This is a genomic window from Enterococcus sp. 4E1_DIV0656 (assembly GCF_002140695.1).
GTDB lineage: Bacteria > Bacillota > Bacilli > Lactobacillales > Enterococcaceae > Enterococcus_D > Enterococcus_D entomosocium.
Map to the genome: position 1 here is coordinate 1,940,561 of NZ_NGLF01000001.1, position 57,671 is coordinate 1,998,231.

The 57,671-nt window shown below is 43.1% G+C and carries 51 protein-coding genes (2 of these 51 running past the window's edge); 33 read left to right on the forward strand and 18 right to left on the reverse strand.

Translation table 11 applies throughout. From position 1 onward, the window contains the following. From rsmH to A5882_RS09165, 17 genes are all read left to right on the forward strand, one after another. Positions 1–349, forward strand: partial view of a 16S rRNA (cytosine(1402)-N(4))-methyltransferase RsmH gene (rsmH, locus tag A5882_RS09085; RefSeq protein WP_034878729.1) — the final stretch only. Its footprint begins 611 nt before the window's first position; 349 of the gene's 960 nt are visible here — the last part of the coding sequence; its start codon lies beyond the left edge, outside the window; the stop codon is at positions 347–349. A gap of 5 nt (positions 350–354) precedes the next feature. Beyond that, positions 355–774: a cell division protein FtsL gene (ftsL, locus tag A5882_RS09090; RefSeq protein ID WP_008377334.1), complete on the forward strand. Its 420-nt coding sequence runs from the start codon at positions 355–357 to the stop codon at positions 772–774. Continuing rightward, a complete protein-coding gene (locus A5882_RS09095) occupies positions 775–2,970 on the forward strand; it encodes a penicillin-binding transpeptidase domain-containing protein (RefSeq protein WP_008377336.1) in 2,196 nt (731 codons plus the stop codon). A 15-nt stretch (positions 2,971–2,985) separates the two neighbouring features. Further along, positions 2,986–3,948, forward strand: a complete 963-nt coding sequence (gene mraY, locus A5882_RS09100) for a phospho-N-acetylmuramoyl-pentapeptide-transferase (protein WP_005237283.1) — start codon at positions 2,986–2,988, stop codon at positions 3,946–3,948. Positions 3,949–3,960: 12 nt separating this feature from the next. Next, positions 3,961–5,319: a UDP-N-acetylmuramoyl-L-alanine--D-glutamate ligase gene (gene murD, locus A5882_RS09105; RefSeq protein ID WP_005237282.1), complete on the forward strand. Its 1,359-nt coding sequence runs from the start codon at positions 3,961–3,963 to the stop codon at positions 5,317–5,319. Between the two features lie 15 nt (positions 5,320–5,334). Next, positions 5,335–6,429 carry an undecaprenyldiphospho-muramoylpentapeptide beta-N-acetylglucosaminyltransferase gene (gene murG, locus A5882_RS09110; RefSeq protein WP_005237281.1) on the forward strand — a complete coding sequence of 365 codons (1,095 nt, stop codon included), beginning with the start codon at positions 5,335–5,337 and terminating at the stop codon, positions 6,427–6,429. A gap of 86 nt (positions 6,430–6,515) precedes the next feature. Further along, on the forward strand, positions 6,516–7,508 hold the full coding sequence (locus tag A5882_RS09115; protein ID WP_005237280.1) for a cell division protein FtsQ/DivIB: 993 nt from the start codon (positions 6,516–6,518) through the stop codon (positions 7,506–7,508). Between the two features lie 153 nt (positions 7,509–7,661). Beyond that, positions 7,662–8,984, forward strand: a complete 1,323-nt coding sequence (ftsA, locus tag A5882_RS09120) for a cell division protein FtsA (RefSeq protein WP_005237279.1) — start codon at positions 7,662–7,664, stop codon at positions 8,982–8,984. A 31-nt stretch (positions 8,985–9,015) separates the two neighbouring features. Then, complete coding sequence (gene ftsZ / locus A5882_RS09125) at positions 9,016–10,260, forward strand: cell division protein FtsZ (protein ID WP_086299195.1); 1,245 nt, start codon at positions 9,016–9,018, stop codon at positions 10,258–10,260. A 12-nt stretch (positions 10,261–10,272) separates the two neighbouring features. Next, the gene (locus A5882_RS09130) at positions 10,273–10,944 is read left to right on the forward strand and encodes a YggS family pyridoxal phosphate-dependent enzyme (protein ID WP_008377340.1); all 672 of its coding nucleotides are present in this window, start codon (positions 10,273–10,275) and stop codon (positions 10,942–10,944) included. Between the two features lie 16 nt (positions 10,945–10,960). Next, positions 10,961–11,614, forward strand: a complete 654-nt coding sequence (locus A5882_RS09135) for a cell division protein SepF (RefSeq protein WP_005237276.1) — start codon at positions 10,961–10,963, stop codon at positions 11,612–11,614. A gap of 26 nt (positions 11,615–11,640) precedes the next feature. Continuing rightward, entirely contained in the window at positions 11,641–11,904 is a 264-nt protein-coding gene (locus A5882_RS09140) for a YggT family protein (RefSeq protein WP_005228822.1), read from the forward strand. 18 nt (positions 11,905–11,922) lie between these two features. Beyond that, complete coding sequence (locus tag A5882_RS09145) at positions 11,923–12,705, forward strand: RNA-binding protein (protein ID WP_086372687.1); 783 nt, start codon at positions 11,923–11,925, stop codon at positions 12,703–12,705. 20 nt (positions 12,706–12,725) lie between these two features. After that, a complete protein-coding gene (locus A5882_RS09150) occupies positions 12,726–13,481 on the forward strand; it encodes a DivIVA domain-containing protein (RefSeq protein ID WP_005237274.1) in 756 nt (251 codons plus the stop codon). A gap of 496 nt (positions 13,482–13,977) precedes the next feature. Next, positions 13,978–16,773 (forward strand): isoleucine--tRNA ligase, encoded by a 2,796-nt coding sequence (gene ileS / locus A5882_RS09155; RefSeq protein ID WP_086299197.1) that lies wholly within the window; start codon positions 13,978–13,980, stop codon positions 16,771–16,773. A 364-nt stretch (positions 16,774–17,137) separates the two neighbouring features. Beyond that, positions 17,138–21,643 (forward strand): glutamate synthase large subunit, encoded by a 4,506-nt coding sequence (gltB, locus tag A5882_RS09160; RefSeq protein ID WP_086372688.1) that lies wholly within the window; start codon positions 17,138–17,140, stop codon positions 21,641–21,643. Position 21,644: 1 nt separating this feature from the next. Beyond that, a complete protein-coding gene (locus tag A5882_RS09165; RefSeq protein ID WP_086299199.1) occupies positions 21,645–23,084 on the forward strand; it encodes a glutamate synthase subunit beta in 1,440 nt (479 codons plus the stop codon). An 83-nt stretch (positions 23,085–23,167) separates the two neighbouring features. Here the strand turns inward: A5882_RS09165 and vanS are convergent, their stop codons facing one another. The 11 genes from vanS to A5882_RS09220 form a co-directional block, all read right to left on the reverse strand. Next, complete coding sequence (vanS, locus tag A5882_RS09170; RefSeq protein WP_303393758.1) at positions 23,168–24,298, reverse strand: vancomycin resistance histidine kinase VanS; 1,131 nt, start codon at positions 24,296–24,298, stop codon at positions 23,168–23,170. After that, on the reverse strand, positions 24,288–24,983 hold the full coding sequence (gene vanR-C, locus A5882_RS09175; RefSeq protein WP_034872470.1) for a vancomycin resistance response regulator transcription factor VanR-C: 696 nt from the start codon (positions 24,981–24,983) through the stop codon (positions 24,288–24,290). The genes vanS and vanR-C overlap by 11 nt, the downstream gene beginning before the upstream one ends. Before the next feature lie 98 nt (positions 24,984–25,081). Next, on the reverse strand, positions 25,082–27,184 hold the full coding sequence (gene vanT / locus A5882_RS09180; RefSeq protein ID WP_086372689.1) for a membrane-bound serine racemase VanT: 2,103 nt from the start codon (positions 27,182–27,184) through the stop codon (positions 25,082–25,084). Next, positions 27,181–27,753 (reverse strand): D-Ala-D-Ala dipeptidase/D-Ala-D-Ala carboxypeptidase VanXY-C, encoded by a 573-nt coding sequence (locus tag A5882_RS09185; protein ID WP_010749757.1) that lies wholly within the window; start codon positions 27,751–27,753, stop codon positions 27,181–27,183. The genes vanT and A5882_RS09185 overlap by 4 nt, the downstream gene beginning before the upstream one ends. Then, on the reverse strand, positions 27,750–28,802 hold the full coding sequence (gene vanC / locus A5882_RS09190) for a D-alanine--D-serine ligase VanC (protein ID WP_086299201.1): 1,053 nt from the start codon (positions 28,800–28,802) through the stop codon (positions 27,750–27,752). Before vanC ends, A5882_RS09185 begins: the two co-directional genes overlap by 4 nt. A 345-nt stretch (positions 28,803–29,147) precedes the next feature. Next, positions 29,148–29,693 carry a TIGR01440 family protein gene (locus A5882_RS09195; protein WP_176285398.1) on the reverse strand — a complete coding sequence of 182 codons (546 nt, stop codon included), beginning with the start codon at positions 29,691–29,693 and terminating at the stop codon, positions 29,148–29,150. Between the two features lie 5 nt (positions 29,694–29,698). Continuing rightward, on the reverse strand, positions 29,699–30,178 hold the full coding sequence (locus tag A5882_RS09200) for an ECF transporter S component (RefSeq protein WP_015510153.1): 480 nt from the start codon (positions 30,176–30,178) through the stop codon (positions 29,699–29,701). Then, complete coding sequence (gene thiD, locus A5882_RS09205; protein WP_086299203.1) at positions 30,175–30,963, reverse strand: bifunctional hydroxymethylpyrimidine kinase/phosphomethylpyrimidine kinase; 789 nt, start codon at positions 30,961–30,963, stop codon at positions 30,175–30,177. Before thiD ends, A5882_RS09200 begins: the two co-directional genes overlap by 4 nt. A gap of 103 nt (positions 30,964–31,066) precedes the next feature. Next, positions 31,067–32,593, reverse strand: coding sequence for a glucose-6-phosphate dehydrogenase (gene zwf / locus A5882_RS09210; protein ID WP_008377369.1), 1,527 nt, complete (start codon positions 32,591–32,593; stop codon positions 31,067–31,069). A gap of 9 nt (positions 32,594–32,602) precedes the next feature. Next, complete coding sequence (locus tag A5882_RS09215; RefSeq protein ID WP_008377371.1) at positions 32,603–33,250, reverse strand: metal-dependent transcriptional regulator; 648 nt, start codon at positions 33,248–33,250, stop codon at positions 32,603–32,605. A gap of 142 nt (positions 33,251–33,392) precedes the next feature. Then, positions 33,393–34,628, reverse strand: a complete 1,236-nt coding sequence (locus A5882_RS09220; protein WP_005237260.1) for an aminopeptidase — start codon at positions 34,626–34,628, stop codon at positions 33,393–33,395. Positions 34,629–34,859: 231 nt separating this feature from the next. Between A5882_RS09220 and A5882_RS09225 the strand changes: the two genes are divergently transcribed. Then, positions 34,860–35,435, forward strand: a complete 576-nt coding sequence (locus A5882_RS09225; protein WP_005228861.1) for a TetR/AcrR family transcriptional regulator — start codon at positions 34,860–34,862, stop codon at positions 35,433–35,435. A gap of 54 nt (positions 35,436–35,489) precedes the next feature. On the opposite strand, the gene A5882_RS09230 is transcribed toward A5882_RS09225, so the two are convergent. Next, entirely contained in the window at positions 35,490–35,936 is a 447-nt protein-coding gene (locus A5882_RS09230; protein WP_005237258.1) for a flavodoxin, read from the reverse strand. Positions 35,937–36,112: 176 nt separating this feature from the next. Between A5882_RS09230 and map the strand changes: the two genes are divergently transcribed. The 8 genes from map to A5882_RS09270 all read left to right on the forward strand — a co-directional run bounded on the left by map (position 36,113) and on the right by A5882_RS09270 (position 44,301). Then, positions 36,113–36,877, forward strand: coding sequence for a type I methionyl aminopeptidase (gene map, locus A5882_RS09235; RefSeq protein WP_086332125.1), 765 nt, complete (start codon positions 36,113–36,115; stop codon positions 36,875–36,877). Between the two features lie 80 nt (positions 36,878–36,957). After that, positions 36,958–37,881 carry a YihY/virulence factor BrkB family protein gene (locus A5882_RS09240; protein WP_005237256.1) on the forward strand — a complete coding sequence of 308 codons (924 nt, stop codon included), beginning with the start codon at positions 36,958–36,960 and terminating at the stop codon, positions 37,879–37,881. A 19-nt stretch (positions 37,882–37,900) separates the two neighbouring features. Continuing rightward, positions 37,901–39,121 carry a glycosyltransferase family 4 protein gene (locus A5882_RS09245; protein ID WP_016613834.1) on the forward strand — a complete coding sequence of 407 codons (1,221 nt, stop codon included), beginning with the start codon at positions 37,901–37,903 and terminating at the stop codon, positions 39,119–39,121. Between the two features lie 286 nt (positions 39,122–39,407). Next, positions 39,408–40,394, forward strand: a complete 987-nt coding sequence (locus A5882_RS09250; protein WP_005237253.1) for an aldose epimerase family protein — start codon at positions 39,408–39,410, stop codon at positions 40,392–40,394. A 141-nt stretch (positions 40,395–40,535) separates the two neighbouring features. Then, positions 40,536–40,982, forward strand: a complete 447-nt coding sequence (locus tag A5882_RS09255) for a CopY/TcrY family copper transport repressor (protein ID WP_034872472.1) — start codon at positions 40,536–40,538, stop codon at positions 40,980–40,982. A gap of 37 nt (positions 40,983–41,019) precedes the next feature. Further along, positions 41,020–41,229, forward strand: coding sequence for a copper chaperone CopZ (copZ, locus tag A5882_RS09260; RefSeq protein WP_005237251.1), 210 nt, complete (start codon positions 41,020–41,022; stop codon positions 41,227–41,229). A 118-nt stretch (positions 41,230–41,347) separates the two neighbouring features. Next, a complete protein-coding gene (locus tag A5882_RS09265) occupies positions 41,348–43,672 on the forward strand; it encodes a heavy metal translocating P-type ATPase (protein ID WP_086299206.1) in 2,325 nt (774 codons plus the stop codon). A gap of 101 nt (positions 43,673–43,773) precedes the next feature. Next, complete coding sequence (locus A5882_RS09270) at positions 43,774–44,301, forward strand: type II toxin-antitoxin system Phd/YefM family antitoxin (protein ID WP_005237249.1); 528 nt, start codon at positions 43,774–43,776, stop codon at positions 44,299–44,301. 160 nt (positions 44,302–44,461) lie between these two features. Here A5882_RS09270 and A5882_RS09275 read toward each other — a convergent pair whose 3' ends face one another. After that, positions 44,462–45,181 carry a DUF2087 domain-containing protein gene (locus A5882_RS09275; protein ID WP_086299207.1) on the reverse strand — a complete coding sequence of 240 codons (720 nt, stop codon included), beginning with the start codon at positions 45,179–45,181 and terminating at the stop codon, positions 44,462–44,464. A gap of 177 nt (positions 45,182–45,358) precedes the next feature. Between A5882_RS09275 and A5882_RS09280 the strand changes: the two genes are divergently transcribed. From A5882_RS09280 to A5882_RS09290, 3 genes are all read left to right on the forward strand, one after another. After that, the gene (locus A5882_RS09280) at positions 45,359–46,528 is read left to right on the forward strand and encodes a pyridoxal phosphate-dependent aminotransferase (RefSeq protein ID WP_008377389.1); all 1,170 of its coding nucleotides are present in this window, start codon (positions 45,359–45,361) and stop codon (positions 46,526–46,528) included. 186 nt (positions 46,529–46,714) lie between these two features. Then, a complete protein-coding gene (locus A5882_RS09285; RefSeq protein ID WP_086332128.1) occupies positions 46,715–47,623 on the forward strand; it encodes a phosphate ABC transporter substrate-binding protein PstS family protein in 909 nt (302 codons plus the stop codon). A 122-nt stretch (positions 47,624–47,745) separates the two neighbouring features. Then, on the forward strand, positions 47,746–49,983 hold the full coding sequence (locus tag A5882_RS09290; protein ID WP_086299209.1) for a GH25 family lysozyme: 2,238 nt from the start codon (positions 47,746–47,748) through the stop codon (positions 49,981–49,983). A 71-nt stretch (positions 49,984–50,054) separates the two neighbouring features. On the opposite strand, the gene pnpS is transcribed toward A5882_RS09290, so the two are convergent. Continuing rightward, the gene (pnpS, locus tag A5882_RS09295; protein ID WP_086299210.1) at positions 50,055–51,776 is read right to left on the reverse strand and encodes a two-component system histidine kinase PnpS; all 1,722 of its coding nucleotides are present in this window, start codon (positions 51,774–51,776) and stop codon (positions 50,055–50,057) included. Continuing rightward, positions 51,776–52,480, reverse strand: coding sequence for a response regulator transcription factor (locus tag A5882_RS09300; protein WP_005237242.1), 705 nt, complete (start codon positions 52,478–52,480; stop codon positions 51,776–51,778). The genes pnpS and A5882_RS09300 overlap by 1 nt, the downstream gene beginning before the upstream one ends. 150 nt (positions 52,481–52,630) lie before the next feature. Between A5882_RS09300 and A5882_RS09305 the strand changes: the two genes are divergently transcribed. The 4 genes from A5882_RS09305 (at position 52,631) to A5882_RS09320 (ending at position 55,464) form a co-directional block, all read left to right on the forward strand. Next, a complete protein-coding gene (locus A5882_RS09305) occupies positions 52,631–53,104 on the forward strand; it encodes a DUF523 domain-containing protein (RefSeq protein WP_086299211.1) in 474 nt (157 codons plus the stop codon). Next, the gene (locus A5882_RS09310) at positions 53,094–53,432 is read left to right on the forward strand and encodes a putative DNA-binding protein (protein ID WP_005228897.1); all 339 of its coding nucleotides are present in this window, start codon (positions 53,094–53,096) and stop codon (positions 53,430–53,432) included. Before A5882_RS09305 ends, A5882_RS09310 begins: the two co-directional genes overlap by 11 nt. A gap of 14 nt (positions 53,433–53,446) precedes the next feature. Beyond that, positions 53,447–54,865: a signal recognition particle protein gene (gene ffh / locus A5882_RS09315; protein ID WP_005228902.1), complete on the forward strand. Its 1,419-nt coding sequence runs from the start codon at positions 53,447–53,449 to the stop codon at positions 54,863–54,865. Positions 54,866–55,263: 398 nt separating this feature from the next. Beyond that, a complete protein-coding gene (locus A5882_RS09320) occupies positions 55,264–55,464 on the forward strand; it encodes a CsbD family protein (RefSeq protein WP_008377398.1) in 201 nt (66 codons plus the stop codon). Positions 55,465–55,510: 46 nt separating this feature from the next. Here A5882_RS09320 and A5882_RS09325 read toward each other — a convergent pair whose 3' ends face one another. The 3 genes in view from A5882_RS09325 to A5882_RS09335 are tightly spaced (at most 12 nt apart) and all read right to left on the reverse strand, a layout consistent with a single transcriptional unit that may run on beyond the window. Beyond that, on the reverse strand, positions 55,511–56,671 hold the full coding sequence (locus A5882_RS09325) for an ABC transporter permease (RefSeq protein ID WP_005237239.1): 1,161 nt from the start codon (positions 56,669–56,671) through the stop codon (positions 55,511–55,513). 12 nt (positions 56,672–56,683) lie between these two features. Beyond that, positions 56,684–57,565 carry an ABC transporter ATP-binding protein gene (locus A5882_RS09330; protein WP_005237238.1) on the reverse strand — a complete coding sequence of 294 codons (882 nt, stop codon included), beginning with the start codon at positions 57,563–57,565 and terminating at the stop codon, positions 56,684–56,686. Then, positions 57,562–57,671, reverse strand: partial view of a GntR family transcriptional regulator gene (locus A5882_RS09335; protein WP_008377404.1) — the final stretch only. It continues 277 nt past the right edge of the window; 110 of the gene's 387 nt are visible here — the last part of the coding sequence; the start codon falls outside the window, past its right edge — the gene reads right to left on this strand; it ends in the stop codon at positions 57,562–57,564. Before A5882_RS09335 ends, A5882_RS09330 begins: the two co-directional genes overlap by 4 nt.

The window sequence follows — 57,671 nt, forward strand, 5'->3', positions numbered from 1 at the left end:
CCCAGCAAAACGGGTTTTCCAAGCCATTCGAATTGCAGTCAATGATGAGCTAGGTGTAATTGAAGACTCACTTGAACAAGCCATTCATCTTTTAGCAGTCAACGGACGTGTCAGTGTGATCACGTTCCACTCATTAGAAGATCGCATTGTGAAATCGATGTTCAAGGAATACAGTACACCAAAGGATATGCCACCAGGTCTGCCGATGATACCAGAAGAATTTCAACCAACATTAAAACTTATAACAAGAAAACCACTGCTTCCTACTGAGGAAGAAGTAGCTGAAAATAATCGTTCTCGTAGTGCGAAACTACGAATCGCGGAAAAAATCAAGGAAAGCGAAGGGTAACAACTATGGCAGAACTAAAAGTTCATGACTATGAATTCAGAGAACCTCTTGAATCACAACCTTTGGATCACTCTGAACCGACAACTGAAAAACTGCCTACTGATCCCCAGCGTCCTGAGGTCATCCGTGTACCAGCATCTCCGGCTCGTCGGTTAAAAAGTATTTCTACTCTAGAAAAACTGATTGCTGCCTTTGTGATTATCGCTGTATTGACGTTGGCAATCTTGACCATCAATATTCGGACCAATATCAGCCAAGTTGAGCATGATATTTCCTTGATCCAATCGGATATCACTGAGAAAACAACACAAGCAGAACAGTTGGAACAAGAGAAAAATGAACTTTCTAAAACCGAGCGCATCCAAAAGATTGCTGAGGATAATGGATTGTCGATCGATGATGGCAATTTAAGGAAAGTGGACTAAATGAAGTTAACAGATAAATTCAAGCAATACTTAAAAAAGAACAATCAAACTACAACGAACAATCGCAAAAAAGTAGGTATTATTCTCTTTGCTACGAGTATTGGATTGTTCTTTTTGTTTGTCACGCGTTTGAGCTATATCGTCATTGTCGGGGATGTCGCGGGAACTTCATTAGCAGAAAAGACCAAAAATCTTTATGAAGGCAGCGAAGTGATCAAAGCGAAACGTGGAACAATCTATGACCGTAATGGGATTCCGATCGCCGAAGATGTGACCTCGTATTCCATTTATGCTGTTTTGAATCAGAATTACAAAGATGGCAACAAAAATCTCTTTGCAGAAAAAGCAAACTTCAATAAGTTGGCCAAAATTTTGTCAGATGTATTGTCCATTGATCAAGAAACAGCAGTCAATACGTTAGAGGATGGCCTTGAGCAACAATTGTGGCGGGTCTCTTTTGGGAGCAAGGGAAATAATATTACATTAGAACAAAAAAATGCGATCGAAGATGCAATGGAAAAAGAAGATATTGCCGGCTTCCATTTTGATAGCCATCCAGCTCGCCTTTATCCGAATGGGGTCTTTTCTTCTCACTTTATCGGGTATGCTGTTGCCAATGATGACGATACTGGTCTAGTCGGCAAAACTGGGTTGGAAGCTGCTTACAATGATGTATTATCGGGAACTGATGGTGAGATCGTTTATCAAAAAGATAACAATCAAAACCCGCTGCCCGGAACAGTAGCAGAGACCGTCGCAGCCGTTGACGGAAAAGACGTTTATACCACCATCGATAGTCGAATCCAAAGCTATTTGGAAACGCTGATGGACAGCGTCTTTAAAGAAAACAAACCAGAAAACTTAACAGCGAACTTAATGGATGCCAAAACCGGCGAAATCATAGCGATGGCGCAACGACCAACCTACAATCCAGAAAATTTGGATTCGATCAATGATTGGCAAAATCTGTTAGTTGAAGACAACTATGAGCCAGGATCAACCATGAAGATTTTGACGACAGCAGCTGCCATCGATCAAGGCATCTTCAATGAGAACGAAACCTTTACCCCAAGTCCTGATGGATTAAAACTTTACGATGCAACCATCAATGACTGGGACTTTGGTCAAAAAGGAACACTGACGATGCGCCAAGCTCTTTCATGGTCCAGTAATATCGGAATGGTGACCTTGGAGCAGCGGATGGCTGATCGTTGGCAACAATACTTAAAAGAATTTGGCTTTGGCCGTAGCACCTATTCAGGATTGCCTAACGAAAATACTGGAATCACCCCAGAAGATAATCCTGTCAGCCAAGCGATGACTTCCTTTGGTCAAGCGATTGGTGTGACGAATTTCCAAATGATGCAGGCTTTCACATCGGTCGCAAATAATGGAACGATGCTGAAACCACAATTTATTAGTAAAATCGTTGATGGCAATACTGGAGAAGAAACGGTCACGCAACCAGAAGAGGTCGGCCATCCGATCACAAAAGAGGCTGCAACAGAGGTCCGTGAATATATGCGTGATGTTGTCGAGAGTGAAAATTATGGAAGTGCCTATGGCGTTTATGAATTACCTGGCTACAACATTTCTGCAAAAACAGGGACGGCCCAAGTAGCCGATCCAACAACCGGTAAGTATTTGTCTGGTGGCACCAATTATCTATATTCCGTTGTTTTGATGTTTCCTTCAGAAGAACCAGAATACATTTTGTATTTGACGATTAAATTACCAGAGAAGCACGAAAGCACCGTGTTGGGTGAAATTGCCAATCCATTGATGAAACGGGTCATGGATCTGAAAAACTCTGCATTAGAAGAAAGCACAACATCTGGTAGCGAAACAACTGTGGGGGATTATCGCAATCTCGATACAGAATCGGCTGCAACGGATGTTCAAAAAGCTGGATTGATCCCGGTAGTCATCGGGGATGGTGAAAAAGTCATTGCCCAATCGGTTGACAGTGGGACTTCGATCATGCCTGGCGGACGGGTACTGCTCGTTACCGACAGCGATAAGTACTATATGCCGGATACGACTTCTTGGTCAAAAGCAGACTTAATCAAATTTGGTAGTCTGCTGAATGTAGACGTCAGTTTTGAAGGAAACGGCTATTGTACCAAACAAAGCGTGGAACCATACACCGAATTATCAGGACAATCGATCAAGTTTACACTAAGTGAAAACGAATAAATAGGAGAGAACAATATGGAATGGACAGAGATGATATTACCTTTGGCAAGTGGCTTTGCGATCGTAACAGCCACAATGCCTTTGTTTATCGGCTATTTTCAAATGAAGAAATACGGACAGGAAATACGTGGTGACGGCCCCAAATGGCACAATGTAAAGGCCGGTACACCAACGATGGGTGGGTTTGTATTTTTGATTTCTGCAATGATCACTGCCATCTGGGTAGGAGCATGGCAAAATCAATTGACTGCTTCATTGTTCATTCTTTTGTTCATTACCTTGGTTTATGGTGCATTAGGATTTCTTGATGACTTCATCAAGATTTTCCGCAAACGAAATATGGGGCTGAACTCGTTGCAAAAGCTGATTGGACAGATTTTAGGCGGACTCGTCTTTTACTTTGTTTTCCGATCCGAAGGCAATGCGGATGTACTGAATTTCTTTGGGATAGACGTGTCGCTATCGATTTTTTATGGCTTGTTCGTCATTTTTTGGCTTGTTGGTTTTTCAAATGCAGTCAACTTGACGGACGGTATCGATGGGCTAGTCGCAGGACTGGGCACGATTTCTTTTTCAACTTACGCACTGATTGCTTGGCGACAAGATCAAATCGATGTGTTAATCGTTTGTCTTGCGATCATCGGCGGATTGATCGGCTTCTTTCCCTACAATCGCAAACCGGCAAAAATCTTTATGGGGGATGTCGGCTCACTGGCTTTAGGCGGTCTGCTGGCAGCTATCTCGATTCTTTTACACCAAGAATGGACCCTATTGCTTGTCGGACTGGTCTATGTTTGTGAAACAGCAAGCGTGATGCTGCAAGTTGCCTCATTCAAATTAACAGGCAAACGAATCTTCAAGATGTCACCCATCCATCATCATTTTGAAATGAGCGGATGGTCTGAGTGGAAGATCGACACTGTGTTTTGGTGTATCGCGTTAGGTTGCTCTTTGCTCACAATAGCCCTTGTATGGTAGGAGATGAAGAAAATGAAAAAAATTACAACATATCAAAATAAAAAAGTTCTTGTGCTAGGATTAGCGCGTAGTGGATTCAGTGCGGCCAAATTGTTACATGATTTGGGCGCACTTGTGACCGTTAATGACGGAAAGCCATTTGCTGAAAATCCAGAAGCACAAGATCTTTTGGCTTTAGGGGTCAAAGTGATCACTGGCAGCCACCCGATTGAATTATTGGATGAAGGATTTTCGCTAGTCGTTAAAAATCCAGGGATCCCCTATTCACAACCTCTTGTTCAAAAAGCTTTAGAGAAAAAAATTCCTGTGATCACGGAAGTGGAACTAGCGTATCAAATCTCTGAAGCGCCGATTATCGGTATTACTGGTACGAATGGAAAAACCACCACAACGACTATGATCGCCAATGTCTTGAATGCTGGAATGGAAAAAGGACAGGCATTGCTTTCTGGAAATATCGGGTTTCCTGCAAGTTCCGTTGCTCAAACAGCTAAGCCTGAAGATCGCTTGGTGATGGAGCTTTCAAGTTTCCAATTGATGGGAATCGATACCTTACGGCCGAAAATCGCTGTCATCACGAATATATATGAAGCCCATATCGATTACCATGGTAGTCGCCCGGAATATGTCTTAGCAAAATGGCGCTTGCAACAACGAATGACCGCTGACGATTATTTAGTGATCAACTGGAACCAACCGGAACTAGAAGCACTGTCGGCCAAATCAAAGGCGAAAATCATTCCTTTTTCCACCAAGGAAAAAGTAGCAGGAGCATATATGCTTGATGGGATGCTCTACTATAAAGAAGAAGCAATTATGGCAGCGGAGGAACTTGGCGTACCAGGGGCACACAATATTGAAAATGCCTTAGCGGCGATCGCTGTTGGAAAACTTTGCAATATGCCAAACGAAGCAATCAAACAAGCGTTGCAAACCTTCACTGGGGTACCTCATCGGACCCAGTATGTCACCACCATCAATCAGGTGAAATTTTTCAATGATTCCAAAGCAACCAACATCTTAGCAACAGAAATGGCCTTAGGCGGTTTTGACAATGAGAAATTGGTCTTATTGGCAGGCGGCTTGGACCGTGGCAACAGTTTTGATGAGTTGGTTCCAGCACTAAAAGGACTCAAAGCTATCGTAGTGTTTGGAGAAACAAAAGAAAAATTAGCCTCAGCCGCTCAAGCAGCTGGCGTAAAAACGATTGAAATGACAGACAATGTTGAAACAGCCGTCCCAGTTGCCTTTTCTTTAAGTGCTGCTGGAGATACGATTCTATTGTCACCGGCGAATGCAAGTTGGGATCAATACCCTAATTTTGAAGTTCGCGGCGACAAATTTATGGCGGCAGTAGCAGAACTTAAATAGAAATGAGTGAAGGACATGAAAATACTTGTGACTGGCGGCGGTACTGGCGGCCACATCTATCCAGCGTTGTCTTTTGTCGATTACGTAAAAGAGATTGACCCGACAGCCGAATTTTTATACATTGGTGCAACAAGGGGCTTAGAGAATAAAATCGTCCCTCCAACAGGTATTCCTTTTAAAACGTTAGAGATCCAAGGCTTTAAGCGTAAGCTGTCTTTTGATAACGTAAAAACGATCCAGCTTTTCATGAAAAGCTATTATGCAGCAAAGAAAATCATCAAGGAGTTTCAACCGGATGTGGTGATTGGCACCGGCGGCTATGTTTCTGGCGCCGTGGTCTTTGCTGCAGCGAAGTTGAAAATACCTACCATTATTCATGAACAAAATAGTGTTCCTGGAATCACCAATAAGTTTCTAACCAAGTATGTGGATAAAATCGCCATTGCTTTTCACGATGCTTCTCAATACTTTCCAGCGAAGAAAACGGTGCTTGTGGGCAATCCCAGGGGGCAAGAAGTACGGAATAGTCAAAAGTCGACGATTTTGTCTTCTTACGATTTAAATCCGGCGAAAAAAACGGTTTTGGTTTTTGGTGGGAGTCAAGGAGCTCTGAAAATCAACCAAGCGATCATTGATGCGCTGCCGCTTTTTGCTCAAAAAGAGTATCAGTTACTTTATGCATCTGGCGAAAGGTATTACAAAGAGATCGAAGAAAAAATCGGGATGTCAAAAGATGCTTTCCCTAATATCAGTATTCGTCCCTATATCGATCAAATGGCAGAAGTGATGGCAAATAGTGATTTGTTGATTGGACGAGCAGGTGCCACATCGATTGCCGAATTTACGGCATTAGGGATTCCAGCAATTCTGATTCCTAGCCCTTATGTGACTAATGACCACCAAACAAAGAACGCCCAAAGTTTAGCTAATGCAGGAGCAGTCAAAATGATTGCCGATCATGAACTAAACAGCCAAAACCTCGTGGAAGCAGTAGATAGTATCATGCAAGATGAAGCCCTTCGTAGTAAGATGGCCAAAGCCTCAAAAGAACAAGGGATCAGCGATGCCTCAGAACGATTATTTCGACTTGTGCAAGAGGTAATCAAATAGTACAATGTGTGGGATAGAAAGGAGCGATTATCATTAGTAAAGACAAAACACCTCATGATGATCAAACCCCCTCGTCAACGGAAGAGTTGACCCCTTGGCAAAAAGAAAATCTAAAATATTTGCAAGAAAAAGGCAATCAGCCAGCTTGGTCTTCACCCGCTTCTGAAGAAACAGAAGACATGAAAGAAGCGCATGAAGATGAAGAGGAGTTGGCAGAAGAAGCACTTTTTGAAGCAGAACAAGCGATAGAAGAAACCGACGCTGGGAAAGAAGAGCTGCCTGAGCCAGAAAAAAAGGCTCGCTCCTTTGCTGATCGGCTACCTAATCTAAAGGCGTACCGCAATCAAGTATTGATTCGCCGTTTAGCGCTGATTATCGGTTTACTGATGATTCCTTTGCTGATTGTTTTGTATTTTGTTTCGCCGCTTAGTCGTTTGGCTAATGTGGTGGTCAAAGGCAATCAAGAAGTATCCGCAGAAGCGATTCTCAAAAATTCTGACCTAGCCGTCAATGAAGAGATGTGGCCGCAATTTTTTGAACGGAATCAGAGTGTAGCAGCAATCAAAAAAGAATTGCCGCGCATAAAAAATGCTTCTATTTCTTTATCTGGTATTAATCGTTTTGATATCACTGTCACTGAATTCCAGGAAGTGGCTTTATTAGCCAAAGATGGCGGCTATGCACCAGTTTTGGAAAATGGCGCTGTTTTGGATGATATCAGTGAGCAGCCAGAGGAAGGATTGCCGGTTTTAGAAAATTTTTCGGCTGAAGACAAAATCAAGGCGACACTCAGTGCCTATCAAGAATTAAGTTCAGAAATTCGAGATGGCATTTCTCAAATCAAATACACCCCCCGTGACAGCAATGATGAACTGTTAACTCTCTTTATGAATGATGGCAATCAAGTGATTGTCAATATCTCAAATATGGTGAGTCAAATGCAGTATTATCCGCAAATTGCCAAAGATTTGACCGAGGACAGTATTGTGGATATGGAAGTTGGGATCTTTACTTATCCAATTTCAAATACACAAGAAGACGATGCAGACGAAAATCAAACAGCTGATAGTGATTCTTAGGAAAAATTCAAGAGTTTTTTTCATTAACTTGTTTCTAAAAAGCGCCATTATATGGTAGAATTGGTAACAGTGAACAAATTATTCGAATGAACTCTAAAAACGGACTGTGATGGTTCGCTATATATCCAATTTAAGTAGGAGGGAACCCCATCCATGGCAAAAACGGGAATGTATGTTGGCCTTGATATCGGCACGACATCTGTAAAAGTTGTAGTAGCCGAATACGTTGACAGCCAAATGAATATCATTGGTGTAGGAAATGCAAAATCAGAAGGAATCAACCGTGGCATCATTGTAGATATCGATAAAACGGTACAAGCCATTCAAAGAGCAGTAAGACAAGCAGAAGAAAAAGCAGGAATTCAAATTCGCAGTGTAAGTGTTGGTGTACCAGCCAATCTTCTTGAAGTGGAAAATTGTCAAGGGATGATCGCTGTCAACAGTGAATCAAAAGAGATCACCGACGAAGACGTCCGCAATGTTGCTTCCGCAGCACTTGTACGTTCAACCCCTCCTGAAAGACAGATCATTGCTATCTTACCGCAAGAATTTACAGTGGATGGTTTTGAAGGGATTAAAGATCCTCGTGGCATGATCGGTGTTCGCCTAGAGATGTTTGGTGTGGTTTATACAGGTCCAAAAACCATCATTCACAACATTCGTAAATGTGTGGAAAAATCTGGTCTGATCGTTAATGAAGTAGTCATTACGCCATTAGCACTGACAGAATCGATTTTATCTGATGGTGAAAAAGACTTTGGTACGATCGTTATCGACATCGGCGGCGGCCAAACGACGACATCAGCGATGCACGACAAGCAATTGAAATTTACCCATGTGAACCAAGAGGGTGGCGAATTTGTCACAAAAGACATTTCGACAGTTTTAAATACCTCCTTCAACAATGCAGAAGCGTTAAAAATCAATTATGGGGATGCGTATCCTGAACGGACGTCCGCTAGTGAAGAATTTCCAGTGGATGTGATTGGGAAATCAGAACCTGTGAAGATCGATGAACGCTATTTGTCAGAAATCATCGAAGCACGTATGGAACAGATTTTTACCAAATCAAAAGAAGTCTTAGATGAAATTGATGGACTTGATTTGCCAGGTGGCGTGATTTTGACTGGTGGTGCTGCAAGCCTGCCGGGTGTCGTAGATTTGGCTCAAGAAGTATTCGAAACAAACGTTAAGCTTTACGTTCCTAATCATATGGGACTTAGAAATCCTGTATTCACCAATGTAATCAGTATCGTTGACTATTCAGCAAACTTAAGCGAAGTCTATCAGCTTGCCAAAAGTGCGATCACTGGTGAAAAAACAGTCGCGCAACAGCCCGTTGCCATTCAACAACAAGAAGTGCATTACGAACAATATGAAGCTCCAGAAGAAACTTATGAAGAAACAGAAGAAGAGAAAAAAGGTGAGTCGATCACAAACCGAGTAAAAGATTTCTTCTCAAATATCTTTGAATAATCTAAAACGATTCTCAGGAGGAAGATAAACTATGGAATTTTCAATTGATAATAACATCAATGACGGCGCTGTGATCAAAGTCATCGGAGTCGGCGGTGGTGGCGGCAACGCAGTAAATCGTATGATCGAAGAAAATGTCAAAGGCGTAGAATTTATTGCAGCCAACACTGACGTTCAAGCATTAAAAAATTCAAAAGCAGAAACAGTCATTCAATTAGGCCCTAAATATACCCGTGGTCTTGGTGCTGGTTCACAACCAGAAGTTGGTCAAAAAGCAGCAGAAGAAAGTGAAGATTCTATTCGTGAATCATTAGAAGGCGCGGATATGATTTTCATTACCGCTGGTATGGGTGGCGGAACCGGGACCGGTGCTGCACCGATCGTAGCTAAAATTGCCAAAGAAATCGGCGCATTGACAGTCGGCGTCGTTACTCGTCCGTTTACATTTGAAGGACCAAAACGCGGCCGTTTTGCTGCTGAAGGAATCGCTAAATTAAAAGAGAATGTCGATACCTTATTGATCATCTCAAACAACCGTTTGTTAGAAGTTGTTGACAAGAAAACGCCAATGCTTGAAGCATTCCGTGAAGCAGACAATGTCTTGCGTCAAGGGGTTCAAGGGATCTCAGACTTGATCACTGCACCTGGCTATGTCAACTTAGACTTCGCTGATGTGAAAACAGTGATGGAAAATCAAGGCACCGCTTTGATGGGAATCGGCGTTGCTAGCGGCGAAGAACGCGTGATCGAAGCAACGAAAAAAGCAATCTCTTCACCATTGCTAGAAACATCGATCGATGGTGCTGAACAAGTGCTATTGAACATCACTGGCGGATTGGACATGACTTTATTTGAAGCACAAGATGCTTCTGATATCGTCGCTCATGCGGCAACAGGTGATGTAAATATTATTTTAGGTACATCAATCAATGAAGACTTAGGCGATGAAATCCGTGTGACTGTCATTGCAACTGGCATTGACCCTTCTAAAAAAGAACGTGGGTCTCGCTCTAACAGACAAAGTCAAAGCCAAATTCATTCTATCCCACAAAAACCAACCTTAGATATGGACCAAGCGCGTCCTGCACAAGCAGAAGAAAGCAATGGTTTTGGTGATTGGGATATCCGTAAAGAACAAAATGTACGACCTAAAGTAGAAGAAAACACATTTGAAAATGTAGAAAAGAAAGAATTCGACACCTTCAGCCGTGATGAAGTACGCTCGAATGATGACGACGAATTAAGCACACCACCATTTTTCCGTCGTAAACGCTAGGGGGCAGAGCACATGATTTCTGAGAACTTGCACAAGATCCAGCAAGAGATACAGGACTCCTGTGCTCTTGTTTCTAGAAATGCCAGTGAGGTCTGTTTGACAGCTGTGACAAAATCCGTCGATACAGAAACGACAAGAGAACTTCTAGAAAATGGTGTGCGTGATTGTGCAGAAAATCGAGTAGAAAAGCTACTTGAAAAAAAGGCAGCATTAACTGATTACCCAGATGTCCGTTGGCATTTTATTGGTAATTTACAGCGCAGAAAGGTAAAATCAGTTATAAATGAGATTGATTTTTTCCATGCGTTGGATTCAATCAAACTGGCACAAGAAATTCAAAAACGAGCAGAGCATCCGATCAACTGCTTTGTGGAAGTGAATGTTTCGCAGGAAGCAACGAAACAAGGGATTTTCGTAGAAGAGGTGGTGGCTTTTATTGAAGCACTCGCTTCGTTCGACAAAATTCGTGTTGTTGGATTGATGACGATGGCCCCGCTCACTGCTTCCAAAGACGAGCAGCATCAGATTTTCAAAGAATTAAAAAGGATTCAACAACAGATCGCTGACCTGCATCTTACACATGCCCCTTGCTTAGAAACGAGTATGGGAATGAGTAATGACTTTCCCATTGCGATTCAAGAAGGCGCAACATTTATTCGTGTAGGAACAGCATTATTTCAATAAAAAAGGAGGTTGACCGATGTCGCTCAAAGAGAAACTGACCAATTTTTTTGGATTGACTGACGAAGAAGATTATTATGAAGAAACATTTGCCACTGAAGAACCGGCACGCACGGCAGCGAAACCAGCTGTGAACCAAGGAGGAGCTTTTACCGCCCCTAGAACAACAGCGAGTACGCGTGCTTCTAGCCAAGCGGCTTCTTATACAACAAGTCAACCACAAAATCAAGCCTATCAATACAGACAGCAGCCTCAAACTGCTGCCTATCAACAATCCTCAGCGGCGGCTGAACGAGTAAGATCGGTGCCTAAGACGGAAGAAAAAGTCGTTCCAATGGCGCAACAAAGAACTAATACGAGAGTCAAAGACACAAAAGCAAAAGAAACTTCTCCACAAATGGCTGGAAAAATAACGATCGTAGAACCACGCGTTTATTCAGAAGCTATGGGGATTGCGAAGCAAGTCATCAATGGAGATGCTGTACTTGTTAATTTTCATTTAATTGAAGAGTACCAAGCTCGTCGAATAGTTGATTTTTTAACAGGAACAGTGTACGCTGAAGATGGTGATATCAAGCGTGTTGGCGATGAAATTTTTCTTTGCACGCCTAAGGGTATGGAAATTGAAGGCACTGCCCAAACATTAGCAGATACCAATTTTTTTGATATCTAAAGTGAGGAGGAACGCCAATTTTATTCTTGAGATTCGTTAAATTACTGAGTGATGCTGTTTATCTGTATACCATTTTATTAGTGATCTATGCACTTTTGTCTTGGTTTCCAGGAGGGTATCAGTCCGCTTTTGGCCGTTTCTTAGCAAAAGTGTGTGAACCGTATTTGAGTTTATTTGATCGATTGAAATTAAGTTTTGCTGGTATCGATTTTACGATTGCATTTGCAATTATTGTCTTACAGCTAGCATCACAAGCATTGATATTGATCCTACAATCAATTTTATTTTAACGTAAGGGGTGGTTATCGGTGAACGCAAATGTCTATCAACATTTTCGAAACGATGAACGCCCTTTTATTGATTCCGCTCAAGGATGGATCGAACAAGTGCAAATGCAGTATGCGCCTTACTTGACTGATTTTTTAGATCCGAGACAAGCGTATATCTTAGAAAGTTTGATTCGTCAATCAACGGATTTAAGTTTCCGCTTTTTTGGTGGATATGAAGCTGCTGAGAGACGACGTTGTTTGATTTATCCCGATTACTATGAGCCCACCACCGATGAGTTTGACATGACTTTATTTACGATTCAATACCCGAAAAAATTTACGGTGTTGAGTCATGGAAAAGTTTTAGGCACATTAATGGGGACTGGAGTCAAGAGGGAATACTTTGGAGACATTCTTTCCGATGGTGAAATATGGCAAGTATTCGTTGCCACTGAAGTCAGTCATTTTATTCAACTCCAAGTGGATAAAATCGGCAACGTATCCGTTCGATTGGAAGAAACAAGATATACCGATTTGATCGTGCCTAAAGATGGCTGGACCGAGGAAAGAGAAACGGTTAGCTCATTGCGTCTTGATACAGTGATCTCTGCCGTATACAACATCTCACGCCAGCGTTCGAAACAGTTGATCGAATCAGGAAAAGTAAAAGTAAACTGGACAGAAGCATTACGACCAGATTTTGTTCTGGATTTACTGGATATCATTTCGGTAAGAGGATTTGGTCGGATTCAAATACAGGGGTTAGAAGGAACCACGAAAAAAGAAAAAGTTAGATTGTTATTAGGTGTATTACGTAAATAAATCAAAGAGGTGTATAGAATATGGCATTAACTCCATTAGACATTCAAAATAAAAACTTTTCAGTAAAAATGAGAGGCTACAACCAAGATGAAGTCGATGACTTCTTGGACATGATCGTTCGTGATTATGAAGAAGCCGTTCAACGCAATCGTGAGTTAGAAAAATCGTTGAAACACGCAGAAGAAAAACTTGAATATTTCAATGAATTGAAAGATGCCTTGAATCAATCCATTATCGTGGCTCAAGATACGGCGGATAAAGTAAAAACAAGCGCAAGCAAAGAATCAGAAGTAATCGTTACTTCTGCTCAAAACCGTGCGGATGAAATGGTTGCTACTGCAGAAAAACATGCGCATGCCTTGATGACCTCAGCGGAAGAAAAAGCCAAAGAGATTTTGACGGATGCAACCGACAATGCCCGTCAATTGGCGACAGAAACAAATGACTTGAAGAAGAAAACCAGAGTCTTCCATAACAACTTATTAGTTATGTTGCAAACGCAATTAGAACAAGTGAAGAGTCCTGAGTGGGAAGAAATTTTGGCGCCATTTTCAAGCTATGTACAAGATTCCCACCAAGTGATCAGAGAAGTTTTGTCAAAAGAACTTGACAGTGAAAATGGTTCTGGAGTAAACTCAGAAGCAGTGGAAACATTTGATGTGGACATTGTTGAATCAGATGAAAAAATCGTTGATGTAAGTGAAAGCCCTGAAGTGAAAACATTAGATGATGCGAGAAACTTATTAGACGAATTGAACAAGACAGATAACAACTAAGACACAGAACAGAAAAATTTCTTATATTTTTCAAGCGAGTTTGGGAGAGTGGAAGCCAAATAAAACCCTGTAAGAAATCAGATCATCTGTGAGTTGCGTTCTTGAAAGAGCTGACTTTTCAAAGACTCGAGTAGAGAACGACGCCTGATCCCGTTACCGATCATCAAAGAATTGTCAACCGACAATAAAATTTGGGTGGTACCACGAACACGTTCGTCCCTTACCAGGGACGGACGTGTTTTTTGCTGTGAATCACTGCGATTGGTCCGCAAAGCGGAACAGAGCAGATGATGAACAGTACTAGGCGACCGCCGGGAGCGTAGTAACCAAATTAGGAATCACGCTGATCAACTGTTAACAATCAGTGAATCCTAAATGCATTGAGTTTATGGCAACCAATCCATTTGACAGGTTCAATAGAAGCAATCGGTTGATCGAGTCGATGGATTTTGAAACTATACCAAAACGTTGAGAGACGAAAAGGAGCGAAACAAGAATGAAAATGAAAGAAACACTGCATCTTGGAAAAACCGCTTTTCCAATGCGAGGCAACTTGCCGAACCGCGAAGTGGATTGGCAAAAAGAATGGGAAGAAAATCAATTGTATCAACGTCGTCAAGAATTAAATGAAGGCAAGCCAACCTTTGTCTTACACGATGGCCCTCCCTACGCAAATGGAAACATCCATATTGGACACTCATTGAACAAAATCAGTAAAGACATCATCGTACGTTCCAAATCGATGTCAGGTTTCCGTTCACCTTATGTACCTGGTTGGGATACTCATGGTTTGCCGATCGAACAAGTACTGACCAATAAAGGAATCAAGCGCAAAGAAATGAGCTTGGCAGAATATCGGAAAAAATGTGAAGAATATGCTTTGACACAAGTGGATACACAAAGAGCTGATTTCAAACGTTTAGGCGTTTCTGGTGACTGGGATCATCCATATATCACATTGACACCAGACTATGAAGCAGCAGAAATCCGCGTGTTCGGAAAAATGGCAGAAAAAGGATACATCTACAAAGGATTGAAACCAATTTACTGGTCACCATCTAGTGAATCATCATTAGCAGAAGCTGAGATCGAATACAAAGATGTGAAATCACCATCGATCTATGTGGCTTTCCCAGTAGCAGATGGCAAAGATTTGCTTGATTCAGATACATCTTTTGTTATCTGGACGACGACGCCATGGACCTTACCAGCGAATCTAGGAATCTCTGTGAATCCAACCTTTGCCTATGTTCAAATCTTGGCCGATGGCCGCAAATTCGTCGTGGCAAAAGATTTATTAGAAACCGTGACGAATGAGATCGGTTGGGAATCTGTCGAAGTATTACAAGAATTGGCTGGCGATCAATTGGAAAAAATGACGGCACAACATCCTTTTTATGATCGTACGTCTTTATTGATGTTAGGGGACCATGTGACATTGGATGCCGGTACTGGTTTGGTCCACACTGCACCAGGACACGGGGAAGATGACTACATCGTCAGCAAAAAATATGGTCTAGATGTCTTATCACCAGTCGATAGCCGTGGGGTCTTCACAGAAGAAGCACCAGGATTTGAAGGGGTCTTTTATGACAAAGCCAATCCAATGATCACTGAGCTTTTAGAAGAAAAAGGAGCCCTACTAAAACTAAACTTCTTTACTCACAGCTATCCACATGATTGGCGGACGAAAAAACCAGTCATCTATCGGGCAACACCACAATGGTTTGCGTCTATTGATAAGTTCCGTCAAAATATTTTGGATGAAATCGAAAAAGTAGATTGGATCATTCCATGGGGCAAAACTCGTTTATACAATATGATTCGCGACCGCGGCGACTGGGTGATCTCTCGTCAACGTGCGTGGGGCGTTCCGTTGCCAATCTTTTATGCAGAAAACGGCGAAGCCATCATTACGCCTGAAACGATCGAGCATGTGGCAAACTTGTTTGCTGAACATGGTTCAACGATTTGGTTTGAAAAAGAAGCAGAAGAATTACTGCCAGCTGGCTTCACGCATCCGGGCTCACCAAATGGCAAATTCTCGAAAGAGACTGACATCATGGATGTTTGGTTTGATTCAGGTTCTTCTCACGAAGCCGTGTTACGTCAACGTCCAGAATTGACGTTCCCAGCTGACATGTACTTGGAAGGTTCTGACCAATATCGTGGGTGGTTCAACTCAAGTATCACGACTAGTGTTGCGATCAATGAAGTCGCACCATATAAAGCCGTCTTGTCTCAAGGCTTCACCTTAGATGGCGAAGGTCGCAAGATGAGTAAATCTCTTGGTAATACCATTGCACCAGAAAAAGTGATCAATCAAATGGGTGCGGATATTTTGCGTCTTTGGGTCAGCAGTGTTGACTACGAAGCGGATGTCCGAGTGTCTATGGATATCTTGAATCAAGTGTCAGAAGTCTATCGGAAGATTCGCAATACCATGCGTTTCTTATTAGCGAACACGAGTGATTTTGATCCAGCAAAAGACAGCGTACCTTTTGAAAACTTGCGTTCTGTCGATAAATACATGATGGTTCGTTTGAATCAAACGATCAAAACGATTCGGGAAGATGGCTATGAAAAATATAACTTCTTGCATATTTACCGGACAGTCATCAACTTCTTGACAGTCGATATGTCTTCCTTCTATTTGGATTTTGCAAAAGATGTCGTTTATATCGAAGCTGAAAATGATTTCCAACGCCGTGCTATGCAAACTGTCTTTTATCAAACAGCGGTTGCATTGACGAAATTATTGACACCGATCATTCCGCATACCGCAGAAGAAATCTGGTCACACTTGAAAGAAGAAGAGGAATACGTACAGTTAGCGGAGTTCCCTGGCTATGATACATTTGCTAACCAAGAAGAACTGCTCGATCTTTGGCGGGCCTTCCTTGATTTCCGTGACAATGTCTTAAAAGCATTAGAAGAAGCGCGTAATGCAAAATTGATCGGAAAGTCCTTTGAAGCGAAAGTCACTGTTTATCCAACTGAGCCAGTTGCGGCATTGCTAAAAGCTATCGATTCAGATATTGCACAACTGCTGATCATTTCACCAGACTTCTTAACGATCAAAGAAGTCGGTGAAGCAGCTCCTGAAGCGGCATATCAATTTGAGGATGTGGCGATCTTAGTTGAAAAAGCCGAAGGGGAAGTATGTGAACGTTGTCGCCAAGTCCGGGTAGATGTTGGTGTAGAAGAGCAACTGCCAACACTTTGTGGGCATTGTGCAACCATCGTCAAAGAAAACTATCCCGAAGCAGTTGCAGAAGGCTTTGAAAAATAATAGAACGAAAAAAGATGACCCATTGCGGGTCATCTTTTTTGCGCTTGCTCATTCTTATTCCTTGAGAATGGGAGAAAAACGCACGTTTCTGACATGAATATGAGAAAATAGGTGGCAATTGATAACGATTCTCATTTGTTTGCAATAATTTTTCGACAGTTTATTGTATAATAAAAAAACCTTACTAGACGAAGTTTCTTCCTTAAGGTCTGTAGGCAATTGTTTGTTCGAGATGGAGTATTTCACTGTCAACAGAAGAAACCAACGAGCTCGGATCAAGTAAAAAAAACTTGCCAGATAGAAAAACAGGTTGTAAACTGTTAAAAATCGGAATATTCAGAATATTGAAAGAAAGTGTGATTCCATGAGTGATTTAGAGATGATGAGGAAAACGAACCAAACGATGTACGATGCCGCTTTTGAAAAAGATGCTTGTGGGATGGGGTTTATTGCACAAAAAGATGGTCGCTATTCCCGAGAACTTGTGCAAAATGCCTTAACAATGTTAGAACGGATGAACCACCGAGGGGGAACTGGCGCTGAACCTGACACAGGTGACGGAGCTGGAATTTTGATGGCAATGCCTGACCCATTTTTTCAACAGCGAGCAAAAGAGGCCGAAATCCCATTGCCTGAAAAAGGTGCCTATGCTGTTGGGATGTTTTTTTTACCGAAAGAAAAGCTCCGAGCAGCACAGGTCCAAGAAGAAGTAACTAAAGACATTCAACAAATGGGTTTTACCGTTTTATGGCAACGGGATGTGCCTTATGATTATTATCAGTGTGGACCGGGGGCGCAAAAAGTCATGCCCTCATTTGTGCAAGTCTTTATTGAAAAACCTGTCGATGTAGCTGCTGGCCGTCCCTTTGAAGATCAGCTTTACCGGCTACGACGTAAACTGGAAAAAACGTATCATACTGATGAGTTGTCTATCTGCAGCTTGTCCAGTAAGACAGTTGTTTATAAAGGAATGCTGCATGCCTATCAAGTTGGCTTATTTTTCAAAGATCTTCAAAGCCCAGAAATGACCTCTTGTATCGCATTGACCCATTCTCGTTTTTCGACAAATACCTTTCCAAGCTGGAGTCGGGCGCAACCTTTTCGTTTCTTAGCCCATAATGGCGAAATCAACACGTTACGCGGGGCAGAAAATTGGATGCATGGACATCAGATCGAAGTCTATGATGATGAAAATTCTGATTCGGCGAAACTAGAAAATTGTATGGAATATTTGTACCGTCAAGGGCGAGATATTCCTCAAGCACTGTTGATGATGGTGCCAGAAGCGTGGTCAAAAGAAGCTGGATTGTCGCCGGAGCTGACGGCTTTTAATGAGTACAACGCAAGCTTTATGGCTCCTTGGGATGGACCGGCAGCTTTATGTTTTACAGATGGGGATTTGGTAGGGGCTGCACTCGATCGAAATGGGTTACGGCCATCTCGCTACTCGATCACGAAAACTGGTTTTGTGGTCGTGGCCTCTGAGTCAGGTGTTGTCGATTTGCCAGCATCGGAAGTGATTGAAAAAGGGGTGCTTGGACCAGCAAATATGTTTTTGGTGGATACCAAAAAAGGAGTGATCTTACGCAATCAAGAAATCAAAGCTCATTATGCGAATGCCCATCCTTACCAGGAGTGGCTAGCGGATCACTTATTGATACCAGAGCTGCTTCCTGAGACTGAGAAGCAGGAGGAAACAGCAGATGATGCGATCCAGACCCTTTGGAAACGAAATGGTTACACGGATGAGATCATTCGCACGTTGATTTTACCAATGGCTCAAACGGGAGAAGAACCAGTGATCTCCATGGGGTTTGATTCACCCTTAGCTATTTTGAGCGAACGTCCCCAATCCTTGTTTACGTACTTCAAGCAACAATTCGCCCAAGTGACCAATCCGCCAATCGATGCGATTCGCGAAAAATTGGTGATCGGTACCGAGCTGTTTTTAGGTCGAGATGGGGATGTTTCAAAGGACATTCGAATCAATTGTAATAAGCTGAAGATTGCTAGTCCGGTGTTAAAAACGAGTGAATATGAAAAAATCAAACAGTTAGATCAAAATGGTCAAAAAGCGGCTTTACAGTCGATTCTTTATGATTATGTACCAGAAAAAGGGGCAGCTTTGCAACAAGCGTTAGAAGCGCTTTTTAAAGAGACGGAGCAAAAAATCGATTCTGGGGCAACGATCGTCATTTTAAGTGATCGGGAAGTCATCCAAGCGCAAGAAGGAAAAGTGGCGATTCCGATTCTCTTGGCGGTATCAGGTCTGCACAATTACTTGGTGCGAAAAGGCAAACGTTCCTTGGCATCAATCGTTGCGGATACTGCGGAAGTCTGTGAGGTCCATCATTATGCCATGGTAGTCGGCTACGGAGTAAGTGGGGTCCACCCTTATGGGGCTTACCAGACATTGGCGCATTTTGAGCTTTCAGAGAAGATCGAAAGTTACCGTAAAGCATGTGAAAAGGGCATTGTCAAAATCATGTCACGAATGGGGATTTCAACGATCGCCGGTTACCATGGGGCGCAATTGTTTGAAGCTGTTGGTATCTCTGAGAAAGTCATCTCCGAATACTTTACCGGCACGGTTACTCGTATCGGTGGACTTTCATTAGCGCAAATCGAGCAAGAATACTTAATGCGTTATGAAGCGGCGTATGGCGAGAAACGCGTGGATTATCTTGATTCGGGCGGTAGTTTCCAATACAAAGCCGACGGGGAACATCATCTGTTCAATCCAAAAACGATCTATGGGTTTCAAAAAGCTGTTCGTACAGGCAGCTATGCGCTTTATAAAGAATATGCGGCGGAGATGAACCAAGACGCGTTAGAGAATCCAACGACCCTCCGTTCTATGTGGACTTTTGCGAACACAAGACGCAGTATTCCATTAGCTGAGGTGGAGCCAGTTGAAACGATCGTCAAACGATTTAAAGTCGGTGCGATGTCTTACGGCTCTCTAAGTGAAGAGGCACATCGCTGTATTGCTGAAGGAATGAATGCGATCGGGGCAAAATCCAACAGTGGAGAAGGTGGAGAAAACCGAAATCGTTTCAAACCAGTGAATGGCATTAATTATAATAGTCGCATCAAACAAGTAGCTTCTGGCCGTTTTGGTGTCAACGCCGAATATTTAATGAGTGCGGACGAACTCCAAATCAAAATGGCCCAAGGGGCGAAACCTGGTGAAGGGGGGCAATTGCCAGGCAACAAAGTCTTCCCGTGGGTCGCTGAGATTCGTGGCTCAACACCTGGGGTCCGATTGATTTCGCCGCCACCACATCACGACATTTATTCGATTGAAGACTTAGCCCAGCTGATCTATGACTTAAAGGCAATCAATCCCTATGCACGGATCAATGTCAAATTGGTTTCTAGTACGGGCGTGGGTACGATCGCTACCGGTGTCGTCAAAGCCGGCGCAGACGTAGTCGTGATCTCAGGCTATGACGGTGGGACCGGTGCTTCTCCGAGAAATTCGATTCGGGATGCTGGCTTGCCTTGGGAGATGGGGCTTGCAGAAGCCCATCAAACGTTAGCTATGAATCATTTGCGGCAGCGAATGACCTTAGAGACAGATGGAAAATTGATGACGGGGCGTGACATCGCCATTGCTGCTCTTTTAGGAGCAGAAGAATATAGCTTTGCCTCTTTAGCGCTAGTTGCGATTGGTTGTGTCATGATGCGAGTTTGCAGTATCAATACATGTCCTGTCGGCATTGCTACACAGAACCCAGCGTTACGCAAATTTTTCGCAGGGAAACCTGAGCACATCATCAATACGATGTACTTTTTAGCAGAAGATTTACGGGAAACGATGGCCGAGCTAGGGTTTCGCACGATTGATGAGATGGTAGGACACGCGGAATTGTTGACACCACGCTTCGTTGCCAAAGGCAAAGCAAAATCATTAGACTTTTCCAGAATGATTGGAACGACGATCCCGATCGAACGCAAAGTGACGGACCCATTCCTTGAGAAACGACAGTGGCCAGAGTTAGACGCTTTTGCCCAAGCAGCTATCGACAATAATCAAGAAATCGTTATGAATCATACGATCAATAATGTTCAACGTTCAGTCGGCGCTCGTTTAGGGGGCTGGATCGCAGAACGCTTTGGCAATTACGAAGTAACGCCAGGTTTGTTGCAGTTTACGTACCGCGGCATTGCTGGACAAAGTTTTGGGGCGTTTGCCACCCAGGGCATCCAGTTGAAACTGATTGGCGAGGCCAACGATTATGTAGCCAAAGGACTGAGTGGTGCCCGTTTGATCATTGTGCCGCCTGATGATGCCGCTTATGACGCAGAGCATTCACCGATTGTCGGTAACGTTGCTTGTTTTGGGGCGAATCGGGGTGAAGGCTATTTCCGCGGCATTGCTGGCGAACGCTTTTGCGTCCGTAATAGTGGAGCCAAAGTCGTTGTAGAAGGTGTTGGGGACCATGGCTGTGAGTACATGACTGGCGGCGTCGTGGTGATTTTAGGAAAAACCGGCCGCAACTTCGGTGCCGGAATGTCCGGTGGCGTGGCATACGTCTATGACCCTGATCAAACTTTTGCAGAAAAATGCAATCGGGAAATGGTTGACTTGTACCGGATTGGCGAAAGTGGCGATGACCATCAGCTGAAGGAGATGATCCAGCAGCATTTTGCCTATACAGATTCATTGAAGGCGGCTGAGATTTTAGAAGATTGGGAAAATCAGCAGCAACATTTCATCAAAGTCTATCCGACAGAGTACCATCAGATGATCCAAGCAACGGAGACTTTGGCTGAGCAAGGATTTATCGGGGAGGAACTTGTGACGAAAGCTTTCGAAGCCGTCGTCGGTCCACAATTGACTATTCCAGGAAAGGAGCGCGACTAATATGGCAGATCCATTTGGTTTTTTAAAGTACCCAAGAGTAGAAAATCCTACCCGACCGGTTTCAGAACGTATCCAAGACTGGCAAGAATTACAGACGCCATTGCCTGAAAATGAGCGTCAAGAGCAAGCAGCACGCTGTATGAACTGCGGGATTCCTTTTTGTCATACCGGTTCTTTTTACGGCGGTCAACGAGCGGTTTCAGGTTGTCCCAATGACAACCTGATTCCTGAATGGAATGATCTGGTTTATCAAGGGCGTTTCCAAGCCGCCTTTGAGCGTCTTGCCAAAACCAATCCATTACCGGAAATGACTGGACGTGTTTGTCCAGCTCCATGTGAAAAAGGCTGTACCGAGGCACTGAATGGCTCAGGTGTCACGATCCACGACAATGAACGCTTTATTATCGATACTGCTTTTGAAAACGATTGGGTCAAAGCCTCCGGATTGCCTCAAGAAGCGACTGGGTTCAAAGTTGCCATCGTCGGCAGCGGACCAGCTGGTTTATCCGCTGCATGGCGCTTGAATCAACTAGGACATCAAGTGACGGTCTATGAACGCAGTGATCGCTTTGGCGGTTTACTGATGTATGGTATTCCAAATATGAAATTAGATAAAGATGTTGTGCAGCGACGTATTGACTTGATGGCAGAGCTAGGCGTGACCTTTGTCGCTAATACGGAGATCGGTCGTGACTTGTCAGCAGAAGAATTATCCGCTCAGTATGATCGGGTCATTTTGGCAACAGGAGCTAGTGTTCCTCGTGACTTGAAGATTCCAGGTCGTGAATTGACTGGGGTGCAATTTGCAGTCGATTATCTGACGGAAGCAACCAAAGATGTCTTAAAGCATGGCAAAGCGGCAACAAGTAAAAAACTTGCTGGCAAGCACGTCGTCGTGATTGGCGGCGGCGACACTGGAAATGACTGTATTGGTTCAGCGATTCGGCAAGGAGCCGCTTCTGTGCGTCAATTGGAGATCACGCCCCAACTGCCATTGACACGTACCGACAGCAATCCCTGGCCTGAATACCCAATGACAGCCCGCACAGGATATGGGCAAGAAGAAGCGGCTGAAGTCCTGCAAACACAAGTGACGTATCATGGGGTGTCCACAACAGCCTTTATCGGCGCCGAACGCGGCCAGTTGATCGCCATCGAAACGGTCTCAGTAGATCAACAGTTTCAGCCAATCCCTGGCACAGAGCAAGTGATCAAGGCGGATTTGGTTTTGTTGGCAATGGGCTTTGTTGGTGCAGAGACCCAACTCTTCGATGCCTTTGGTGTGCGAGAAGTGTACGATGATTACACGACGAACAATGAACGAGTGTTAGTCGCAGGAGATGCTAAAAGAGGACCAAGCTTAGTGATCTGGGGGATTCGTGAAGGACGCCTAGCGGCAGAAAAAGTCGACCAAGCGTTACGATCATTGGTGTATCAATAAGCAAACAATAAAAAACAACCTGAGCAGCTCTTCCTCCCTCTGAATTAGAAGGGGAACAGCGAAATGCTCAGGTTGTTTGCCTGTTAAGCAGTTGGTTCAGATGGATGGGGCTTTGACCGCTGTTCATTTTTTTCCATTGCTGCCTTCGGTAGGCGAATCGAAAAGACGATGGTTTCGTCACGGCTTTCCGCCCAGATTTTTCCACCTAATGCTTCAACGATTTCTTTGGCGATCGGCAGCCCCAGACCGGTTCCACCAGTCGCAGTCGCTCGTGAAGCGTCCATCCGATAAAAAGGCTCAAAAATCAAGCCAATCTTTTCAGCAGGGATCGTTTTTCCATGATTAGTCAAACGAATCAGGATATCATCAGAGGCACTGATGGCTAAATGCAAGGGGGAATCGGCATAACTATAATTGATGGCATTGCGAATCAAGTTATCAAAGACGCGTTCCATCTTCTCTGTATCGACAGTCGCATAGACTTTTTTCTGTAGCTGCAGTTGCCAATGAAGGTTCTTTTCTTCTAGCAGCGGTAAAAATTCGAACGTCAACTGTTCTAGCATCAAGCTAAGATCCGTGGTTTCGGTCTGTAAGGCGATCGTTGTAAGATTAAAACGAGTGATTTCGAAAAATTCGCTGATCAATAATTCTAGCCGCTGGGCTTTTTGCAAGGCGATCTTGGTATAGCGTGCGTGTAGTTCGGAAGAAAGCTGCGGTTCTTCTTCTAGAAGTGTCAAATAGCCGATCACACTGGTCAAAGGTGTGCGTAAATCATGTGCGAGATAGACGATCAAATCATTTTTCCGCTGCTCTGCTTCTTTGGCAGCTCGTTGATCCTGTAGATTTTTTTCCCGCAACTGGTTCATTTCTTCTTGCACGTCGATCAGATTACTGGAAAGAACGATTCGCTTCGTAGGTTCAGCAATCAATTGATTCGTGGCTTGAATCGTTTCATTCAAATAGCTGATGGCTTTACTCATATAATAAATCGTTGTGCTCACCCAAATCAGCAAGGCACCGATCGCTAGACAGACGAGCCAATAATCAGCAAAAAGCCGTAATATTTGATAAATGGGCTCATAGCCGTACCAAACCCTCAATCCTGCTACAAAGCGAACAGTTAAAGGGATCAGAATCAAAAGGAGCATTAAAACACCTGTGGTGATAAAGTATTGAGTCAAAAGTTTCCGGATCAATGGACTTCTATTTTTCAATGATATAGCCGACCCCCCATACAGTTTTGATTAATTTCGGTTTGCGGGGTTGTTCGTTTAGCTTTTCCCGCAGACGGGCAATGTGTGCCATCACTGTGTTATTGTTATCTAAATATTTTTCTTTCCAGACTGCTTCAAAAAGAGTTTCCGAGGCAACGACCGATCCTTGGTGTTCAAATAAGTAAAGCAGGATTTTAAATTCGATGGGGGTCAAGAAAACCTCTTTGCCATAAAGAAAACATTGGTGACTGTTGATTTTCAACAGTAAGCCTTCCTTTTCGTATTCTTCAATCTTCTGCGGAACAGCTGACTGATTGTATCGTTGGTATCGCCGTAGTTGCGTTTTGACCCGAGCAACAACTTCTAATGGATTGAAGGGTTTCGTCACATAATCATCTGCACCTAGACTTAGACCGGTAATTTTATCCAGATCTTCTCCTTTGGCAGTGAGCATCAGTACTGGAAAAAAGTGGGTTTTGCGAATGGTCTGTAACAGCTGAAAGCCGTCGATATCCGGCAGCATCACATCTAAAACTGCCACATCGACTGTTTCTTTTTCGAGATAAGCCAAAGCACTCGTTCCATCATAAAAAGGTTCCACTTGAAAGCCTTCATTCCTTAGAAACGTCGTGACTAACTCGGCGATTTCTTTTTCATCATCAACAACAATTATTTTTTCTGCCATCCTTGATTCACTCCAACTATCTACGATCTTTTTTCATTTAAACTACCATTTACTCTACCCACATCATACCGTAATCGGTAAGCGAATGCATTCGTTTTCTACTTTGACATTGAAGGGACGCGGGAACCTAGTCGACTGATCAATTCATTGGGAATGGTTTGTGCTTGATCAGCTGTATTCGTCCAATCGCTGATTACTTCTAACCAACTTTCGACCGCCAGTTCTGGATAGTCCGTTAAATCGATCAAGAGCATATCCATACAAATCAACCCAACCTGCGGGAGTAAAACCCCTTGATAAGATAATTGGAATCCTTGATTTGATAGGGCACGGGGGACTCCGTCACAGTAGCCGATACTAACGATCCCAATCGTGGTAGGTCGATCAAAAACAGTGGCTAGTCCATAGCCGATCGCTTCACCAGCGGCGACTGTTTTTTTGTCCACTAGTAAGGCTTTTAGGGTCAGAATCGGCTGTACGTTTATCTTCTGTTTTGTTGGTTCATTCGGGACACTCAGGGAACCAGTTAAAAGAATACCCGGGCGCACATAATCATACTGTTTCTCTGGATAATTCAATATTCCGTAACTGCTTTGCAGATGCGTCAGACCATAGGCGATATTTCTAGCGGATAAGCCAGCCAATAGATCATCAAAACAAATGATTTGGGCTTGTGTCCGTAAGATACTTGCCGTATCTAGCTGATCTGAAGAGCCTAGATGGGAAAAAATGCCTGTGATCTTGAGGGATGGCAAGGCATAAAGCCTTCTAACTGTTTCAAGGTCAGGGGCAACGCCTAGACGATGCATGCCGGTATCTACCGCTAAATGGCATTCGATTTGAAGGCCTGTTCGGGCTAACGCTTGTCCATGCGCTTCACTGACGATAGTTTGAATTAAGGAATATCGGTTCAGCTCTTTGGCACGTTGGGCAGAAGTGTACCCTAAAATCAGTAAGCGACTTTTAATGCCAGCTCGCCGTAATTCGATGGCTTCTTCTATGGTGGCAACAGCAAAAAAATCGACGCCTACTCTTTCCAAGGTACGAGCGACCAATTGCGCATCGCAACCATAGGCATCTGCTTTAACCACCGCCATCACTTTTGTTTTTGCGGGGATCAATCGTTTGATTTCCTGCAAGTTGTGCAACAGGGCGGGGGCTGAGAATTCTTTGGCTGCCCGCTGCAAGTGGAGCGGCGTTTTTTTCGGAAACGGCAACAGCTTTTGCAAAGCAAAGAGACCATAAATCAACCCGATGGTCAATCCTAAGACCACGAAGTAATTGATTAGATTGTTTTGAAGCAAGGGCAGTTTCTGACTAAGAAAATGGGTTACTGCAATGGTATAAGGATGGAGCAAATAGAGCCAAAGGGACAGACGACCCGCTTGTTTCCAGATCATGGGTGCTTGCCATTGCTGAATGATCGGAAATAAAAACAAGAGAACGAAGGGCAAAAAGACATACATGCTGTCATGTTTAGGTGTAGTAAAGTGATGCAAGAGATAACTTTCCAAAAGCAAGCAAATCAGACTAATCATCAGATAACTATAGCGATGGGGAGAAGCAGGTTTTTTGGCAAATCTTCTGGCTAGTACCCCTAAGATCAAAAATAAGGGAGCAAAAAAAATGCCGTTGCGAGTGCCATCCAATAGTTGGAAAATCAGTGAATAGAGTGGCGTGATGGGTGTTTGTGCAGCCAGGCCAGACCAACTCTCCCCACCTAAACCAACCACATACAAACCGACAGCAATGAAAAACACCTGCTTGAAAGAAAGCCGTGTCAAGAGGCCCATCACTAGTAGACCGCCGGTAATGATCGCAGGAAAATACCAAAGATGGTAAAGAATGCCGTTGACTAGCAAAGTTTGAATAAAAGTGTCTAGTGGCATGTTCAATCCTAGTATGCCGCTGTACCAAGCAAGCGGCAAAAAGAGCAGTGTGGCAATGAGATAGACTTGCAGCTGTTTTTTGATAAATAACCAGATACGTTGTCTGGCAGGATAGCTGTTTTGGGTGGCTAAATCACTGAACACATAATACCCGCTGATCATAAAAAAGAAGGGGACGGCGATTCTGAAAAGAGTCAATGTGATCAGGATATCACCATTGGGCCACAATCGATGAAGGGGCAGACAGTGGATCGCGACCACCATCATCGCCAAAATTACCCGAAATTGCTCGATTCCTTGATTCTTCTTCATGCGAACTGCCTCGCCGTTTGTTCAAGGTATTGATGGTATTCTTCCAAGGTCCACTGTTGGCTGGCGATGATTTGACTATGGGGCAGACCGACATAACGAAAATGCCATGGTTCATAGCCAATCCCTGTAATTTCCTGTTTGTCCGCGGGATAGCGTAAAATAAACCCATAGTTCATCATTTCCTGGGTAAATAAATCCGCCGCTGCGCTGTCACGAAATCGTGGGCAGATCAAATCATCCTGGCTGCCTTTTAAACCAACATCGATCGCTAAGCCTAACTGATGTTCACTGCACCCGGGCAATGCCACAAATTGTTTCGTATAGGCTAGCCCATTTTCTTTCAAGGAATATTCCCATAAATACCGTTGCTGCTTTTCGGTTCGGTAGCCATCTAATAAGCAGATCTCGTCTTCAAGCTTTAAAGCTTTGACTAGCCGTTTCCATTGTTTGGCTGCTTCTGGTTGCAAGTAAACCTCGTCTTCACTGAAGGCAGCAAGGACTAAATGAGGCGGCTCTTGGTTTTTTTCTAACGGAAATTCTTTGCTAACTAACTGTAGATAGGGATTCATTTGACTTCCTCCTTTGCTAAGACAAGCAGTTTTTGTAGTAGTTCTTGATAGGATAAGCCGATCGCTGCCATCATGGCCGGATAGCGGGAGTGACTAGTAAAGCCCGGCATAGTATTGATTTCATTCAAGTATAGTTCTCCTTGATTCGTGACAAAAAAGTCGATGCGAGCAAGTCCTTTAAGACCAAGACTGTGATAGAGCAGCTGAGCTTGTTCTTTGACCTTGGTTTCAATCGTTTCAGGCAATGGTGCAGGAACGGTGATCTTGGCGCTAATCAACTGGTACTTTTCTTCAAAATCGAAAAAGCCTTCTACTAATGAAATAGCGTCACAAGCACCGACAGTCAAAGAGTCGTTGCCTAAGATACCGCAACCAATCTCAACGCCAGCGATATTTTTTTGTAAGAGCACTGCTGAACAATAAGCGAAGGCTTCCTTCAAGGCAGGAGCAATTTCTTCGACACAAGTCACTTTTGTGATCCCTTTTGAGGAGCCAGCTTCATTAGGCTTAAAGAAAACCGGAAAGCCATGGGTCTGGATAAAGGCTTCGATTTGTCTTTGCTGGTTGTCTTGATTTGTCAAGAGAATCGTAGGAGCGCTTTGTACGCCAATCGCTTCTGCTACTTGATGCAATAACCATTTGTTCATACATAATGCGGAGGCCGCCACACCGCAGCCTACATAAGGTAGTTTCATCAATTCAAACAATCCTTGGATACTGCCATCTTCCCCGTATTTGCCATGCATAATGGGAAATAAAACATCAGGTACCAACGTTTGCTGCGCTTCACTTAGCCAAAAGCCGTTTCCTTCAAAAAGCGGCTGGATTTTCTGTTTATGTTTCGTATCCAACAACCACGTGTCTTGTCGGATGTTTTCCAGTTCTCCTGTATACAAATACCAATCTATAGCATCTGGGGCGATCCCGATCAAAGAGAGGTCATAGTCATCGGGAGATGATAGGAGTGCTTCGATTGCGCTAGTTGCTGAGGCTAAAGAAACGGCGTACTCCGGTGAATTGCCTCCAAAAATAATGGCGATTTTTTTCATATTTTTCTTCCTTCCACTTTTCGATTCTTGCTGCATTCAGTCTACCAAGGAAAGAAAAAAGAAATTTGCGGGCTTACTGGCATCTTTCTTTTCTTTTTGTGATGAAATTGTGACGAATTTATGACAAAAGGAAGGCGACAGCTGCCGCTCTTTTTACGCAAGAAAGGAAACAGAATTTGAAGTAGAAAAAGCTGCCATAAGATGGAGCGGAGAAAATAGTGAAAGGAGAGCACATTTAAGGAAGGAAAGGAGAGGCAATAGCAGGAACGTTGACACAAAAAAAGCACGCCGAAGCATGCTTTTTCCTTTTGAAGATGGTTTTTCGCTCATTATACGATTCGCTTATTATGCGTAATGAGCACGAGGACCACCGATATATTTGGGCCGTGATCCCAGAGCTGTGACATGGGCAGCGCCAAGGGTCTTGATAGAGGGACGGATCGGGATTTGAACATGTTTGACATGCATACCGATCGCTGTGTCGCCGATATCGATACCCGCTTTGGCCACAATGTGCTCCACTTCGATAGGCTCATCGAACAACTGGAAAGCCGCAACTGAGCAAGCACCGCCTGCATGCAGCTGGGGCACTACTGCGACTTCTTCTAATTGATATAGTCGAGCCGTTTCACGCTCAACGGCTAAAGCCCGATTGAGGTGTTCACAGCCTTGAACGGCTAAATGAATATTTTTAGGACGCAAGATCGCTCGCAGTGTTTCGACGATGATCATGCCTACTTCTTGACTGGAATTTTTGCCAATCAAGCCGCCCACGACTTCACTTGTTGAACAGCCAAGGACAAAAAGATCGTTTTCACCAACGTTCGCTGTCGTAATGACTTCTTCAACGATCGTAGTTAAATCCGTTTTTAATTGATTGATATCTGTCATAAGAATCACCTTTCATTTAAAGAAAACTTTTTCGTGCGGCGCAAGGCATGCGTCAGCGGTAAAGCAACGATGCTGCCAAAGACCGTTTGGATCAAATTACTTGGAATCGAGGCGATCCCAGCGCCTAACCCGAATAGTAAAACTGTTGCTGCTGCGTAGCCGGCGATCATGATCAAGCTGCCGACAATGACGGCTGCTAGTGGCCGGTGGCTCATTCTGCCTACGATCCAGCCTTGTACACCATGAATCACGATGGAAAAGAAGGCCCATTCAGGGTAACCTGATAGAAAATCAATGATGCCGCCGCTCATTCCACCGACGAAGGCCCCGGCGCTAGGACCAAACAAAAGGGCCGAGATATAGATCCCTGCTTCACATAAGGTCACAAAACCCTTCGTTTGCGGAACAGGAATGATAAAGGTCAAAGAAAGTGCACACGTGAGTGCCGTCAGCATAGCGATCGTAGTTAAATTTCTTACTTTCATAGGTGTTCCTCCTTTTTAAAATAGGCGAGCTGATTGACGTTGCCAGAGGTTCCTAAAGGCAGACCGTCTTCGATCCCTGCCCAAACAAATGCTTTTGCAGTTTGAACAGCTGTTTCCAATGAAGTGCCTTTGGCAAGTAAAGCGGCAATCGCCGATGAAAGGGTACACCCAGCACCGTTGGTAGTCGTTCGGGTACTTTTTTCTGCTTCGAAAACAGTATATTGCCCAGAGTGGTATAAAAGGTCGTAGGCTCTTTCTCCAGTTAGTCGACTGCCACCTTTGATCAGGATATTTGGGGCACCCAATGCATGGATTTTTTTCGCCGCGGTTTTCATTTCCGCCAACGTCGTAATGGTTTGACCAGAGAGGTGCTGAGCTTCGAGTAGATTAGGTGTTACTAATGCTGTGTAAGGAAACAATGAGATCAATCCTGCTTGATAGGAGTGGTTAAAGGCAGTATCTCCTTCTTTAAAGGCAAGAACTGGATCGAGCACGATCGGTCCGGTAAATGTTTGTAAAAAATCCCGCAGCAATTCAATGATGGCCGTTTGATGAAGCAGCCCGATTTTGATTGCATCTAGGGATACGGTCGAACGCAGCGAATCCAATTGTGCTCGGATCACAGGCTCAGGAAGATCATGGAACAAAAGATTATCGTTAATGGCGACAACACAGGTCAATAAGGCATGACCAAACACCCCGAATTCCTCAAATGTTTTCAAATCCGCCGTCATGCCGCCGCCTGCCAAACTGTCAAGACCGGCGATCGATAAGACTTGTTTCATCTATGCTGCTCCTTTCGTTTCTCATTTCTTTCTATTATAAACAGTTGGTAAAAAAGAAAAACGGCCAATTGGATGTTTTTTCCTCATCCAATTGACCAATTGCTTATTTTTCATTTAGTAAATCTCGCTCACGATACCATTCATCGGGGCGCCAGATCCATTCAAAACCATCGGCAGCTAAGAGATCATAGGCAGCTTGGGGTCCCATCGTTCCTGCGGCATAGTTTGGAAAATCAGGCGTTTCTTGGTCCCAAGCGTGACGGATCACATCAACGATGCGCCAAGATTGGGCAACTTCATCCCAATGGGTAAAGTTAGTGCCATCCCCGTTCAAAGCATCTAAAATCAATTTTTCGTAGGCTTCAGGGGTGTTTTCGACGATTTCAGTACTATTCCGATAATCGAGCTTCACTGGCAATGTCTCAAACCCTTGGCCAATTTCTTTTCCATTCAAGGAAAGAGAGAAGCCTTCTGTCGGTTGAATGTAGATTGTCAGCACATTCGGTGCCAAACTCTCGTTTTGCTTTTGTTCATTCAGGTCTTGCTTAAAGACATTGACAGGGACTTGTTTAAAGACAATGTTGATTCGAGTGCCTTTTTCCGTCAAGCGTTTCCCGGTTCGTACATAGAAAGGTACGCCGGACCAGCGGAAGTTGTCGATCAAGAATTTTCCAGCAACGAAGGTTTCCGTTGCCGATTCTTCATCGACATTGGCTTCTTCTCGGTAGCCAGCAAATTCCTTATCTTCTAATTGCCCTTTGGCGTATTGACCACGAACGAAGTGTTGTTTCACTTCTTCTTCGGAGTAAATACGGATCGCATTTAAGGCTTTGATTTTTTCCGTCCGTAATTCTTTTTCAGAAAAAGCCACTGGCGGTTCCATGGCTAATAAGGAAAGGATCTGCAGAATATGGTTTTGGACCATATCTTTCAAGGCGCCGCTCTTATCATAATACCCACCGCGTTCTTCAACACCTAAGTTTTCTGCGATATTGATCTGAACATTGTCAATGTACCGATTGTTCCACATCGACTCAAAAATGTTATTGGCAAAACGAATCGCAGAAATGTTTTGGATCATTTCTTTTCCTAAATAATGATCGATCCGGTAGATTTCTTGCTCTGTAAAGACTTGATTGATCTCTTCATTCAATTCTTTTGCTGAGTCGTAGTCGCTTCCAAATGGTTTTTCGATGATCACCCGATGGTAGCCGTCAGTATCCAGCATTCCTTGGGATTTCAAGTGAGAAACGATCGTCCCAAAGAAATTAGGGGACATTGCTAAGTAAAAAATCTGATTGCCTTCTAAATGGTATTTCTGATCTAAGGTTTCCGCCAAATCCTTTAATGAATCATAATGACTCGTATCTGTTACATCATGTGATTGGTAGTAGAAATGAGAAGCGAATGTCTCTGCTTGCTCTTGTGAGTCGCTCAATTCTTTGATCGTACCTATCACTACTTCACGATAGTGTTCATCCGACCAAGGACGGCGAGCAGTACCGATGACTGCAAAATCTTCTTTCAAATCGCCTTTTTTGTACAACCGAAACAAAGAAGGGTATAGTTTGCGTTGGGCAAGGTCGCCCGTACCGCCAAAAATCGTAAAAAGGACCTTTTTTTCCATCATCTTCACTCCTTACAGTTTATCAACAAAAATCGTGCTGGCGGCTTTGTAGCTGACAGCAATTTCTTTTGTGTCATTTTTGATCGTAATCGGACCCTCGTATGCTGCCGCATCGATGATCTCGTATTCTTCATGAATATTCAATTGGATCGAAACAAGGTAATCCAGCAGTTCTCGTTCATCAAGGACACGGGCGATACGAATCTTGGTTCCTACCGGGTAGGAACTCATGGTGTTTTTTTCGCCTTCGTGAATGAGTTCTCCTTGTTCGGGGATCATGCCGCCATGTGGGCAATACCGAGGATGATCAAGGTAGGCTTCTAAGCGGCTCGCCAGTGTTTCCGAGGTGACGTGTTCTAAAACTTCTGCGTCATCATGAACTTCATTCCATGAGTAATGCAGGTGCTCCACAAGAAAGACTTCCCATAAACGATGCTTGCGGATCAGAGCACTTGCAGAAGCTAAACCAGTTTCAGTCAACTGTACCCCTTGATAAGGTGAATGTTCCACTAAGCCTTCTTTTAATAATTTTGAAATCATTTCACTTACTGAAGCTGCTGAGACGTCCAGACCTGACACGATTTGTTTGTTATTGATTTTCTTTTGGTCACCACCAAGCTCCAAGATGAGCTTTAAATAATCTTCACGATTTGGTGTCATCGGATCCATCCTCTCTTATCAAAGACTATCAAAGTAGATTTTATCAAAAAAGCCGGCTGATTACTACGAAAAAACCCGCCGGTTTCCAATATTCTATGTAAAAGAAGGCCGAGGGGAGCAACTCCACCTCAGCCTTTTTTTATTAAGCCCAGTCACCATTGCGAAAGACAGGAATCGTGGTGCCATCTTCTCTGATGCCATCGATGGACATTTGGTCAGAGCCAACCATGAAATCTACGTGGGTTTGGCTGCGGTTCAAACCAGCAGCTGCCAGTTCTTCTTCACTCATCTCAGTGCCGCCTTGCAAGCTGAAGGCATAAGCGGATCCTAAAGCCAAGTGGTTTGAGGCATTTTCATCGAACAACGTATTGAAGAAGATGATGCCGGATTGTGAGATAGGGGAAGGATCAGGAACTAATGCGACTTCACCTAAAGATTTTGCTCCTTCATCGATTGCTAGCAGTTTGCCTAACACTTCTTCGCCCTGTTCCGCAGAAAAGTCCACGACTTTGCCGTCTTTGAAGGTGAACTTCATCCCAGAGATGATGGTGCCTGCGTAGCTCAATGGTTTCGTACTTGAAATATAGCCATCGATGCGACGATTATCTGGGGCAGTAAAGACTTCTTCTGTTGGCATGTTCGCCATGAATTTTTCATTGCGGGTATTGTAACTGCCAGCACCTTCCCACAAGTGGTTTTTAGGCAAACCGATGATCAAATCGGTACCAGGTGCCGTATAGTGCAGAGCACTGAATTGTTCTTTGTTTAATTCTTCGGCTTTAACTTGCAAGGTTTCATCGTGTTTTTTCCAAGCTGCGACAGGATCTTCTTCATAGATACGCGTCGTTTTGAAAATTTGATCCCAAAGCTTGTCTTGTGCTTCTTCAGGGGAAGCATCAGGGAATACTTTTTGGGCCCAATCTTGACCAGCCGCCGCAACCACAGTCCAGCTGACTTTGTTGGCTTGTGTTGCTTGACGCAATTTCATCATCGCTTTACCAGAAGCTGCTTGGAAGGTTGCCACTCGGTCTGAGTCGACGCCCGCTAACGCATCTGGATTCGCGGAAACGACACTGATACGGCTGGCACCTTTTTCAACCCAGTCTTCCGTTTGATCAATTTTGTGCTGAGGAATCGTAGACAAACGATCTTCGGCCGCATGAGTAAGAAATTCTTTTTGGATCTCATCGTCGGTCCATTGGACGATTACTTCGTCTGCACCTAATTCATACGCTTTTTTCGTTAATAGACGAGCTAAAGGTGCTTGGTCCACGGCGATTTGGATGACGATCGTGTGCCCTTTTTGGACATTTACGCCAACTTCAGTGATCAGTTGGGCATATTTTTCAAGGTTCTGATTAAAGTTTGGTAAAACCATTAAAATTCCTCCATTTATTCTAAATTTATAACTGTCTTCATGATAGCACTAAGTATTTTTGAAAACAAACGAAAAAGTGAGCAAAAAAACAGTGGTCTTCAAATTGAAAAACTGGAAACACCAAGGACAATAATTTTAAAAGTTTTTTTGCAAACTTAAAAAAACATGATACAATAAGTAAAAGGTATTTCTGAAAGCGATGTATAGCAGAATTAAGGAGATTAAAAAATTATGGCAAGAAAGAAAACTATTACTAGAGACCAGATTTTAAAAGCTGCCTATGAAGTTGTCGCAACCGAAGGATTTACACGTTTTACCGCACGCAATATCGCAGCGAAGATGAAATGTTCAACGCAACCGATCTACTTAGAATTTAAAAATATGGATGACTTAAAAAATGCATTGATCAATCAGATTTACGACTACTTAGCGACAGAAGTTTTTCCAGTTGAAAGACGGGGAGATGTCATCGTTGACTTAACGCTAAATTATATTGGCTTTGCAAATAAAGAAAAACGATTATACCGAGCGCTATACTTAGAAGAGCATGGTGGTGGGGATTCCATGCAACAGTTTTCATTTGACCTTTTTGTGAAATCAGTGAAAAAAGAACCAAAATATCAAGATCTATCTGATGTAAAATTACAATCTTTGCACACCGGTGTCTGGATCGTCGCTACTGGCTTAGCGGCATTGATGTCTTCGGGAATCATTCATCCGACAGAAGATCAGATTGCTAAGCTGATGACGGAAACCACCGATAATATTTTAGCAAGAGAAACACCCATCGATATCAGTTATCATTAAGCAAACAATAAACCTCCGGCAGAATCAAGTGATTTTGTCAGAGGTTTTCTTGTTTTATTCAGCGAATGCTTCTGCTAGTTTTTTGGCAAAGGCTTCTAAGTTTTGAATATCGTCTTCTTCTGCAGCCAAGTCAACTTTGACGCTGTCAGCTCCTTTTGTCGCACCAGTTTTGCTAAAGGCGGCTTCAAAGTCGTCAACCGATTTACAAAAGTCATCATAAAAAGTATCACCGGAGCCGCAGACTCCAAAGATTTTGCCGCTTAAATCAAGTTCTTGCAAATCTTCATAAAAATCGACGATCTCATCCGGTAGCTCCCCGTCTCCATATGTATACGTTGCGACGATACAGATATCGGCATCTTCAAAGTCATCTGCATCCACTTGGGTACACTCATTCATTTCTACTTCCATGTCAAGATTTTCAAGGGCTTCAGAAACGATATCCGCAATTTCTTCCGTATTCCCCGTCATGCTTGCATAGACGATTTTTGCTAAAGCCATGGGCTTTTTCCTCCAATCTCATTCCTATTCTCAAGGAAAACTCTCTTACAGATTATAGCAAATGCACGAAAGTTTGAAAACAAAACTTGAAAAACTCTTTACAATGTCTGTGAATTTTGTAAAATAAGGGATTTCTATGGTAAAATAAGAGGAATTTAATTAAGGGAGACGAGAACATGATTACATTAAAATCTGCCAGAGAAATTGACCGCATGGCCGAATCCGGCGCGCTGTTAGCAGATGTCCACAAACAATTACGCAGTTTCATCAAACCAGGTATCACGAGTTGGGATATCGAAGTGTTTGTCAGAGATTATATTGAAAGCCACGGCGGCATCGCTGCCCAAATTGGTTTTGAAGATTACAAATATGCCACTTGCTGCAGTATCAATGATGAGATTTGTCACGGATTTCCTCGAAAAAAACCATTGAAAGACGGCGATCTGATCAAAGTCGATATGTGTATTGATTTAAAAGGTGCCATTTCTGATTCTTGCTGGAGTTATGTCGTAGGGAACTCGACGCCTGAGATTGATCGATTAATGGAAGTAACCAAAAAAGCGTTGTATCTAGGAATCGAACAAGCGCAAGTGGGCAACCGAATCGGTGACATCGGTCATGCCATTCAAACCTATGCGGAAAAAGAAGGGTACGGGGTTGTGCGTGATTTCGTAGGACACGGCATTGGCCCAACGATCCATGAAAGTCCGATGATCCCTCACTACGGAGAAGCCGGCAAAGGGTTACGTTTAAAAGAAGGAATGGTTATTACCATCGAACCTATGATCAATACAGGGACGTGGAAAATGAAAATGGATTCTAATGGCTGGACCGCCTATACATTAGATGGCGGCTTAAGCTGCCAATATGAACATAGTTTGGCGATCACCAAAGATGGTCCGAGAATTTTAACTTCTCAAGGAGAAGAAGGAACCTACTAAATTTTGGTGGTAGGAGACTTCTGATTGTTATGTATGACAAAGAAAAAAAAGGCAGATGATTCGCTGGCGGAGGAAGAAACATGAAAATCGTTGATAAAGTAAAAAGCAATCAAAAGCTGATGCGTTTCATCGAAACGACGCAAAATAGAATAACTGATTCAGAAATGGGGACCACTTCGGTCGTCGTGGCCTACTATTTATTGCTTTCACTTTTCCCGTTAATGATTGCGCTGGGGAATCTTTTGCCTTATTTATCAATTGATCCGAACACGGTTTTATCTTATGTACAGGAATTGATCCCGAATCAAATCTATGATTTTATCGGCCCAGCGATCGAAAATCTCCTCACCACAAGCTCTGGTGGATTGTTGTCGATCTCCGCTTTAGCGGCGTTGTGGTCCGCGAGTCAAAGTATCAATGCCTTGCAAATTGCGATGAACAAAGCCTTCGGTGTGGACCAGCGTTCCAATTTTATCGTGGTGCGCGCAGTATCATTTGTGATCATCCTGCTCTTTATGATTGCGATCGTTGGGGTTACGATGGTATTTGGGCTTGGAAAAATCATTCTTGATTTTTTGCAGCCGATTTTTAAGTTTCAAGACAATCTGATCGATACGTTCCAAACAGTCAAATGGCCAGTCACGATCGTTGCTTTGCTGTTTATCATGATGCTGATCTATTGGTTAGTGCCTAATGCAAAGGTCAAGTTGCGTTCGACTTTGCCGGGGGCGATCTTTGCAACGATTGGCTGGATGTTGCTGTCACAAGTGTTTGGCTTATACGCCCGTTACTTTGCTGCGAAAATCATTGGCTATCAAATTATTGGAAGTTTTATTGTTTTAATGATCTGGTTGAATCTTGCTGCGACGATTATTATCTTGGGTGGAATCATCAACGCAGTGGTAGAAGAGTATGTATCAGGACAAGAGATCAAAGAACGAACAGATCCTGTTCAGCGGATTTCTTCGAAAATCGAAGATACATTTACCAATAAAGAGAAATAACGGAAAGCGAGAATAAACGATGGATTTTGCATTCAAATTTGTAATGCGCTTATTTATAACAATGATCGTGTCTTTAATCCTAACACCGATCATTAAATTGATCTCTTTTAAGATCGGCGCAGTCGATCGACCAGGAGATCGCCGAATCAATACCAAAACAATGCCGACCGCAGGGGGATTAAGCATCTTCCTCTCCTTCTCTTTTGCATTGCTTTGGGAATTTCGCGCAATGATTCCCTTTGACTACGTCTGGCCGATGCTTTTAGGGGCAGCTATCGTCGTAGTTACTGGATTATTGGATGATATCTTCGAGTTGACTCCTATGCAAAAAACGCTAGGCTTGACGTTAGCGGCTTTGGAGATCTATTTTGTTGCCGGCATCAAAATCAGTACGGTTTCGATCCCTTATCTGGGGGTTTTTGATTTGGGCTGGCTTGGATTGCCTATGACGATCTTGTGGATTTTGGCGATCACAAATGCGGTCAACTTGATTGATGGTTTGGACGGTCTAGCGAGTGGGGTCTCCATTATCAGTCTGACGACCATTGGGATCATCAGTTATTTCTTTTTACCAAATTCAGTTGAAGTACCAATGGTGATCTTTACATTAATTGCCGCAATCGTTGGTTTTTTTCCTTACAATTTTTATCCAGCTACGATTTTTTTAGGGGATACTGGGGCACTTTTTCTAGGTTTTATGATCTCCGTCTTATCGTTGCAAGGGTTAAAAAATGCGACCTTCATTACAGTGATCACCCCGATGTTGATTTTAGGGGTACCGATCACTGATACCGTCTATGCCATGATTCGTAGAAAATTCAATAAGCAAAAGATCTCATCAGCGGATAAAATGCACTTGCATCACCGCTTACTTTCCTTAGGGTTTACCCATCGAGGAACAGTTTTGACGATCTATGCCTTGGCAATGGTATTTTCATTTATTGCATTATTGATGAATTATGCCAGCAACACAGCAATCATTTTACTGATCATCAGTACAGGCTTCGGCATTGAATTGTTTATCGAATTGATTGGTTTGGTTGGAGAAAATCGTCAACCATTGATGTGCGCACTGAAATTCCTTGGAAACCGTCGATTCAGGCAAAAAGTCCTCATGGCACGTGCGGAAAAAAGACAAGACAAGCAAGAAGAGGAAAGCGAGGATTTGGCTTCCAGTGCTTCTCAAATCAAAGAAAAGCGACGAAAGAGAAAACATTACCAAGCAAAACACAAAAAATAAACGATACAATTGCGGCATAGGAGCCCAACAGGCGAAGCGAATGTGATTGATTATTGAAGAAAAGACAGGAGCAGCCAGCGCTTCTCCTAGTACTTTCTCTCACGATCAGCTGACCATGATTCAATCAACCAGTTGGGCATTCTTGCCGCTTTTTATTTGTGTGAAGACGGCCCGGCATAAAATGAATGCCTACTGAATCCGTCCGTCTTGAATTGACGGATCTAGCCCTTAACGGCTATACTTAAAAAGAGTAGCAGACTAAACAAAGAAAGAAGGATATGAACGAATGCCAAATGTGAAACAAACGACCTCAGAAAAAATGGGAACGATTTATGAGCTTTCCAATGATAGCGGTACCATCGTAAGGCTGAGTCCCGAAGGCGCACGCTTATTGGATTGGGTCGTTCCAGTAGAAGAAGGCCGCGACATTGTGGTCGGTTATGATACGATCGAAGGACATCGCCAAGCACGCTATTATGGTGCAACGATCGGTCCAGTAGCGGGAAGGATCGCAGGTACCCGCTTTGAGGTTGAGGGGCAAGAATACCAAACGGAGGACAATGATGGCGGCAATACGCTTCATGGTGGTTCAAAGGGGCTTGACACGGATATCTGGATCGCTGAAACTTTTGAGGAAGCAGACAGAGCCGGCGTGATTTTTACTACCTCACGACAAGATGGCGACGGCGGCTTTCCAGGAAATGTTCGTTATCAAGTCACCTATACGTTGACTAATGTCAATGAACTATTGCTTGCATATGACGCTAACACAGACAAAGCGACTTTATTTAACCCAACGAACCACGGTTATTTCAATTTGACAGGTGATACCCAACAGCCGATCGATGACCACTTGGTTCAAATCAATGCCGAACATGTGGCTGAAACGAACGATGACGTGACGACCACCGGTGAAAAAACGCCTGTCGCAGGCACAAAGTTTGATTTTAGACAAGAACGCCCAATGGGAACGACCATGTTGGATGATCCATTCTTATTGGATCATGAGCAAGAGTGGGATCTGAAAGTAACCAGTCCCGATCAAAAAGTGCAGCTGACTGTTACTACTGACCGTCCTGCTGTTGTTATTTACACAACAGGTGAGGGAGAAGCTGGGGCCCCAATGAAGACCGGTCCTTTTGCCAAACATGGCGGGATGGCGATCGAAACACAAGGTGTTCCTGGCTCTGAGAAATTCACCCACTTTGGTGAGATCGTGCTGCGCCCAGAAGAACCCTTCCACTCTGTGACGACGTATCAGGTCCACTTTTAAACGTTGGAACCAAACCATTTTTAACGAAATAGAAAAAAGCATTGCCAAAATGCAGAAAGTTTGGCGATGCTTTTTTTTGACAAAATACGATTACAGATGTAAACTTAAAAATGTGAATCAGTTATGAAAGGAAGTGGACAAATGCAATCAGTGGTCGAACCAATCAAAATCAGCGATTCTGAATGGGAAGTCATGCGTGTGATTTGGACATTGGGACAATCCGATGCGAAAGAGATCACCGCTTTGTTAAGCGAAAATAAAAATTGGAAAGCAGCGACAGTCAAAACGCTTTTAGGACGACTTGTTAAAAAAGGCGTATTGAAAACAGAAAGCCAAGGGAAAAAGTTTGTTTACTCGCCACTTGTTTCAGAAGAAGCCACTGTTCGCAGTGCAGTTGAGAATCTTTTTTCTCATATTTGTGCCAAAAAAGTCGGACAAACATTAGCAGAAATGATCCAAGAAGCAGCATTGACGGCAGAAGATTTGGCGATGCTCCAAGCAGCAGTCGACCAAAAAGTGCCAGTAGCAGCGATTTCGTGTAATTGTATTCCTGGTCAGTGCCAATGCAAAACCCATGCAACAAAATAAGTAGCCAACAAACTGTTAAAAGAAATGAGGAATAGTAATGAAAAAAAATATGCAAATCAGCGGAATGAATTGCGCCCATTGTGCCGCAAAAGTTGAAAAAGCCTTAAATGAAGTACCGGGTGTGAAAAAAGCTAAAGTCGACTTGAAAAAAGCTCGTGGGACGGTCAAATTTGACGAGTCGCAAGTGACAGAAACAGCCTTAATCAGTGCAATAACTGAAGCTGGTTATCAAGGTGTTTTTGAATAAGCGATGCAAACGCTAAAGTGATAAGGAGAAAAATCTAGAAAGTCCAGCCGCTTGAAGCTTTTGTATGAAGGCGCAAGACTGTACGGATATTCAGTGAAATAGGAAGGGGAATACTAGGATGAATCAGAAAAAAACGTCACCTGCAGACAATCGTCAGACGTCAAGCCATCATAGGCATGAACCTAGGAATGAGCAGGATAATAAAGGGCAAGAAGGACTCACACACCCACAGGCGGAGGAAGTCCCTGAGCCCCGAAGCCATGAGATGAATGGGGTGGATCATCAAGGGGCGACATCAAAACTGCAGGAGCATGAAAGCGCCGATAGTAACCATGCTCACATGGATCATGAGGTTTCCAGTATGGAACATAGCCACATGGATCATGAGATGTCTGGCATGGATCACAGCCACATGGATCATGAGATGTCTGGCATGGATCACAGTCATATGGATCATGAGATGTCTGGTATGGATCATAGTATGCATATGGGAAATTTTAAGCAAAAGTTTTGGCTATCCTTGGTTTTGGCGATTCCAATCGTCATTTTATCACCAATGATGGGTATCGAATTGCCCTTTCAGTTCACGTTTCCCGGCTCAGATTGGGTTGTATTGATTTTAGGAACGATCCTGTTTTTCTATGGGGGGCAGCCGTTTTTAAGTGGTGCAAAAATGGAATTGAAACAAAAAAGCCCAGCCATGATGACTTTGATTGCTATGGGGATCACGGTTTCTTATTTTTATAGTCTTTACGCGTTTATCGCTAATCATTTTCTTGCTGTTCCTCATGTAATGGATTTCTTCTGGGAACTAGCGACTCTGATCGTGATCATGTTGTTGGGGCATTGGATCGAGATGAATGCCGTTTCTAATGCCGGCAATGCATTACAGAAATTAGCAGAACTGTTGCCAAAAGAAGTGATTCGGAAAAATGCAGATGGATCAGAAGAACAGATTCCATTAGAAGAAGTGACCAACAAAACACAGCTGATCGTTCGCTCAGGAGATAAGATTCCTACAGACGGAACGATTCTTGAAGGGGAAACAACGATCGATGAGTCGGCAGTTACCGGTGAATCCAGACGGGTACCTAAAACCATCGGCAGTACTGTCATTGGAGGATCTGTCAACGGCAATGGTACCATTACGATGGAAGTCACAGGGACTGGCGAAGACAGCTATTTGGCAAAAGTCATGGAAATGGTACGAAAAGCCCAAGCTGATAAATCCCGCTTAGAAGCACTTTCGGACAAAGTGGCGAAATGGTTGTTCTATATCGCCTTAGTTGCTGGTGTTTTGGCCTTTGCTGTATGGCTGTTTGTTGCTGACCTACCGACTGCTCTTGATCGAATGGTCACGGTATTCGTCATTGCCTGTCCCCATGCGTTAGGCCTAGCGATTCCCCTCGTCGTGGCTCGTTCAACATCGATCGCTGCCAAAAACGGCTTGCTCTTAAAAAATCGCAACGCACTGGAGAATGCGCATCATGTTGATTATCTGATCCTCGATAAGACCGGTACGTTAACAGAAGGAACGTTTACCGTAACTGGCATCGAGGCGACAGGCAGCCTTTCTGCATCAGAAGTACTAGCTTACCTAGCAGGTCTTGAGAAAACCGCCAATCATCCGATCGCAGAAGGCATTTTAGCCCAAGCAGAAAAGGAAAACATCACAGCCAAAAAGGCGACTGATGTTCAAACAAGGACGGGGATTGGCCTGGAAGGCGTAATCGATGGACAAAAGTGGTTGATCGTCAATCAAAAAGGATTGGAGCAATTAACCATCCAGTATCAAGGGAAATCCTTGAAAAATTATCAAGAGCAGGGCAATACCATTAGCTATTTGGTTCATGACGGCAAAGTGGAAGGAATCGTCGCATTAGGGGATAAGGTGAAACCAGAAGCGAGTCAATTTATTCAAAAAGTGAAAGACTTAGGCATCACGCCAGTTATGGCTACTGGGGACAACCAAGAAGCGGCGCAAGCCGTAGCCGATTACCTAGGAATCGAAGCCTTTCATGCGGCAATGTTACCAGACGATAAAGAACGTCTAGTCAGTGACTATGTCAAAGAGGGCAAGCGCGTCGTAATGGTAGGCGATGGGATCAATGACGCCCCAAGTCTTGCAAGAGCGACGATCGGGATTGCGATCGGAGCTGGTACCGATGTAGCGATCGATTCAGCCGATGTCGTTTTGACGAATAGCGAACCTCAAGACATCTTGCACTTCTTGACTTTGGCGAAAAAAACAAGGCGCAAGATGATTCAAAATCTCTGGTGGGGCGCAGGATACAATATTTTTGCTATTCCTTTGGCAGCTGGCGTGCTCGCACCAATCGGGATCATTTTGAACCCAGCAGTCGGAGCTGTCTTGATGTCTATGAGTACGATCATCGTTGCCATCAATGCAATGACCTTATCAATCGAAAAAAGCGGCGATTAGCCGCTTTTTTGTTTCTTTTCCTAGGAGCAGTGAAATACCTCTATAATCTGCTTCTGGATTTATGCTATAATGTGTTCGTTGAGACAAGGAGGACGTTGATTATGGAACTGAAGAAGTTGGATGTTCCCACTACTTCAATTACTGAAGTAAAAAAATCTCCGATGGATGTATTTAATCAAGCGCGAGAAGCAGGAACAGCAGTATATGTATTCAATCGTGAAAAAGTGGCGGGGGTCATGTTGACACAAGAGCAGTACGAAACGTTATTGCAGGAATTAGATTATTTGCGTCAGCGACCGCTGATGGAAGAAGAGCCTGAACAGCCGCCAGTGGCAGGGCTAGAAGAATTCTTACAAATCATGCGGCAAGCACTGATCACCGGTGCCAGCATCTCGGCAAAAAATTTAGATGAGCGGATGGTGGCGTTAGGCTTCATCACTCGTAAAACAGGTTTTGGCGGTGTCGTCGACATGGTGAACGAATTGAAAGAAACAGGTAAGATTGTTTATCAGTTGCGCAAAAAACAAGACGGCAAATCAGTGACTGCTGAAGTCATTGGGGAACAAGACAATCAAACGCAATTATTTGATAAATTGATCATCAAAAAAATCTTTCTAAAAGAAAAATAAACGCTGGAACTTGTCCCAGCGTTTCAGACAGTAGACAAAGTACGGGTGTTTTCGTACTTTGTCTTTTTTTGTAAAAAACTGGAGCTTGTTAACTTTTCACAACTGTGAAAGATACTGTCCATCCAACCAACAAAAATTCCATCCAACTACAGACTGGGTTTTAAGTCAGCCAGTAAGTTTTTCCGTCTTTCGTCCGTTGCATAAATCCATACTCGATCAAATATCGTCGGACAGTGACATAATCGGTGATCGCTTGTTTTAATACATCGTTTACGGCAGCTTCTGAATAATTTTTCTTCGGATCAAATTTTTGTGCCAGCACACTTAAGACAACGATCTTGCGCTTTTCTTTGCTCGGAAACTGTTTGATAAACCCCGCTTCATCAAAATAAGTAGCAATGATCTTTTCTCTTTCACTAGCCGTAATGGCATAGCGATCATCAAGCATCGTCGCCCCTTTGTGAGGCGGCAGCAACGGGGGTTCTTGCAACAAGGACATGATACTTATAAAAACAGTCGCTTGTCGCTGCTTTTCTTTTAGCTTAAAGCGATGATTCCTGACAGTCGAAGAAGAGATACCTAAGCGCTGGGCAATCACAGTATCGCTAACATCTTGGGCAAACAGTTGTAAAATCTCCTGCTGGCTTTCTGATAAGCCTGTTTGTTCTTTGGGTAAAGCCAATAATGCGGATAAAACGGTTCCGTGATGCTCAGTGATATGCTGTATCATTCGTTTTTTTGCCGTAAAAAAGGCGCCATCAACGGGATAGATTTCTTCTTTGTCGAAGGTCTCCTGACAAAATACGCAACAATAATCCGTTGTTGTTTCGACATATCCTTGCTGATAATCAGAAATGGTAAACTCTTGATAAGGTTTCATTTTGGGTTCTCCTTTTATGTTTGATTATATACTAACATAAAATGTTTTTGTTTGTAAATAAGCAAACGGAATTGTGGTTATTAGATTAATTTCATCCGTTGCTTAAAATTGTCGCCTTTTTGTGTTAGGATTAACAACAATAGCGAATGAATTTGCTTAATTCAAAGGAGTGATACTATGGCAGACGTAAGCCAACGCTTCAATCACGAAGTGTACAATATAGCTGTTTCATTGATTCGTAAATTTGATGAACGGGTTTCTTCAATTCCTGATATTTTAAAGTTAACGTTAGGCGAGCCGGATTTTAACACACCAGAGCACGTGAAAAAATCGGGTGTCCAAGCAATCGAACAAAATTTTAGCCACTATTCTGGAATGGCCGGCTTAGCAGATGTTCGGCAAGCAGCCAGCCTCTTTTTGAAAAATAAATATCAGCTTGATTACGACTTTCAATCAGAAGTATTAGTGACGATCGGTGCAACGGAAGCGATCTCAGCTTCTTTATTAGCCACGTTGGAACCTGGCGATAAAGTTCTCCTACCGGCACCAATTTATCCAGGCTATGAACCAGTCATCCATTTAGCCCATGCCCAACCGATCTATCTTGATACGACGGACAATGACTTTGTTTTAGCGCCAGAAGTTTTGGAAGCAGCCTTAAAAGAGCATGGGGAGCAAGTCAAGGCAGTCATTTTGAATTATCCTAGCAATCCAACAGGGGTCGTTTATACCCGAGAACAAGTCAAAGCATTGGCGGAGGTTTTAGAAAAATACCCCGTTTTTGTTATTAGCGATGAAATTTATAGTGAGTTGACTTATGATGAAACCCATGTGTCCATTGCCGAATACTTGCGGGATCAAACGATCGTGATCAATGGCTTGTCGAAATCTCACGCGATGACTGGGTGGCGCGTCGGCTTCATTTTTGCACCAAAAGCGTTGACTGCTCAGATCATTAAGGTCCACCAATACTTAGTGACTGCGGCATCAACGATTTCTCAAAAAGCAGCTGTGCGGGCATTGATCGAAGGCATCAATGATGCAGAAGTCATGAAAGCCGATTACCGTGAACGTCGAGATTACTTGTTTGAAAAGATGACTGCCCTTGGTTTTGACATGGCGAAGCCCTCTGGTGCATTCTACATTTTTGCCAAAATACCAGCAGGTTTCAACCAAGATTCAATGGCTTTTTGTGTCGACTTAGCGGAAAAGAATCAATTAGCAATCATCCCGGGTATCGCCTTTGGTCCCGAAGCAGAAGGCTATGTTCGTTTAAGCTATGCGGCAAGTATGGAAAACTTGGTGGAAGCGATGGATCGCTTGACACGCTATATGCAAAGCAATTGATTCTACAGACATTTCTTTCGTTTTTAGATAAAGCAAGCCCCCTCTGATGGATTCAGCGGGGGCTTTTTGGGCAATCGACAAACTTTACAAAAGATTTACATCGCTTTATCGATTCTTTACATGAAATCCATCAAGGGTTTACACCGCCTTGCTAAACTAAGCATATAACGAAAGGAGATTTACTAAATGAAAAAATTGGGACTTTTATTTTTTGCAACTGGATTATTATTAGCTGGCTGTGGGAGCGGTGGTACAAGCACTGATAGCAGTCAAGCATCAGGCGGATCTTCATCAGGTGCCGCATCAAATGAAAATGTAGAAATTTTAGCGGTAGGCTCAACTGCTTTGCAACCCTTGGTTGAAGCAGCAGGTGAAAGCTTCTCAGCGGACAATCCCAATTATACAATTACTGTTCAAGGTGGCGGTAGCGGAACTGGCTTAAGTCAAGTAGAAACAGGCGCTGTGACGATCGGCAATTCCGATGTTTTTGCGGATGAAAAAGATGGTGTGGACGCCAGCAAATTAGTTGACCATAAAGTAGCCGTAGTTGGTATGGCACCAGTAGTGAATAAAGACGCAGGCGTTACGGATCTTAGCCAACAAGATTTAATCGATATCTTTACAGGCAAAGTGAAGAATTGGTCTGAACTCGGTGGAGCAGATCAAGAAATCTCTGTAATCAACCGTGCGTCAGGCAGCGGTACGAGAGCGACCTTTGAAAAATGGGGCTTAGATGGTGCAGAGACGATCCAAACACAAGAGCAAGATTCTTCTGGAACAGTCCGTAAAATCGTTGCTGAAACACCAGGAGCAATCAGCTACCTTGCTTTATCTTATTTAGATGATTCAATCCAAGCGCTATCTCTTGATGGGGTAGAAGCGACCCCTGAAAATATTGCAGATAACAAATGGCCAATCTGGTCTTACGAGCATATGTACACGAATGGTGAACCAGATGCTAACGTCAAAGCCTTTCTTGATTACATCATGACAGACGATGTCCAACAAGGAATCGTTATCGAATTAGGATACTTGCCAATCACTGATATGAAAGTAGAACGCAGTGTAGACGGCGAAGTAACGAATGTTGAATAAACAGTTTTCATAAGGTACAAAAAAAGAAGGGAAGAACTCCTTCTTTTTTTGTACCTTTTTTTTTATTTTTTATGTAAAATAGATAGTGAATATAGATGAATATTCAGTGAAAGGGGAAAAAAATGAAAAGATTTCCAAAAAAAATGTTAATAGCAGCATTGTATGCGGGAACGGCCTTTGTCATTTTTGGCATGCGTGTTGGTTTTGCAGACACGGAATCAACAAGTGAGTCAAAAGAGGCTGCTATTGTTTACTCTGAGACGAATGATGTGACAAGCAGTGACAGCCAAACAATTCGCTCGAATACAGGTGAAACCAGCGAAGACTCAATTGATTCAACGAGTGAGACAACATCATCAAGTAACCGCAGTGAAACGGGCAGTACGACTGTTGATAGCAGTACAGCCGAAAGTGAAGAAAAAAGCCCAGACAATGCTTCGGATTCTGTCTATGATATCAGCTCAGGATTAGACCCAACGTATCGAAGCCGTTCAGATTTGAAAGTCAGCTTAAGCCGTTCGGCACGGTCTGTTTCTAGTGTTCCTTATATTTCAGCAGGAGATCCCTCAACCCCAAAGCAAGACTTTATTGATATTTCCTCCCACAACGGAGAGATCACTGTGGAGCAGTTCAAGTTGATTAAAAGTTATGGCGTTTCTGCAGTGGTGGTGAAATTGACAGAGGCAACTTCTTATCGAAACCCACTAGCTGCAAGTCAAATTGCAAATGCTAAAGCCGCTGGGCTGATTGTACATGCTTATCACTACAGTTGGTTCACCACTGAGGCACAGGCAAAAGCTGAAGCAGATTATTTTGTAAGCTATGCGAGACAATTAAATTTACCGACTTCTGCTCTAATGGTCAATGACATTGAAGAGCCAAATATTAAGAAAAAAGCAGATCATACACAATTGTCAAAAGTTTTTGAAAATAGATTAAAAGAACTGGGGTATACGAATACGCATCATTATATAGGTGTGTCGTGGGTCACGGATAACGCGATCGACCCTGTTGCTTTAGGAAAAAACAAAGTTTGGATCGCACAATATCCATACGAACCGCAAAATCAGAAGTATACGGATTATAGTGCATGGCAGTGGACATATAACGTTACATTCCCAGGGATCAATGGCACCTTTGATATGAATTCAGATTATAACAAGTATTTTATCAGTCAAGGACAAGGCGGTGCGATCAATGATGGCCGTTATGCCACCGTTGTAAAAGACAATTATACGATTTGGCAAAATTTCTCTTGGACCAAAAAAGCAGACTCTAAAGCTTATCTGGGTCAGACTCTGCAAATAAAAGTGCGTTATGAGCATATTAACGGTAGCACCTATTATTCATTATACGACAACCAAGGGAATTGGGTTGGGTACATTAACTCTGGTGGCGTCAAAGTTGCTGATGGTCCTCAAGGGAATTGGCAATCAAAGCAAATCTATGTCAAATTCAAAGAGCCAGGAACGATATATCGAGATTTTACATTTACTAAGACTGCACCGGTAACTTCAGATATGGTGAAAAATACCTATAAAGTAACCGGTACTTACCATCACTTTGATGGCACGTATTATGATTCAGTTTATGATTTTTCTGGAAAATGGATTGGGTACATCGCTTCAACGAAATTAGCAGTTCAAACGAATCAAGGCCCCGCATTGGCCGATGGACGCTATGTAACGATCACCAGTGGAAATTACTCGATATGGCAAAATTTTTCATGGAAAGTAAAGGCATCCAGCAAGGATTACTTGAATAAAACAGTTTTAGCGAAATATCGCTATGAACACTTAAATGGCAGTATTTATTATTCACTATATGATCAATCTGGTACATGGTTAGGCTATATGAACGCTAATGGTACCAAAACAGCGAATAATGCAGGTGGAACAGCTATTTCAAGTGGTAAATATGTCACTGTTACAAGTAAAAATTATTCGATGTGGCAAAACTTTTCTTGGAAAGAAAAAAATAAAAGCAGTAATTTTTATGGTCAAACACTTCAAGTAAAAGTTTACTACAACCATTTCAATGGTAGCACCTATTCGTCACTATATGATAATAAAGGAACTTGGCTTGGCTATATCAATGCCAATGGAACAAAGGAAGCAAGTAATGCTGCCGGAATAAACCAAAGTTACCATAAAAAAATAACGTTTACTCAGAATTTCCCACTATGGCAAAATTTCTCTTGGAAACAAAAAAGTACTGTGACTAACGCCATGAAAGGACAGACGTTCGAAGCGCGTTACGTGTATCGCCACTTTAATGGAAGTAATTACCTGTCAATTTATGATAATAAAGGAACTTGGCTAGGTTACGTCAATGAATCAGCAACAAAAGTTGTTAAGTAAGTATGGTTCCAAAAAACTAGCCGAGAAAATGCCATTAGACGTTTTCTCGGCTAGTTTTCTTTCTAATGTTCTCAATGAAGCGGCAAAGTCACCGTAAAGGTAGAACCAATTTTAGGGAAACTGTCAACCTTGATGCTGCCGCCTAATAATTTGGTATAGTCTTTGACGATAGCCAGCCCAAGTCCAGTGCCGCCAGAATTGCGAGCACGGGCTTTGTCCACCCGATAAAACCGCTCAAAAATCCGTTCTTGATCTTCTTCATCGATGCCGATGCCTTGATCCTGCACTTGAAAAAGCAGCTGGTCATCTTGCTCGGAATAGGATAATGTGATGACACCTCCAGGTTTTGAATAGGTGACCGCATTTTCAACTAGATTTTTTACGATGGGCTGCAGCAGCTCTTTTTTGGTAGATAAAATGAATTGTTCGGGTCCTTCAAATTGAAAGGTCAATTGCTTCTTAACAGCTGCGGGACCATAGGTTTGAACGACTTGTTGCAGCAGCTCAGAAAAGTTGATCGGTTGGTCGACATACTGGAAAGAATCACTGTCTTGAGACAATTGGATGATATCTTGTATTAGATTTTTCAAGCGATAAGCATCTTTTTGAATGATCTCTAAGAAGGTCTGCAACGTTTCAGGGTCTTCTTTGGCGCCATCCAGCAGTGTTTCAGTAAACCCAATCAAGGAAGTTACCGGCGTTTTTAATTCATGGGAAACATTGCCGACAAAATCTTTTTGCATCTTTTCTAATTGTCGGATGCGTGTCAAGTCATAAGAAATACCAATCAACTGGTTTTCTTGGAAGCTTCGCAAGGTAACATCTAAGACTTTTGAACGTTCCCCGCTAAGGGTGGTTTCCGCATGGAAAATAGGGGTCTCGTCATTAAATTGATAGATCAACTGGATCAATTGTGTGTCATGGATCACTTCAGTAAAAGGTTGCGGTAAGATCGGTGCGGTTTCCATCCCTAGCTGTTCTTGCATCGTCGGATTCAACAGCAGCAGTTGATTTTCTTCATTGATGATAAAGACACCGATCATCAGTTCACTGAGCAAGCCGTACAGTTGCTGTTCAGAAGCCGCATAGGCACGATAGGTCTGGCTCATTTGCTCGCTCAGCTGATTGATCAGTTGATACAACTCATCATGTTCAGGGGTTTCTTGCATAATGATTGCTTGTTGATCGGGCGAGGTGATCATTTTTTTTACGACGGGCAGAATCGTTTGGATCGGCCGATTTCGCTGGCGCAAGGTATGGAAAATCAATAGGCTGATCAAAAAGCAAAAAACAAGATAGACAATCAAGATCGACTGCTTGATTCCTTCATTTTTTGCAAAAAAAGCCGCGGTCGGTTCGGCGATTCGCAAGATTTGAGTCAAGTTTCCATCCTCTTTGACAGGAATCGCCACGTAAAGCAATTCTTCATGCAAGGTGTCGCTTTCCCGCAGCGATTGACCGACGGAGCTTCCGCGCAAAACGGCTTGGACTTCTGGACGATTGGAGCGGTTTTCATGCAGTGTATGATCATAGGTATCGAAAATGATCTGACCTTGGTCATCTAACAAAGTGATGCGACTATTGCTATCTTCAACATAGGTATCCGCAAACTGTTCTAAGGCGGCGGTTTGATTATCTGATAGATTCAAAAATACGGTGGCTTTCTCTTGGAGAAAAGCCACTTGCTGGGCAATGACTTGCTGACGGTAAAAACTGCTTAGAACTTGCCAGCACAGGAAAAAAATCAGCAATAGACCGATCGACCATAAACCATAGCCATAGCGTTTTTTCATTAGACTGGCTCCTGAAATTTATACCCGAATCCCCGAACCGTTACTAAGTATTCCGGCCGTTTTGGATCAGCTTCCAATTTTTCTCTTAAATGACTGATGTGAACATCCACGATTCGACTTTGTCCATCAAAGTCGAAGTTCCAAATGCGATTGAGCAAGGTATCGCGATCGATTACGCGACCTTTTCGTTTCATAAAGTAAACTAGCAGCTCGAATTCTTTTGGCGTTAGGAAGATTTTCTCACCATCCACACTGACTTGGAAATTCGTCAGGTCTGCTTGGATCCCACCGACTTGCAGAATCTCTGCAGGTTGATCTTCTTCTCGTGTTTGTTGACGGGGTTCTAAACGACGGAAGATGGCTTTCATTCTAGCTAATACCTCTCTAGGACTGAAAGGCTTCGTCAAATAGTCATCGGCGCCGATCTCTAAGCCTAAGATCCGATCGATTGGATCATCTTTTGCGGTCAAGACGAGGATCGGGGTCTCGATTTTTTCTTGACGCAATTTCTTCGTGATCTCGATGCCGTCCATATTCGGCAGCATGACATCTAAGATGATAAAGTCAAAAGGCTTAGACAAGGCTAATTCGTAGGCTTTTTGACCATCTGAGGCGGAAACGACTTGATAGCCCTCTTTTTCTAGATTAAAGGTTAAAAGTGTGACGATGGAAGGTTCATCATCGACAACGAGTATTTTTTTCATGGCAAACTCCTTTAGCTTCTTTTTTTCAAGAAACGATTAAATTTCAACGAACAAGTCCTATTTTAGCATGAATAGACAATTGGTACTATTGCAACCACTAAATAAATGCTATAATAAAGGACGATTTCATAGGAAAGCTGAGGGTGCTATATGATCGGAATCAGTGCGTGTCTAGGCGGTGTACTTTGCCGTTATGATGGAAAACACCAAGCAGTGCCACCATTGATCGAACTGGTAAGAGCAGGTCAAGCAATGATGGTTTGTCCAGAAGTTCTTGGCGGCTTGCCGATCCCACGGGAACCGGCCGAAATCGTTGGTGGCGATGGGGTGGACGTTTGGGCGCAACGAGCGAAGGTCGTCACCATCTCAGGGGAAGACGTGACCGAACAGTTTACTACCGGCGCGAAAATTGCTTATCAAAAATTACAAGAGCAAGGCATCACTCAACTGATCCTAAAAGAGAACAGTCCCTCTTGTGGCAGTCAGATGATTTATGATGGCAATTTTACTGGAATCAAAAGAACAGGGATCGGTGTCGCTTGTGCGTATTTTCGGCAACAAGGCATGACTGTTTTGTCCGATGTCGAATGGCTTGCAAAACAGGAGGAAGCAAATGGAAATTGAAAAGACCAATCGCATGAATGCGTTGTTTGAGTTTTATTCCACGTTATTGACAGAAAAACAGATGAATTACATGGAATTGTATTACGCAGATGATTTTTCTCTAGGAGAAATCGCTGAAGAGTATCAAGTAAGCCGTCAAGCAGTCTATGACAACATCAAACGCACCGAACGTATTTTAGAAGACTATGAAAAAAAACTACATATGTTTTCGGACTATATCATGCGGGAAGACTTGCTGGATCAGCTAAGCGAGTATACGAAAACTCACTATCCAAAAGACGAAACCTTACAGGGGTTTATTCAACAGCTCCAAGAAATTGAAGAATAAAGGAATGAAAAAAAATGGCATTTGAAAGTTTAACTGAACGCCTCCAGCAGGCAATGAGCAAACTGCGCAGAAAAGGAAAAGTATCTGAAGCAGATGTAAAAGAAATGATGCGTGAGATTCGTCTAGCTTTATTAGAAGCCGACGTCAATCTGCAAGTTGTGAAAGAGTTTACCAAAAATGTACGTGAACGGGCAGTTGGGGTAGAAGTATTAGAAAGCTTATCTCCAGCGCAACAGATCGTTAAAATCGTTGACGAAGAATTAACCAAAACGTTAGGATCAGAAACAGTTGGGATTGAAAAATCACCAAAGATCCCAACGATTATCATGATGGCTGGTCTGCAAGGGGCAGGGAAAACCACCTTTGCTGGGAAATTAGCCAATCACTTGATCAAAACCGAAAACGCACGTCCATTAATGATTGCCGGTGACGTGTACCGTCCAGCCGCGATCGACCAATTGAAAGTATTAGGTCAGCAATTGGATGTACCTGTTTTCGATATGGGAACTGATGTCAGTCCAGTTGAAATCGTACGCCAAGGATTGGCTTTGGCTCGGGAAAAGAAAAATGACTATGTCTTGATCGATACAGCAGGTCGTTTGCATATCGATGAAAACTTGATGGAAGAGCTAAAACAAATCAAGGACTTGGCACAGCCAAATGAAATTTTACTGGTAGTGGATGCGATGACAGGACAAGATGCTGTCAACGTGGCGGAAAGCTTCAATCAACAACTGGGGATCACAGGGGTAGTCATCACCAAACTAGATGGCGATACTCGTGGCGGTGCGGCATTGTCAATTCGTCAAGTTACTGGCGCTCCAATCAAGTTCACTGGTACCGGTGAAAAATTGACCGACCTTGAAGTATTCCATCCAGATCGGATGTCTAGTCGGATTCTCGGTATGGGTGATATGCTGACTTTGATCGAAAAAGCACAGCAAGATTACGACGAGAAAAAAGCAGAAGAACTTGCTCAAAAAATGAAGGAAAACTCCTTCGACTTCAATGACTTTGTTGAACAGATCGATCAAGTCATGGGCATGGGCCCAATTGAAGATCTTTTGAAAATGATTCCGGGAATGAGCCAAATGCCTGGCATCGAGAACGTCAAAGTTGATCCAAAACAAATTGCCCGTCAAAAAGCCATGGTTTATTCCATGACACCAGCAGAACGTGAAAATCCTGATCTGTTAAATCCAAGCCGTCGTCGCCGGATTGCCGCCGGTTCTGGCAACAGTGTCGTCGAAGTCAATCGCATGATCAAACAATTTAAAGAATCCCGCAAAATGATGCAGCAAATGAGCAAAGGGAATATGAACATTCCTGGCATGGATCAAATGTTTGGCGGCGGTGTCAAAGGGAAACTTGGAAAAATGGCCATGAATCGTATGGTCAAAAAACAAAAGAAGAAAAAGAAAAAACGCAAATAATCGTTTAGCACTGATAGGAACTAAGAACCGAACCTTCTCTTAGGGTACAATTAAAAAAAACATGACCTGAAAAGACACCAAATCGAGAAGCTGTACCTCCTGATTCTAGCAGCTGCAGCTCCTCAGATTGCCTTCTTTCAGGTCATGGTTTTTTTATGTTCACAGTGTCCTCTTTAAATGAACTCCTTCAAAGAACATCAAATAGAACATCTAAAGAACATCCCTTTTTATAGAGAAAGCCAGCTTTCTACTGAATATCCTAAATCGTCCAAGAGTCAAAAATAGCGAAGAACTATCGTTGCGGACAACTCAAAGGATAAGATAGAAGCAGAACATTCGTGCTTTCTGGCAAATGATGCTACTATTAATTTATAGCAAGTATGAAAGGAGTTTTTACGATGACAAACAAGGATCGCATTGAAGGAAAAGTAACCGAAACAAAAGGGAAACTTACAGGAGATGACTCCGAGGAGTTAAAAGGGAAAACCCAAAATAAATATGGGAAAGCCAAAGATAAGGTTGAAGATTTTGCGGATGATGTTTCTCGCAAAGTAAATGACTTCTTTGACAAAAAAGACGACGACAAACCTAAACATTAAACATAAAAGCGTCCCGGCAACAATTTCTTGTTGTAGGGACGCTTTTTTAAATATTGCTGACCTGTTTGTTTTTTCGTTTGTACCACCAATTCATCAGTGCTTTAGGATAGACAAGCAATAAACTGATGAATAAGCAAGCAACCAGCAACAAGCCAAGCCGAAGGATGATGTTCCAAAGACTGACATCATACCCCTCATAGAGATCACGGTAAAAAATTTCTAGCGGGTAATAAGAAATCATGGATAGATAGAACCAGGTTCCTAAAGAAAGCAGCCAATAAACCGGGGCGCGCAATTTAGGGATCGTTAAATAATCACCGTCATTTTCTAAAGAAATTTTCGAGAACACTTTTTCGGCAGCAAGAATCAGCAAGCCGCTCAAACCGAGGTAAAGGAGCAGTAGCCACCAAGGATAGACATATCCTTGCGGCCAATCGATCCACGTTTGAAAAGGAAGCAGAAAATCCCCATGACCAAGAAATACAAAACTAAAAAACTCGCGGGTACATTGGAAAAAGCTATACCCCATTGTTCCTAGAGAAAGAGTGAAGAACACCGACAGCACGCCAGTAAACAGATTCCCCAGTAAAACGCCCAACAAGATGCCGACAGCAAATACTAGTAGATTCGTTGCCAAAGTACTAAGGGCGGAAAGCAGCACGTCTTGAAGCGGCACAGCGAGATAGCGAGCCGGGATCATTGTGTATTCGATCAGGATATGACCTAACAGGCCCAACACTAAACAAGCGGTCAAGGGTAAGCCGATAAAAAGCAGTTTCTTGCGAAAGACGTGCTTTCTGCTAAAGGGTAAAGCAAATAAAAAGCGATTGAAATTGGTGCGGCCATCGACAAAAAAGGACAAAAAGCCCCAAATAAACAGGAAGACAATCACAAATTGATTCATGGTGGTCATATACGGGCGATTGTAATAAAAATCATCTGAGTACTCTTTGTTGATTGTCAATACCGCATCGCGGTACTCTGCTGCCGAATCAAAGTAAACCGGGGTTTCACCGTTGTAGCTTTTGACATAGTATTCTCGATTTTCGTTAAAATCTTTGATAAATTCCTCAGATGCCAAATAACGTTCTTGCTGGTGCCAAGAATTTTGTGATTGCCAGCCAGCACTAAGATACATGAAGAGCACGACAAAACAAAAACCGATCAACAACTTACCGTAGCGTTCTTTAAATATATTGCTTAACATCGTTTTCCACCTCTATCCTTCCACCAATGCTTCTTGTCGTAAATTTGCTTCAAACAGATCTTCCAAAGTCAAAGGTAATTCTTCGAAAACCAAAGGATCAAGTTGCTGGATCTCAGCCGCCAGCTCCTCTGTGTAATTGTCAAACAAAGCAGTCAAGACTCGACCTTGTTTTTGAATCAGCTTGGAGTGCTGCTTGATAAGGGGAGGAATCTGTTTGCTGCGAAAGACGAGTTGGAGTTTGCGAGATTGTTCGCGAATCGTTTCCAAACGGTAGTCTCCTTCAATCGTTTTCCCTTTGATCAACAAGGCACGATCAATAATATGTTCTAATTCATTTAGATTATGAGAAGCGATTAAGGCGGTACGATTCGACTCGCTGAGGCTTTCCAGCAATAATCCAATCACTTTTTTACGGACGATCACATCAAGCCCATCAAAAGGTTCGTCTAACAGTAAGAACGTCGCATTTGAGGCGATCGCAAGAATCATTTTATAAAGACCTTGCATACCTTTTGACATCCGTCGGTAGGAAAGCGTCAGAGGAAGACCGTGACTTTGCATCAATTCTAAGTAAAGATTCTGATCGAAATTTGGATAAGCAAGCCGATAAAATTGATTGAGCTTTTTCAAAGAGTAGGCCGAAAGAAAGTTTTCTTTTTCATCAATATAAAAAAGTTGTTCTTTTAATTGCGGATGCTGATCCAGGCGTTGGTTATCGATGGAAATCTCCCCATCATCTAGTAAATAATGCCCAGCAATCGTCCGAAACAACGTGGTTTTCCCAGAACCATTGCGGCCGATTAATCCTACGAGCTCTCCTTTTTCCAAAGAGAAGTTCACGTTTTCTAAGACAATTGTTTGTTCCATTTTCTTGGTCACATGCTCGATCTTCACTGTGGATCGCCTCCTAACTCTTGTTCAAAGCCATTCATCCAATCGCTCAGCTCACGCATGCTGATCTGTAAATGGCGTGCTTCGATCACCAATTCTTTCAAACGTT

What these genes read in the sequence shown, in the direction of transcription:
- ftsL (WP_008377334.1), top strand. Translation starts at nt 355, where the DNA reads ATGGCAGAACTAAAAGTTCATGACTATGAATTCAGAGAACCTCTTGAA.
- A5882_RS09095 (WP_008377336.1), top strand. Translation starts at nt 775, where the DNA reads ATGAAGTTAACAGATAAATTCAAGCAATACTTAAAAAAGAACAATCAA.
- mraY (WP_005237283.1), top strand. Translation starts at nt 2,986, where the DNA reads ATGGAATGGACAGAGATGATATTACCTTTGGCAAGTGGCTTTGCGATC.
- murD (WP_005237282.1), top strand. Translation starts at nt 3,961, where the DNA reads ATGAAAAAAATTACAACATATCAAAATAAAAAAGTTCTTGTGCTAGGA.
- murG (WP_005237281.1), top strand. Translation starts at nt 5,335, where the DNA reads ATGAAAATACTTGTGACTGGCGGCGGTACTGGCGGCCACATCTATCCA.
- ftsA (WP_005237279.1), top strand. Translation starts at nt 7,662, where the DNA reads ATGGCAAAAACGGGAATGTATGTTGGCCTTGATATCGGCACGACATCT.
- ftsZ (WP_086299195.1), top strand. Translation starts at nt 9,016, where the DNA reads ATGGAATTTTCAATTGATAATAACATCAATGACGGCGCTGTGATCAAA.
- A5882_RS09130 (WP_008377340.1), top strand. Translation starts at nt 10,273, where the DNA reads ATGATTTCTGAGAACTTGCACAAGATCCAGCAAGAGATACAGGACTCC.
- A5882_RS09135 (WP_005237276.1), top strand. Translation starts at nt 10,961, where the DNA reads ATGTCGCTCAAAGAGAAACTGACCAATTTTTTTGGATTGACTGACGAA.
- A5882_RS09150 (WP_005237274.1), top strand. Translation starts at nt 12,726, where the DNA reads ATGGCATTAACTCCATTAGACATTCAAAATAAAAACTTTTCAGTAAAA.
- ileS (WP_086299197.1), top strand. Translation starts at nt 13,978, where the DNA reads ATGAAAATGAAAGAAACACTGCATCTTGGAAAAACCGCTTTTCCAATG.
- gltB (WP_086372688.1), top strand. Translation starts at nt 17,138, where the DNA reads ATGAGTGATTTAGAGATGATGAGGAAAACGAACCAAACGATGTACGAT.
- A5882_RS09165 (WP_086299199.1), top strand. Translation starts at nt 21,645, where the DNA reads ATGGCAGATCCATTTGGTTTTTTAAAGTACCCAAGAGTAGAAAATCCT.
- vanR-C (WP_034872470.1), bottom strand. Translation starts at nt 24,983, where the DNA reads ATGGCAGAAAAAATAATTGTTGTTGATGATGAAAAAGAAATCGCCGAG.
- vanT (WP_086372689.1), bottom strand. Translation starts at nt 27,184, where the DNA reads ATGAAGAAGAATCAAGGAATCGAGCAATTTCGGGTAATTTTGGCGATG.
- A5882_RS09185 (WP_010749757.1), bottom strand. Translation starts at nt 27,753, where the DNA reads ATGAATCCCTATCTACAGTTAGTTAGCAAAGAATTTCCGTTAGAAAAA.
- vanC (WP_086299201.1), bottom strand. Translation starts at nt 28,802, where the DNA reads ATGAAAAAAATCGCCATTATTTTTGGAGGCAATTCACCGGAGTACGCC.
- A5882_RS09195 (WP_176285398.1), bottom strand. Translation starts at nt 29,693, where the DNA reads ATGACAGATATCAATCAATTAAAAACGGATTTAACTACGATCGTTGAA.
- A5882_RS09200 (WP_015510153.1), bottom strand. Translation starts at nt 30,178, where the DNA reads ATGAAAGTAAGAAATTTAACTACGATCGCTATGCTGACGGCACTCACG.
- thiD (WP_086299203.1), bottom strand. Translation starts at nt 30,963, where the DNA reads ATGAAACAAGTCTTATCGATCGCCGGTCTTGACAGTTTGGCAGGCGGC.
- zwf (WP_008377369.1), bottom strand. Translation starts at nt 32,593, where the DNA reads ATGATGGAAAAAAAGGTCCTTTTTACGATTTTTGGCGGTACGGGCGAC.
- A5882_RS09215 (WP_008377371.1), bottom strand. Translation starts at nt 33,250, where the DNA reads ATGACACCAAATCGTGAAGATTATTTAAAGCTCATCTTGGAGCTTGGT.
- A5882_RS09220 (WP_005237260.1), bottom strand. Translation starts at nt 34,628, where the DNA reads ATGGTTTTACCAAACTTTAATCAGAACCTTGAAAAATATGCCCAACTG.
- A5882_RS09225 (WP_005228861.1), top strand. Translation starts at nt 34,860, where the DNA reads ATGGCAAGAAAGAAAACTATTACTAGAGACCAGATTTTAAAAGCTGCC.
- A5882_RS09230 (WP_005237258.1), bottom strand. Translation starts at nt 35,936, where the DNA reads ATGGCTTTAGCAAAAATCGTCTATGCAAGCATGACGGGGAATACGGAA.
- map (WP_086332125.1), top strand. Translation starts at nt 36,113, where the DNA reads ATGATTACATTAAAATCTGCCAGAGAAATTGACCGCATGGCCGAATCC.
- A5882_RS09240 (WP_005237256.1), top strand. Translation starts at nt 36,958, where the DNA reads ATGAAAATCGTTGATAAAGTAAAAAGCAATCAAAAGCTGATGCGTTTC.
- A5882_RS09245 (WP_016613834.1), top strand. Translation starts at nt 37,901, where the DNA reads ATGGATTTTGCATTCAAATTTGTAATGCGCTTATTTATAACAATGATC.
- A5882_RS09250 (WP_005237253.1), top strand. Translation starts at nt 39,408, where the DNA reads ATGCCAAATGTGAAACAAACGACCTCAGAAAAAATGGGAACGATTTAT.
- A5882_RS09255 (WP_034872472.1), top strand. Translation starts at nt 40,536, where the DNA reads ATGCAATCAGTGGTCGAACCAATCAAAATCAGCGATTCTGAATGGGAA.
- copZ (WP_005237251.1), top strand. Translation starts at nt 41,020, where the DNA reads ATGAAAAAAAATATGCAAATCAGCGGAATGAATTGCGCCCATTGTGCC.
- A5882_RS09265 (WP_086299206.1), top strand. Translation starts at nt 41,348, where the DNA reads ATGAATCAGAAAAAAACGTCACCTGCAGACAATCGTCAGACGTCAAGC.
- A5882_RS09270 (WP_005237249.1), top strand. Translation starts at nt 43,774, where the DNA reads ATGGAACTGAAGAAGTTGGATGTTCCCACTACTTCAATTACTGAAGTA.
- A5882_RS09275 (WP_086299207.1), bottom strand. Translation starts at nt 45,181, where the DNA reads ATGAAACCTTATCAAGAGTTTACCATTTCTGATTATCAGCAAGGATAT.
- A5882_RS09280 (WP_008377389.1), top strand. Translation starts at nt 45,359, where the DNA reads ATGGCAGACGTAAGCCAACGCTTCAATCACGAAGTGTACAATATAGCT.
- A5882_RS09285 (WP_086332128.1), top strand. Translation starts at nt 46,715, where the DNA reads ATGAAAAAATTGGGACTTTTATTTTTTGCAACTGGATTATTATTAGCT.
- A5882_RS09290 (WP_086299209.1), top strand. Translation starts at nt 47,746, where the DNA reads ATGAAAAGATTTCCAAAAAAAATGTTAATAGCAGCATTGTATGCGGGA.
- pnpS (WP_086299210.1), bottom strand. Translation starts at nt 51,776, where the DNA reads ATGAAAAAACGCTATGGCTATGGTTTATGGTCGATCGGTCTATTGCTG.
- A5882_RS09300 (WP_005237242.1), bottom strand. Translation starts at nt 52,480, where the DNA reads ATGAAAAAAATACTCGTTGTCGATGATGAACCTTCCATCGTCACACTT.
- A5882_RS09305 (WP_086299211.1), top strand. Translation starts at nt 52,631, where the DNA reads ATGATCGGAATCAGTGCGTGTCTAGGCGGTGTACTTTGCCGTTATGAT.
- A5882_RS09310 (WP_005228897.1), top strand. Translation starts at nt 53,094, where the DNA reads ATGGAAATTGAAAAGACCAATCGCATGAATGCGTTGTTTGAGTTTTAT.
- ffh (WP_005228902.1), top strand. Translation starts at nt 53,447, where the DNA reads ATGGCATTTGAAAGTTTAACTGAACGCCTCCAGCAGGCAATGAGCAAA.
- A5882_RS09320 (WP_008377398.1), top strand. Translation starts at nt 55,264, where the DNA reads ATGACAAACAAGGATCGCATTGAAGGAAAAGTAACCGAAACAAAAGGG.
- A5882_RS09325 (WP_005237239.1), bottom strand. Translation starts at nt 56,671, where the DNA reads ATGTTAAGCAATATATTTAAAGAACGCTACGGTAAGTTGTTGATCGGT.